The following is a 56,467-nucleotide window of genomic DNA, read 5'->3' on the forward strand; positions in this document are numbered from 1 at the left end:
TGCCACCCCAATAGCTATGCTAATAAAAATTATCCATAGATATAGTGGCAATGATTTTTGCTTGTCATGCGTTTGTTCATGGTCGGAATAGTAAACATGGATTGCCCTATTTTTATTTTCTTTTTTAACTACCTCGAAATAGACCTCTCGACCTACTATTGGCTGTTCGCCTTTCTGAAAATCCTTAATATGGAAAAATACATCACCAAAATTACTCGTAGATATAAAACCAAAACCACGCTCATTATTATATTTTTTAATTGTTCCTGTTAGTACCACCTAAAACCCCAAATATATATTAAAAGCTATATTAATTATATTTGTTAAACCTAAATAAATACTATCTTTTTTTTAAAAAATAGTTTTAAGGTTTATGGATTTATTATAATTAAAACATCAAAAGCAATTGCTTAAAACATGGAGTAGCTATTATGAATAATTTTTTCGCTGGTGCTGAAGTCATCACTGTTTTTTCTTTACAAGACGCTTTAGAAGAGGGCGTGATTCTTTGCCTTAGCGATAAAGAAGAACATGCCAAAGATTGCAAACAGTTCTATAAGTTCCCTGTTTATATTACAAGCAACTTGTATAACAAGCACCTGACAGCTGCAAAAGCAATTTTTCCGAATGGTACGGAAGCTGATGCTGAAAAAATCAATGATTTAATGGGATATACCATCTTTGATATGTTGAACATGAGCGTTCGTGGTTCAGTTGCACTTAATGACCAAAGCGTTAAGTTTAAATATGCTCTACAAGATACACCGCATACCTTTTCTGACACCTTAATCACCAATATTGCTACGGTTGGGCCTGGTGTGAATGGTGAGCCTATCATTACTTTTATGATGCCTGAAGACCAATAAACACAACACCTAGCATTGACCAAACAATGCTAGGTTTTTTTGAGATCCGAACGTTCATTGAGAGGTATAAAAAATTCAAATGGCGACTATGAAAATTGACAACCCTGACTTATTCGGCTTTGCAAATATGCAAGAAATAGAACAACAAAGAGAAAAAAACGAATTAAAACGTATAGAAACGATGAAGCTTGTCCGTTGTGACTGGTTTATCGCCGTGACATCTACTGGAGAGCTGTTTAAGTACAGTGAAAAAGTACCAGCAAAATATAAGGCGTTTAAAGGCATTAAATTATTCAAGTGCTGGAATGAAGCTACCGCGGATCTCGTGTTAAATGCCGTAAAAGGCGCAATCAAGCGTGATCATTACGAAGTGCCAGACGTTAAAAAAAGCAAAAAGCTTGCTGTTGATAGTTGGGTAAGAAACATTGATCTAAAGTTTCTACATTTGCCAGTCGGTCAACTCACCAACCTATACAGGGAACATCAGGAGCGTTTAAGACTGAAGCGTGAAAAAGCCAGACTTAAAGAAAATGAAAACACGTATGACGTAGAACCGCACTAATCACACCCACCAGGAATAAGCACCCATAGCTTATTCCTTTCATAAGATGATGGCCGTAAACGGTGTTTTTAATTGATTAAAAATAACTTGAAACCATGAGCCTATCAGCCGTAATACTTTTACTGAAAAGTTATACAGGCCACATGCACCGATATAATGAATACATCAAAGCTCATTGCTTAAAACTTGGAGATACGACAATGCAACTACAAAAATTTAATACTGGTACTGCTAATGTGCGCCACTTGCTACAAAGCTTCACCCAAGCGTATGACGGTTTACCAAGTTGCGTCATCAATGTGATTGGCGTAGCAACCAAAGCAGATCCGCAGTTTATTTTTAACATTGAACTGGATGTCATTTTATTTCACCAACACAAGTCACAAGCCTACTGCATTGAAGTCAATGCACCGTTACAGGTTCAAGCCATCGCAGACGCTCACGAATCATTTAGATTCAGTCCTGATGATTCTCATGCATTGATTGAGGGCGAAGTCATGGATGTGGCGATAAATTTACAACGCCAAGCCATTAATGACATGATTCAATATGATTTGCTGTCAGATGCAGAACTGGAAAAGTTCAATACATGGAATAAAGGTTTCGCCAGTGCATTACTGACAGAATGTTTTGAAGATGTCGCAGATTTTAATGCGCTGCATAGCTCACATTTTATGGCGAACACTGTTTATTTAAGACTGATTGAGTACTTTAAAAACAACCTGTCATAAGAAACCATTAAACAAATAGAGGGAGATCCAATAAAGGTCTACCCTCTTTTTTTTATGCCATTAGATTTAATGACGTATACGATGTTTTTTAATTGATTAAAAAATATTGAAATTTTTCATTGCCAGTTCCATAAGTAATTTGAGAAAAGTTTTTAAGGGATATTTCACAAATATAATTAATTCATACCTAAGCAATTGCTTAAAACTTGGAGTTGAAGATATGAAAAGCGTACTTGATTTTTTTACAAACCGTTCTAAAACATTAAACATTATTGTGAATCCTGAATTAAATACAGGTCATTCCCTTGCTGATTTTTCGTATAACGAAGAATTGCATCAAGACCTTAATGTATTAACGGTTATTCCGCTTGATCATTACGGAAACTTTCTATCTTTAACCCTTGATGATTGGAGCGTTATTACTTCAAAAGTTCAATTCCCTGAGCATCTTGATTTTAATCAATTACTCAGCATTTTTTGGGAAACACAACCCATTTTAGTTGTTACTGACATCGCACGTTCAGAAGTGCATGACAGCGACTTTTTTCAACAAAGCTTGGTCAAGCAAGTCAATCTTGCATATAGCCGAGATATTGCCAGTGAATATGCACCAGAAGATGTTCACTACATCTCTCAATCTTTTGATTTAGATAAGCTGATGCGTTGCGGTGTATATCTGCAAGGTCATTGCTATTCAGCTCATGATTTCGTCATTAACAACCATAACCTATTTGAAAAAGACAGCTTGATTGTGCCTGTTTTTAACATCCACTCGACACAAAAAGAACTGCAACAATTTTTAGTATTTGATCTGCAAGGTAAGTTTTTGGATTGCGTTGTTGGCACTGAAGTTTTGTACTAAGGAATATTGATCATGTCTAAAAAATACTTATTGATTGAATTGAGCTACGAAGCACCAAACAACACCAGTGCTGATGCTGTTTTGCACAATGTCTATATTGATATTAATCACCCTGAAAATCTGGCGATGTTTAGCGAGTCTTGCAAGAATCGCCATGAAATTAATGAAAACCTACCCATTTGCCAGTTAATCACTTCATGGGTTCGATTACTAGGGATCTTCACCATTCTGGACAATACAGATCAGGACAAAGAAACCCCTGTTCTCATTCAACTTGCTGACGGCGGTACTTTATCTATCGATGGTTGGGAAATTCTCGACCAAGAAACCAAAGATAGACGCTTGGCGTTAATGGACATTGAGCCAGATGAAGAACAAGACGTAGACGACCCTATTTTGTTCGCTCATGAGCATTCAGACTCAATCACACTCACCAAAGTCGAAAAGCCAGTAGCAGAAAGTGTATATGTCGCTACGCGTAACTCTTACAGCAACAACTTTGATTTAGTTCTTGAATGTATCTTGAATCCTGAAAAATATTACAGCCTATATCAAGGCTCATATGATGGCACTCATGTTCAAGTGATCCTGAATGACTTGGCACTACTACCATCATGTAAGACACATAAATCAGAAATTGGCGACTATGTAACATGCAATGTACTGGAGCTGTTCAAAGGCTCAATAGATGCGTATGGCGCAGAAAGTGAATTTATTGATTCATTCGTGCAACTCGACATTACACCGTACTTAGATAGCACACTGAAAATGGACTACACCGAATTGCAGTTTAGCTACCAGAGCAACGATCTCATTGCATTTTTTGGGAATGATCCATGTTCTTAACATGGATCTCTATAGAATAGGAGAAAATACAATGTCTGATCATATCTATAATTACATCATCGGCAGAATCGACAAAAGCCGTAAAATTATGGTTCTGGTGAACTACGAATCAAGATCCAATCTGGTGACTCAAGCACAGTTAATGAAAGTCCAATTCCCGAACCTCAATACCTTGAGAATGTTCCTGAATGACTTTGAGCCAACGGAAAAACATGTTATCCATTACTCGAAATACAGTAAAGAAATGCCATCAGGTGCAGATGGATATTTCCTATTTTCAGAACATGACCAACAATGGAATATTTTTGATCCAAAAGTTATAAATCGGTTTGTTCACATACACCAAGAAGCACCAGAGTTCGATAACTACCAAGATTATATCTGTTCTTGTGAAGTCAAAAACTCACCTACACTTAAAGCAAAACATAAAAAACAAGCATTTGTGCAGAAGATGATCTTCACTTCATTGGGTTTTGAGCGTTATTGCCATCATTGCAATGGCTATGAACCACTGGATCGCTTTTATTATCATTCTGATACCAAAACCTATGAAGCAGTTTGCAAGCCTTGTTATGTTCCTCATTACAAGCCTTACAAAATGAAAAAACGTATGACCAGTACGGTTGAAGAATATATTTAATCATTAACTAGAACTCAAAAAGATGGGCGAATTCAAACATGAGGTGCGACAGTTTCAAAAGCCATATGATAATCAACAAGCTGAGCAAATTTCTCTAATGGTGTAAGCCAATCTAACGCCTTTCTAGGACGAGTATTCAGTGACATGGCAACTTGATTTAAATAATGCTGATCTGCCTGATTTAAATCAATCCCTTTAGGTAAATATTGCCTAATTAAACCATTCATATTTTCGCATGTGCCTTTTTGCCAGGGTGAATGTGGGTCACAGAAATATACATCTATGCCTAAATCTTCTTCGAGTATTTTATGTTCTGACATCTCACGTCCACGGTCATAGGTCAACGTTTTACGCACTTCTGCAGGTAAATATTTCAGAGCTTCAGTTAAAGCCTTGCGCACTGATTCTGCCTTTGCATCAGGTAATGTTGCCAAGATACAGAGCCGTGTATTTCGTTCAATAAGTGTTGCTATCGAACTTTTATTGTCTTTACCTTTAATTAAATCAGCTTCCCAATGACCCGGTATTTTTCTTTCTTGAACTTCGGCTGGGCGCTCATGAATAGTTTTAATATCCTGTAATATAGAATCTTTTTTAGGTTCACCGTTAGCTTTTCGCTTTTTATTTTCATGACGTAGACAGGATAATAAGTCTTTTTTCAACTCACCCTTGGGTAATGCTCGTATCGTTGAATAAATCGTTGTATGGCTTACATTCATTGTTTGATCCAAATCAGGAAATGTCTTTAAACGCTTTGCTATTTGCTGAGGAGACCATAAACAACGGATCGCTTCAACAATAAATTTCCAGAGGATTGAATCGATTTTGAGTTTTCTGTGACCACGTCTACGTCTAGCAAAAGTGTTATCAGAAGCATATTGAGCTTGATAAACGTCATTGATGCTATTTCTTTTAAGCTCACGATAGATCGTACTAGGATGTCTTTTAATAAGTTCAGCAAATTTTCTGGCTGAAAAGCCTTCTTTTCTTGACTCAAGCATTAATGCAGTACGATCTTCAAAGTTAAGATGATGGTATGACAATTTTATATACTCCATAAACCCTTTAAATTAATTAGGTGGTTTATGTCGCACTTCAAGTTTTACTCTGCCAAGTATTTTTAGATAATGCTTGGAATCAATTCAATTCATCAAGTTTTAAAAAATAATTCCTTTTGTCAGGTCTATCATTTTTTAAATGCTTTAAAAATATTTTCGCAGTTTCCTCCGATGCATCCTCTCTTAGGCAACGTTCAACAAAGGATATATCTACAAATTCATCTGCTAACCCAGCACGACCAAGATCTAAAAAATAAATTTCATTGAATTTATCTATAAAAATATTACTATCCGTGATATCGCCATGAGAAAAAACCAATCTTTCTTCAACACGAGTCTCGGTTAACTCATTCCATAGACTTAGGTAAGTTTTATGGTCTCCCCATAATTCAGTGTCAAAATCATCTTGATCTATATCGTCAAGGAGTTGGTTATCAATAAAAAATTTTGACTCTTTTAACCGATGATCAATGTTTGAAATAAATGGACAATCAATAATAGCAATTGAATTTAACAGATTGAGTGCCTCCTTATAGATAGCAAGCAATTCTTGGTCTGTTAAAAAAAGCGCTGAAATTGGTTTTGCATTGATCGCTTTAGTGATCATGAATTCAAACTGCTCATCCTGAAAAGTCATGATGAGTTCAGGCACCTTTAATTTCTCAGAGAGCCAACTCAACATTTTCGCTTCACGAGAGACACTGTATGTGGTCTCTGTATATAAAGTGCTAGATCGCTTAAGAAAAAAAGTTTCATTATTTCGATTAAAAGAATAAACATCCGATGGCGACTGACCAATTTTATTTGGCTCTAAAACGCTGTTTCCGATAAATTGTTGAATAATATTGGGCAATTCCATCAAGTTTTCCTTTTATTCAGCATTAAAAACCCCGCAAATGCGAGGCCTAGTAAATAGATGATCTTAATTTGGTTCACTGTAGCAAAAATATGGGGCGAATTCAAACATGAGGTGCGACAGTTTCAAAAGCCATATGATAATCAACAAGCTGAGCAAATTTCTCTAATGGTGTAAGCCAATCTAACGCCTTTCTAGGACGAGTATTCAGTGACATGGCAACTTGATTTAAATAATGCTGATCTGCCTGATTTAAATCAATCCCTTTAGGTAAATATTGCCTAATTAAACCATTCATATTTTCGCATGTGCCTTTTTGCCAGGGTGAATGTGGGTCACAGAAATATACATCTATGCCTAAATCTTCTTCGAGTATTTTATGTTCTGACATCTCACGTCCACGGTCATAGGTCAACGTTTTACGCACTTCTGCAGGTAAATATTTCAGAGCTTCAGTTAAAGCCTTGCGCACTGATTCTGCCTTTGCATCAGGTAATGTTGCCAAGATACAGAGCCGTGTATTTCGTTCAATAAGTGTTGCTATCGAACTTTTATTGTCTTTACCTTTAATTAAATCAGCTTCCCAATGACCCGGTATTTTTCTTTCTTGAACTTCGGCTGGGCGCTCATGAATAGTTTTAATATCCTGTAATATAGAATCTTTTTTAGGTTCACCGTTAGCTTTTCGCTTTTTATTTTCATGACGTAGACAGGATAATAAGTCTTTTTTCAACTCACCCTTGGGTAATGCTCGTATCGTTGAATAAATCGTTGTATGGCTTACATTCATTGTTTGATCCAAATCAGGAAATGTCTTTAAACGCTTTGCTATTTGCTGAGGAGACCATAAACAACGGATCGCTTCAACAATAAATTTCCAGAGGATTGAATCGATTTTGAGTTTTCTGTGACCACGTCTACGTCTAGCAAAAGTGTTATCAGAAGCATATTGAGCTTGATAAACGTCATTGATGCTATTTCTTTTAAGCTCACGATAGATCGTACTAGGATGTCTTTTAATAAGTTCAGCAAATTTTCTGGCTGAAAAGCCTTCTTTTCTTGACTCAAGCATTAATGCAGTACGATCTTCAAAGTTAAGATGATGGTATGACAATTTTATATACTCCATAAACCCTTTAAATTAATTAGGTGGTTTATGTCGCACTTCAAGTTTTACTCTGCCATGGCAACTATTAATTATTGCCATCTTTTTTTGATATAGATCTATGTAATCAGGTTATTTTAATATGTGAGCCTTATTTTATTTAATTAAATATAAATAATTGATATTAGTTTTATTCAACGTATACGGTGATTTTAATTGATTAAAATATTTTAATTACTGAACCACTACCGTTGTTAAATTCAGCTTCATTAATATTTTAAGGAAAAAATTATAAACGCCACTTAATAACTATTATGGAATCTCAGATGTAGAGCACACGGCTCAAAACTTGGAGATTTTAAAATGTCACATTTCACAGTTGCAGTAGTTACCACCCCTGATGGTGATGTTGTAGATGCCCTAGAACCATTTTACGAATTTGAATGCTCAGGCATTAAAAACAAATATTGCATTTCAGAATCATCATTGGACGAAATTAAAGACCAATACGAATCGACAGAAATCACTTTGATGAAAAACTCAAAGCCTATCATAGATGATGGTGAAGAACGCTATGCGTTTCTTGACGACCCTCGTTTCGTGCGTGATGCAACAGACTTAGAGCTTTATGCCATCAAAAACAACAAAGGTGATATTTTTGCTGACTTCCCGAACGGCGGTAAGCATTTATCAGTGGTACAGGTCAAAAACGATGATGGTACGTACTCAAGTCGCATTCGTGATTTAGGCATGTTCATTCAATGGCATCAAAAAGATGTGCCATGTACTGAAGTGTTTGAGCTTCAACAGTTCATTAACTGGTATAACGAAAAAGTTACGCCGACTGTTTTGACAGGTGAAAAACCTGATGAAAGTTGGACAGAATGGATAGAGCTTGATGCTGACGGTAAAGTGGTCGATTACTTCACCACCACCAACCCGAATCCGAAATACGATTGGTATGAAATCGGAGGACGTTGGAAAAACATGCTGTTGCGTCTTGATGGACGAAAAGTGGATAGCTGCCCGATTGGTGAGCTAGATTTTGAAACCGAAATCAACCGCTTAAAAACCGAAGCTAACCGTGTTTATGACTATTTTGAGAAGTGTATCGGTGATGCTTCACGTACTTGGCGGTCATGGGCTGATGTTTGGTCTGATGAATCAATCGAATCAGTGAACGATAAGCGTAATTTCTATCATAACCAAGATGCAATCTTATTAATGAAAGCCAGTGATACGGATAACCTGTTTGGCATATTCGGACATGAATTTGATGAATTTTTGGTGAGCCGTGAAGAATTCCTAGCTAAAAAATCAGCAAACCCATTCGGTACATACTGTTTCTTAGATGCGACCAGTGGTGATGAAATAGGCGACTGGACAGGTTCAGAGTGTGGCATGTTTGGACTGGATATTCGCAAGGAAGAAGATTGGGAAAACAAAAACCAAGCCTTGCTCAAGAGCTTTCCAAGCGACTATATAATCACGATTGTTGATTGCCATATCTAAAACCCAAACAGGGATAAGCGTAAAACCTTATCCCTTTTCTTTTGGGTATTTTTTAAAATGCATTCGATGTTTTTTTAATTGATTAAAAAGGTTTTGAATTTTTAAATTTTAAGAAAAATTAAACAGCTATTGCGCTTTGTATAATGAATATAGATTTAATCACTATCCTAAAGGGCTTTTAATATGTGGAATACATTAGTTTTAATTCGTAAAACCGCAACGTCAAAAGAAATAAAAGACAAAGCTGATATGTATTTAAGCCAGTTAAATACTGCAACCATTTCAGCATCTCTTAAAGCTGAAATACTCTCTTTTATCGAATCTGTTTTAAACGATTAATCAACTTAGGCTCAACGCCTACAACTTGGAGAAACCCCATGAATTACTACAACACATTCACCATTCCATGCAATTTTAAAGTACAGCACATTGAAGATGGTCAATTTGTCGTGTTTTTTGCTGATGGCACTCAGTTAAGTTACCAGATTGAAAACACCAGTAAGGTTAAATGGATTGAACCTGAAGCATTCAGTTTAGAGCAAGTACGCCTAAGCTCAAAAGAGCCAATCAATGCCGATGATATTGACATCATTAAGTATGCTTCATACCGCTTAATTGCTGACACGCCATTGATTGATGATGATGGTAGCAATCCTGAACCTGATTGCCTTTACTGCAAAAAATCTAGTGACACTCTTAACAGCCTCATACTTCAAGTCACTGAAGCACATACCCTCTCATGTTGGCTACTGACATCAAACGGCGTTCATATCCTAGATATTAATGAATTGACTGAAGCTTAATAACAACAACCAGTGAAGCATGTCTATTGCTTCACTGGTTGGCAGTTGAAAACCGCATTCGATGTTTTTTAATTGATTAAAAAAAGGTTTAGAAATTTGGTTGTGGCCAGCGCTAGATCTGGCGCACCAGGATCAATGCTTATTTGTATGGTACCTTAATTGCTTCCATCATTTTAATAGCATCCTCATTACTATTTTTAGCTGCTATCTGTTAAAAGTCGCAGCAAGGACCAGTAAAACAATAATAAAAATAAATAATTTTAAAAAAGTTTTTGGTTTAGGTTCTATCTTAAAATAAACATATTGAAGCAGAAAGCTTAAAACTTGGAGTTGAAATGGTTACTATTAATGAATTACTTAGCAAAAACCTTGATCGCAAATATGGTCCAATTGAAGCGCATGAAGTTATAGAACTTGTTCGTGTAACTCGTGCGCCAGAATCAATAAATAACCCTTCAATGCCATCAGTTAGAATTTCTACTGCAGATCTGCACCATATGGTTGAACAAGCTAAAAAGTTCAATTTGTGGGAAGAATGGTCCACCAAGGTTTTAGCAACTGAGTTGCCATACAACCCTTATCTTAAGCCAGTGTTTACAGGTCATAGTTTCCCACGTTCTAGCATGTCTACTGACAACTACGAAGCATTAGTACGCTCTACGTTAGTGCCGGTGCTACTACCTGAAGATAAAAAGTCTTTTATCAACCTGAATGACAAAGTTATGTCATTTAACAACCTCATGTTTGATATGCCCGATGCGATGGTGAACCATCTCATGACTGGTAAAAAACTTTGGCTATATGCAAAAAATGGGCAAGTGGTCTGGTATACCCGTGCTGAGTATGAGGCGCAAACCAAGTGGAACCAGGCTGAACAGGATGCTAAGAAAAAAATTACTGCATTGTTTGAATTATTCAATGCGCTGCAACAAGCTAAACCGATCTTTGATGCTATCGATCAGAAGAAAAACTTCAGTGCTTTACCGTTCAAATGGTTCACTGGTGTAAAAATTGTAATGTCAGGCTTGTCAGCTGGATCATGGGGCGATGGTGAAAAATCAAATACAGTGACTCACTTGGTTTTTGATGAAGACTACTCAGGATCTAAATTGGTTCGTGAGAAAAACCAGTACTTGTGCTCAGCTGGAGGCTTATTCCCTGCAGATGAAGCAAAGAAAGAATTCAAAATGAAAGTAGGTGAAGTTACCGTGGACACGGTACCGCACCTTGTTACATGTAAAGTGTGCCTAAAACGTATTTTTACGCAACTTGCATTAACTCAATCTAATTAATCAAATTTATAGGGTGTTCATCATGAATAACAAAACAATTGCCAAAAAAATGATTAACCAAGTTAAATCGGTTATCACTGACCCTCAAGCAAAAAGCTTGTTGGCTGCTTATCACGTAGAGACGTCATTTACCCACTTCTACGAAACACACAGCCACATTTACTTGGTTGGTAAAGACATTACTGCAGTCATGGCCAAACATTTTCCATACTTCACGTTTAAGACTCGTGATAACAAGAAAGCCCGTCACGGTATTGGCGATGGCTCAATGTCTGATTGCTTAAACAAGCTGCGCCGTGTGTATCGCTTAGAAATCAAAAAACCGATTAGCGAGAAGTTTATCGCTGAAGCTGGTGCACCGACTTTCACAAAAAGCCAATCTGTAAGTCCTGTTGCTTATTTGATTGATGAAGTTGTGCAACTGTCTTTGCACATTAAAGACTTAAACTGATGAATCATAAAATCAATAACTTACATTAGGTATGATTCAGTAAATTTACATTATAGTTCTAAACTCAATGAACTTTGAGTTTAGATAACCAATCCATTTATGACATAATAGTTGTAAATTTACTTATGTTTGAGTTTACCTATTCCAAATATCCAATAAGTAAATAAAACGGTGATTGCAAGTGATATAAAAATGACTATTGGGGATGGTACTTGCATTGGACTCAACCAAAATCCAAATAAAATACATGCAACAAATGCACTGCTACAAAGAAACAACTTAAAAAATACCACAAGTATTGAATCTGATTTTTTCGTAATATTCATTCAAACTTCCTCTTTGAGTTTACAACTATATTGTTAAAGTTTAGAACATTAATGTCATTTTTGAGACTTTAATGGTCAGTCACAGCGGCGTGAACGCTGGCCGTCCTTTCTGATCCGGCGCGATCCGCGCGACATCAGCCGTATCTGGGTCCTGGAACCGGAGGGACAGCATTACCTGGAAATTCCCTACCGTACCTTGTCGCATCCGGCTGTCACCCTCTGGGAACAACGGCAGGCGCTGGCGAAACTGCGGCAGCAAGGGCGCGAACAGGTGGATGAGTCGGCGCTGTTCCGCATGATCGGCCAGATGCGTGAGATTGTGACCAGCGCGCAGAAGGCCACACGCAAGGCGCGGCGTGACGCGGATCGCCGCCAGCACCTCAAGACATCAGCTCGGCCGGACAAGCCCGTTCCGCCGGATACGGATATTGCCGACCCGCAGGCAGACAACTTGCCACCCGCCAAACCGTTCGACCAGATTGAGGAGTGGTAGCCGTGGACGAATATCCCATCATCGACCTGTCCCACCTGCTGCCGGCGGCCCAGGGCTTGGCCCGTCTTCCGGCGGACGAGCGCATCCAGCGCCTTCGCGCCGACCGCTGGATCGGCTATCCGCGCGCAGTCGAGGCGCTGAACCGGCTGGAAGCCCTTTATGCGTGGCCAAACAAGCAACGCATGCCCAACCTGCTGCTGGTTGGCCCGACCAACAATGGCAAGTCGATGATCGTCGAGAAGTTCCGCCGCACCCACCCGGCCAGCTCCGACGCCGACCAGGAGCACATCCCGGTGTTGGTCGTGCAGATGCCGTCCGAGCCGTCCGTGATCCGCTTCTACGTCGCGCTGCTCGCCGCGATGGGCGCGCCGCTGCGCCCACGCCCACGGTTGCCGGAAATGGAGCAACTGGCTCTGGCACTGCTGCGCAAGGTCGGCGTGCGCATGCTGGTGATCGACGAGCTGCACAACGTGCTGGCCGGCAACAGCGTCAACCGCCGGGAATTCCTCAACCTGCTGCGCTTCCTCGGCAACGAACTGCGCATCCCGTTGGTTGGGGTAGGCACGCGCGACGCCTACCTAGCCATCCGCTCCGATGACCAGTTGGAAAATCGCTTCGAGCCGATGATGCTGCCGGTATGGGAGGCCAACGACGATTGCTGCTCACTGCTGGCCAGCTTCGCCGCTTCGCTCCCGCTGCGCCGGCCTTCCCCAATTGCCACGCTGGACATGGCTCGCTACCTGCTCACACGCAGCGAGGGCACCATAGGGGAACTGGCGCACTTGCTGATGGCGGCGGCCATCGTCGCCGTGGAGAGCGGCGAGGAAGCGATCAACCATCGCACACTCAGCATGGCCTGTCGACAACCTCTCGCGCAACCAAGACATCGCGGTCGGACTGCAAGTGATCTTGAAGCCACGGGCCCGTCCCACCCCGACATGGACCTCGATGCCCGAACGGACGTTAGATTTCGAGTTCTAGGCGTTCTGCGATGAAGGTTGGATCCCAGCCGGGATTGAAAGTGTCGACGTGGGTGAATCCGAGCCGCTCGTATAGGCCACGCAGGTTCGGGTGGCAGTCGAGCCGCAGCTTGGCGCACCCCTGCGTTCGCGCGGCATGGCGGCAAGCCTCGATCAGCGCGGAGCTGACACCCCGGCCCGCATGTGTCCGTCGCACCGCGAGCTTGTGCAGATATGCGGCCTCCCCCTTGAGGGCGTCGGGCCAGAACTCGGGATCCTCGGCCGACAAGGTGCAACAGCCGACGATGCCGTCGCTGCAACTCGCGACTAGGAGCTCGGATCTCAGGACGAAGGTCTCCGCGAATGTCCGGTCGATCCGCGCGACGTCCCAGGCGGGCGTTCCCTTGGCGGACATCCACGCCGCAGCGTCGTGCATCAGCCGCACAACCTCGTCGATATCACCCGAGCAGGCGACCCGAACGTTCGGAGGCTCCTCGCTGTCCATTCGCTCCCCTGGCGCGGTATGAACCGCCGCCTCATAGTGCAGTTTGATCCTGACGAGCCCAGCATGTCTGCGCCCACCTTCGCGGAACCTGACCAGGGTCCGCTAGCGGGCGGCCGGAAGGTGAATGCTAGGCATGATCTAACCCTCGGTCTCTGGCGTCGCGACTGCGAAATTTCGCGAGGGTTTCCGAGAAGGTGATTGCGCTTCGCAGATCTCCAGGCGCGTGGGTGCGGACGTAGTCAGCGCCATTGCCGATCGCGTGAAGTTCCGCCGCAAGGCTCGCTGGACCCAGATCCTTTACAGGAAGGCCAACGGTGGCGCCCAAGAAGGATTTCCGCGACACCGAGACCAATAGCGGAAGCCCCAACGCCGACTTCAGCTTTTGAAGGTTCGACAGCACGTGCAGCGATGTTTCCGGTGCGGGGCTCAAGAAAAATCCCATCCCCGGATCGAGGATGAGCCGGTCGGCAGCGACCCCGCTCCGTCGCAAGGCGGAAACCCGCGCCTCGAAGAACCGCACAATCTCGTCGAGCGCGTCTTCGGGTCGAAGGTGACCGGTGCGGGTGGCGATGCCATCCCGCTGCGCTGAGTGCATAACCACCAGCCTGCAGTCCGCCTCAGCAATATCGGGATAGAGCGCAGGGTCAGGAAATCCTTGGATATCGTTCAGGTAGCCCACGCCGCGCTTGAGCGCATAGCGCTGGGTTTCCGGTTGGAAGCTGTCGATTGAAACACGGTGCATCTGATCGGACAGGGCGTCTAAGAGCGGCGCAATACGTCTGATCTCATCGGCCGGCGATACAGGCCTCGCGTCCGGATGGCTGGCGGCCGGTCCGACATCCACGACGTCTGATCCGACTCGCAGCATTTCGATCGCCGCGGTGACAGCGCCGGCGGGGTCTAGCCGCCGGCTCTCATCGAAGAAGGAGTCCTCGGTGAGATTCAGAATGCCGAACACCGTCACCATGGCGTCGGCCTCCGCAGCGACTTCCACGATGGGGATCGGGCGAGCAAAAAGGCAGCAATTATGAGCCCCATACCTACAAAGCCCCACGCATCAAGCTTTTGCCCATGAAGCAACCAGGCAATGGCTGTAATTATGACGACGCCGAGTCCCGACCAGACTGCATAAGCAACACCGACAGGGATGGATTTCAGAACCAGAGAAAGAAAATAAAATGCGATGCCATAACCGATTATGACAACGGCGGAAGGGGCAAGCTTAGTAAAGCCCTCGGTACATTTGTTTTCTGATTTAGTGACAATGGTAAGGAACAGTTATGCAAATCAACTTAAATACTCCGGGCACAGCGGCTACATCAACAATACAAACTGTTGCTCCTGCTGCTCAGGCTAAAACCACCACTACAACAGCACCCTCTACTGCAGACACTGTCACCTTATCTGCTGAAGCAAAGGCGAAGCTGGCTGCAGAGCAGCAAGAATCTAAAGCAATAAATCCAACACTGACTACATTAGGTGGTGGCTGGGGTAATGAACCACCAAAATAAGAGGTAGTTTGTGGGGACATTTATTACGACTCTTGCTGAGTACTTATGGGTGTTGTGCATAGGTTCTCTACTGCTGTCCTTAGTCTGGTCGGCCAGTAAATCTGCACGAATAACCATATTGATACTCACTTTATCGGGATTAGCTCAAGACAGGATTGCTCCTTTGCTGATGGGGATATCTGAAACATCTCCTGAGCTCGCTCGCTTACTTTGGTACCCAAGTTGGGTGATATGTCAAACATTGACGCTTGGTATCATCTGGGTTATTCATAGAAAATTCGTATGGGCGGTTGAACAAATCACTCAATTCATTTGTTTAAGCATCTTGATGCACTCTGTTCTGCAGGTAGCGAGATTCACAGACAGAGTCATATTTGGCACTGATCTATTGGGTGGTATATACAAATATGGAATACCAGCTATAAATATCGCAGCAATTTTAGCGATATTTTTATGGTCCATATCAGGAGCCGTCAAGCACAGAAAGGAACTTCAGGAATGCTGACTTTTGTTATGTCTGCAATTACGTTTGGCTTTTTACTGTTAAGTCTGTTTTTCTACAAGAAGTTGATTGGAATGTCAGATGCATTAAACATTATCGAAAAGCAGGTGGCCGCTGATATGGAGATCCGGGCGCATAGATTATGCCTGCTTGCATACGAAGCGCAACGGTTCGGTAACTCTGTGGATAGACGTGCTTTGGATGAAGAGTTTAAAGATTTTTTGCACCTGTACATTGAAGACTACCAAGCAGAAGTCGCAAAAAAGATCAGAGAACATAAGCTCAGCGAGATTTCTGCCTACGGATTTATTAAATTAGATAAGTAGTCATAACAACAAAGCTGTGGACAAGATCTGTCTTGTCTTATTTTAAATGCCCCCCACTGCTTCTCATAGTGATGCACGCCAGCTTTGGCCACCTTTAGATTTGACTGATGCTGCTTGTTAAGAAAATTCTGAATATCTTGCTGAACCTGATGCACAGCATCCAGTAATTGGGCTAAAGCAAACTCCTCGGCATGAAACACAAAGGTTTTACTGGCAGGTTCAAGCCAGCAAAACATGGCTTCATTATCCATCCAGGTGATCACCTGATTAAAACCGGTTAAATGATGCGCTTGATAACGACGCAGAGCAGTATTATCCCGCACTGAATGATCCAGCTCATCTGCATGACGCCATAACGCCTCATTCCGCAGTGGATGGTTTAGATCAGGCAGGTTGATTTCACTTCGCAGCGCCATGGCTCTATGACACAAATCCAGCCCCAGTTCTCCGCAACACTTGGCGGGCCAGAAAATCCGGGATAATTGATAGCTATGGATCAGAATTAAATGCACGGCATCGTACATATCTTCACAAGCCCGGCGCTGACAATCCCAGTCTTCAGACCAGTCATGTAATTGTTTGATGGCTCTGTCCAGTTGCTGACCAGCCTCAACGACTAACTCAGCTTGCAGTTCTGCCTGCTTCATGTAGACCAATAATTCTTTGGCATCCATTTCAACACTCCTGTAAGACGAGACAACACCCTGATTCGGGTACTCTGTATTTTCAGTGTAGAAAGCAAAAAGTCCTTTGCAAGCTGACAAAACAGAAGCTAAGTTATAGATTTTCCAGTTATTACCTATTAACGGTCCTTCAATAAATCTAAGCTGCTGAGTTCATGTGATATAGCATCTTTTGGATTTTTCAGATTTTTTGTATTTATTTTCAACAATCTGCTGTTCTGTTCAGCAAAAAAGCGAGTCACAAGCTATCGGTTATAAAATAAGATGGCCGTTCTAAACCGGGCTTTCATCAAATAGTTACATCTGTTTTTTAAACTTTGACGTACAATAACTGCCTTTTTCGTTGCTGCAGAGGAATTTTATGCTGGGCTTTTTTGAACGCTTAACCAACCCTTTCCCTGATAAAGAGCCAACTCAGCCACCTCAAGGCCTGTTTGCATTTTGTTTGCATTACAGTCAAGGCATGGTGTTGCCTCTGATCCTGATGTCTATTGCGACAGCCTTACTGGCCGCATTAGAAGTGTCCTTATTTGGCTATATGGGGCAATTAGTCGATTGGTTGGTAACCAAGAATCCGGCTACTTTCTGGCAGGAAGAGCAGGATACCTTGATCACTATGGCCATAGTGATGTTGCTGGTGTTGCCTGGTTTGGTATTTTTTCACTCAGCCCTGATCCACCAAACTATATTGGGTAACTACCCTATGTCGATCCGCTGGCTGGCGCATCGTTATTTACTGAAACAAAGTTTGGGTTTCTACCAGAATGAATTCGCTGGTCGCATCGCCACTAAAGTGATGCAAACGGCTTTGGCAGTGCGCGAAACGGCCACCAAGCTGCTGGATGTGATGGTGTATGTGGTGGTGTATTTTGGCTCTATGTTGTATCTGATCGCCGATGCAGATTGGCGCTTGGTACTGCCGATGATTGCCTGGTTAGTCATATACACCGGCTTGCAGTTTTATTTTGTGCCGAGACTGAAACAAGTTGCAACAGAACAAGCCGATGCCCGTTCAGAAATGACAGGCCGTATTGTCGACAGCTACACCAATATCAGCACTATTAAACTGTTTTCACACACGGCTCGTGAGTCAGAATACGCCCGCGATAGCATGCAGCTGTTTCTGGTGCCTGTGTACAGACAAATGCGACTGGCTACCTGGCTCAATATTTGTGTGCAGGGTCTGAACTATCTGTTGGTGTTCTCTATTGCCACGCTGGCGATATGGCTTTGGTCTGTCAATGCCGTCACTGTGGGCTCTATTGCCATCGCAGTCAGTCTGGCGCTGCGTTTAAATGGTATGTCGCAGTGGATCATGTGGGAAGTCAGTGCACTGTTTGAAAACATAGGTACTGTGGCAGATGGTATTGCGACTTTGTCTCAGCCTCAGCAAATCATCGACAAAGCTGATGCGAAGCCGCTTGAAGTGCCACAAGGTCAGATTGAGTTTAAGCAACTGAACTTTAACTACGGCAAAGCAGCAGGTGAACATGGTCCTGTGATTGATGGTCTGGACTTGTCGATTAAACCCGGTGAAAAAGTAGGTTTAGTCGGCCGTTCTGGTGCTGGTAAATCCACGCTGGTGAACTTACTGCTGCGCTTTTATGATGTCAATTCAGGCCAGATTTTGATAGACGGTCAGGACATCAAAACTGTATCACAGGAAAGTCTTCGCGCTCATATAGCTATGGTGACCCAGGATACCTCCCTGCTACACCGTACTGTAAGGGAAAATATTTTATATGGTCGTCCTGGCGCTACCGAAGCGGAAATGATTGAAGCAGCCCGTTTAGCCGAAGCCGATGCTTTTATTCAGGAGCTTACCGATCCTAAAGGCAACAGTGGCTACGACGCTCAGGTGGGCGAACGTGGAGTCAAGCTTTCTGGTGGTCAACGTCAACGTATTGCAATAGCTCGGGTTTTACTGAAAAACGCCCCTATTCTGATTTTGGATGAAGCCACCTCAGCGCTGGACTCCGAAGTAGAATCAGCTATTCAGCATAGTCTGACTCAGTTGATGATAGGCAAAACGGTTATAGCCATTGCACACCGTTTATCTACCATAGCAGCTATGGACAGGCTGATCGTTCTGGATCAAGGTCGTATTGTGGAACAAGGCAGTCATCAGGAACTGATCGCCAAAGGCGGTATTTACGCTCAATTAAGGGCGCATCAAACCGGCGGCTTTATTGGTGTGGAATAAATAATAAAGGTCAGAGTCTTGGCTCTGACCTGTTGTTTTTAGCTTAAACGCGGGTCGGTTTCAGCGACCATCGGCCGGTTTAAATGCGCATTTCTGAACTGTAATAATACAGGGAAGGGTTTTAAGTCGACTAAATCGCGGAACAATATCCAGTCGATTAAAGTGAACAGACTGATACCAGGATAGTCCCAGTCACCGAAATGCCCTGCCCTGATTTGTTGCTCAAGTGCCTCTAGCGTCGCCTGAATTCGCTCATGCTGAAGATTAAAAAACAATTTATCTTCAGTCACGTCAAAACCTGAGCGCTTACAAAGCAGTAATTCAACCAAGGAGTCTGTGCAGGCATTGATGGTCGTCAGACCGTTTTCCTGATCCCAGCTCAATGGTTTGAATTTCAGTTTCGAAGCCAAATAACGATAAATTACGCCTGAATCAAAAATAACCTGCTCTCCATCCACTAACACAGGCACTTTGCGTGCCGGATTATGTTGTACCAACACTGAACGGCCTTCAGACTCAAAAATATTAAGCGCTACAAACTGATAAGGTTGCCCTGCCAGTACTAAACGTAAACGACGAACAAAAGGGGAAGCCACTGAACCTAATAACTGCATAACCTACTCCAATTTCAAACCATAGCTTTAGTGTACAACCAGAGTCAGCGGCTTAGATAGTGCTGATAGTCTGTTAATTTGGGCTTAGGGCAGAAAGCTTTTTCAATTCAAATTGATACGCAGTCTGAGCAACCTGCGCAATGATAGCTTCATTGGTTCGGCTTGACTCGGCTGAGTCTTTCACAAAAACAGCAACCAGCAAGGGCCGTCCATCAGGCAACAGAATGATACCTAAATCATTAGTGGCCGCAGTTTTTCCGGCTTTGATACCCGAAGTACCAGTTTTATGTGCGACCACAGTACCAGCTGGTAACAAACCTTTTAACCGCTCTGGTCCTGTGGTGGTTTCGACCATCCACTTCCATAACAAAGCCTGCGAGGTTTCAGACAGCTGTGTTTTTTGCTCAAACTTTTTCAGGATCTCTGCAGCACCTTTCATCGAGGTCCAGTTTTGATACTGCACCTGATCATCGGCGTGCATCTGCGCTTCATTTGCGACCACAGCGGTCTCCTTTATACCCATAGACTGGATATAGTCATGCAAAGCAGCTGGTCCACCAACCAGTTCAAATAACAAATCACAGGCCACGTTATCGCTGTGCGAGACCGAGTATTGCAGCAGTTGCTGCACTGGAACACTAAACTCGTCTCCCTGATACGCTTTCATTATCGGAGCCCAGGTATTCTGTAAAACCTTAGCCCTGTTTACGATAACGGTCTGATTTAAATCCAACTTTCCCTGATCAACCTGATGCAGTACCAACATAGCTAAATGCAATTTAAATACACTTTGCATTGGGAATTTTTCAAAAGGATTAATCAGTAAAGGTTCCAGATCGTCAGGCCCCCACACTGCAACGCCTACAGTGGCTTTTTTTCCAATGACTATGGATTCAATTTGCTCTTTTAACAGTGGGGATTGCGCTGAGGTTTCGAATGAACTAAAAGATACCATCAGTAGCGTCGAGGCAGTAACTACAGCTTTTATAATGACATTCATCGAATTGTCCTTTTGATAAGTCGATATGAATTATACAAAAGGCAGCCAAAGCTGCCTTTTTAGGGTATAGGAAGTATAAACCACCTTTTTGGGTATAGGGTATAGGAAGTATAAACCACCTTTTTGCTCCTCATCCGAAGTATCTTACCTGAAATTCCCTCACTCGTTTACCGCTCAAGCCCCAATTTTAACTGCCGGTCCAGCCTAAACCGCTCTAATAAGGTTCGATTTGGCGGTAAAATCTCTAGCCTGATAGCTCGAGAGATACAAACTGCCCCACCGCCCCGTTTAAAAGTTGGCAGTGTTGAGCAGTGTTGGATTTGGGGTCGTCAGTCAAAGAGACGACTCTGTGATGGATCGAACAGGCTGGGAGTCAGTGGCGGCGCTCGTTCTGGTGGCAGCTCACGCTGCTTGGCGGCATTCGCCTTGGCTGTTTTCTGTTTCAGATGCTTGAGAATCTGCTCAATGACCTTCGGATCTTCGATGCTGGCAATCACTTTGACGTGACCGCCGCAGTGTTCGCAGACTTCAATATCAATATTGAAGACTCGCTTGAGGCGTTGCATCCAGGTCATGGCGCGGTGGCGCTCTGCAGGACTCTTGTCACGCCAGTTAGTATCGAGACCTTCCGATTTGTCGGGCTTCTTGCCCCGCTTGGCGGGTGTTACTTGAACTCGGTGTTTGCTGTTCGGTGCAAAGACGCCGTGGAAGCGTGTGAGGTTGACTCGCGGCTTAGGTACCAACGCAGCGAGTTTGGCGATGAAGTCCAGCGGCTCGAAGATCACATGGGTGGTGCCATTGCGGTACGGAGTTTTGAGCTCGTAACGCACCTGCCCATTGGCGGTTAATGCCAGACGTTTTTCTGAAACCGCTGGCCGACTAATGTAGCGACACAAGCGCTCAAGCTTATCCCGCTGATGCGCTTCGGCCATCACACCGGCGTGTAGCGAGAAACCAGCATGGTTGGCTACTCGACTGCTTGAGTCGGCTTTATCCTCACGCCCTGGCAAGGTTTGCAGGGTGAAGACTTTGCGCCCTTGCTGGGGGCCGACGGCAATGCGATACGTAACCGAAGCACCATGTAATTGAGTCAGCGTATCGTCTTCGCCCTCTTCCAGTGTCAACCACGTATTCTCGGCATCACGCTCCAAAATCCCACGCTTTTCCATGCAGCGAGCGATGCGATGGCTGAGGGTGTGAGCGAGCGTATTCAGCTCATCGTAAGTGGGTGCCTTGACACGATGGAAGCGTTGCTTGCCATAGTCATCTTCGGCATAGACACCATCGAGAAACAGCATGTGGTAGTGGACATTGAGATTTAGCGCGGAGCCAAAGCGTTGGATAAGAGTCACTGAGCCAGTTTGTGCAGAGGCTTTGGTGTAACCGGCTTTTTTGATCAGATGAGTTGAGAGTGTACGATAGACGATACTCAAGACCTGGCCCATCAGCTGGGGATGGCGAGCCAGCAAAAAGCGTAGCTGGAAAGGAAAGCTGAGCACCCACTGGCGAATGGGCTCCTTGGGGAAGACTTCGTCTATCAGCAGCGCCGCACTCTCGGCCATCCGGCGGGCACCGCAGCTAGGGCAAAAGCCGCGTCGTTTACAGCTGAAGGCGACCAGACGCTCGTGATGACAATCCTCGCAGCGAACCCGCATGAAACCATACTCCAGACGGCCACATTGGAGGAGGTCGTTGAATTCTTGTTGGATGTAGCGAGGCAGGTGTTGACCTTGGGCTTCGAGTGAGGCTTTGAAGGCTGGGTAGTGCTGCTCAACCAGCTGGTAGAGCAGCGTCTGGTCGGGTTGGTGGCGTTCGTAACCGTTTGTTTGAGTGGGCGATTGACTCGCCGTGGCGTTCCTTGCCAGCGACATGGGTATCCTCCGCTGATACTGTGGTTATGTACAGTATCAGCGGCTTGCGTTCAGACGTCCAGTCTGGCCCTAGACATCGCTAAATGCTTAACCCGCAATAGCCCTCACGAGTTGTTATCAGCCACTACCGGTTGAGCGAGAAGGTTTTGGGTTCAGGGTGCTATTGCTCCACCAATCACAATACTGAAGCCCCAACTGTTATCAGTTGGGGCTTTTTCTTGTCTGTTTGCGGCGGTTGCGTTTTATCGGTAGTCGTCGAGCTCTGCACCATCCCACATAAGAGCTTAACGGTGCGATCTTCAACGCCATCACACAAAACTTTCTTTTTCACGCACAGTCAACTTATTGGATGTTTTATTAACAACCCAAAAGGAGATATTTAGCGGGCGGCCGGAAGGTGAATGCTAGGCATGATCTAACCCTCGGTCTCTGGCGTCGCGACTGCGAAATTTCGCGAGGGTTTCCGAGAAGGTGATTGCGCTTCGCAGATCTCCAGGCGCGTGGGTGCGGACGTAGTCAGCGCCATTGCCGATCGCGTGAAGTTCCGCCGCAAGGCTCGCTGGACCCAGATCCTTTACAGGAAGGCCAACGGTGGCGCCCAAGAAGGATTTCCGCGACACCGAGACCAATAGCGGAAGCCCCAACGCCGACTTCAGCTTTTGAAGGTTCGACAGCACGTGCAGCGATGTTTCCGGTGCGGGGCTCAAGAAAAATCCCATCCCCGGATCGAGGATGAGCCGGTCGGCAGCGACCCCGCTCCGTCGCAAGGCGGAAACCCGCGCCTCGAAGAACCGCACAATCTCGTCGAGCGCGTCTTCGGGTCGAAGGTGACCGGTGCGGGTGGCGATGCCATCCCGCTGCGCTGAGTGCATAACCACCAGCCTGCAGTCCGCCTCAGCAATATCGGGATAGAGCGCAGGGTCAGGAAATCCTTGGATATCGTTCAGGTAGCCCACGCCGCGCTTGAGCGCATAGCGCTGGGTTTCCGGTTGGAAGCTGTCGATTGAAACACGGTGCATCTGATCGGACAGGGCGTCTAAGAGCGGCGCAATACGTCTGATCTCATCGGCCGGCGATACAGGCCTCGCGTCCGGATGGCTGGCGGCCGGTCCGACATCCACGACGTCTGATCCGACTCGCAGCATTTCGATCGCCGCGGTGACAGCGCCGGCGGGGTCTAGCCGCCGGCTCTCATCGAAGAAGGAGTCCTCGGTGAGATTCAGAATGCCGAACACCGTCACCATGGCGTCGGCCTCCGCAGCGACTTCCACGATGGGGATCGGGCGAGCAAAAAGGCAGCAATTATGAGCCCCATACCTACAAAGCCCCACGCATCAAGCTTTTGCCCATGAAGCAACCAGGCAATGGCTGTAATTATGACGACGCCGAGTCCCGACCAGACTGCATAAGCAACACCGACAGGGATGGATTTCAGAACCAGAGAAAGAAAATAAAATGCGATGCCATAACCGATTATGACAACGGCGGAAGGGGCAAGCTTAGTAAAGCCCTCGCTAGATTTTAATGCGGATGTTGCGATTACTTCGCCAACTATTGCGATAACAAGAAAAAGCCAGCCTTTCATGATATATCTCCCAATTTGTGTAGGGCTTATTATGCACGCTTAAAAATAATAAAAGCAGACTTGACCTGATAGTTTGGCTGTGAGCAATTATGTGCTTAGTGCATCTAACGTTTGACATGAGGGGCGGCCAAGGGCGCCAGCCCTTGGACGTCCCCCTCGATGGAAGGGTTAGGCATCACTGCGTGTTCGCTCGAATGCCTGGCGTGTTTGAACCATGTACACGGCTGGACCATCTGGGGTGGTTACGGTACCTTGCCTCTCAAACCCCGCTTTCTCGTAGCATCGGATCGCTCGCAAGTTGCTCGGCGACGGGTCCGTTTGGATCTTGGTGACCTCGGGATCATTGAACAGCAACTCAACCAGAGCTCGAACCAGCTTGGTTCCCAAGCCTTTGCCCAGTTGTGATGCATTCGCCAGTGACTGGTCTATTCCGCGTACTCCTGGATCGGTTTCTTCTTCCCACCATCCGTCCCCGCTTCCAAGAGCAACGTACGACTGGGCATACCCAATCGGCTCTCCATTCAGCATTGCAATGTATGGAGTGACGGACTCTTGCGCTAAAACGCTTGGCAAGTACTGTTCCTGTACGTCAGCAAGTGTCGGGCGTGCTTCTTCTCCGCCCCACCACTCGACGATATGAGATCGATTTAGCCACTCATAGAGCATCGCAAGGTCATGCTCAGTCATGAGGCGCAGTGTGACGGAATCGTTGCTGTTGGTCACGATGCTGTACTTTGTGATGCCTAACGCCGCCATAAACGGCGACAGGGTGGCGCGCCTATTGCGCATAAAATGGCGAAGCCATGCGCAACAGGCGCGGAATCTCTGGCGTCCGGTTTGATGGCTTTGTTATGCAAAGGACTAGTCTTCAATGACGTGTAAACCACGGCGCTTTAAGTCCTCCAACGAATCCAACATTCCCCTTATTAATTCAACAGGATGCCCCTCCCAGTCTTCAACAACGCCAACAATTCTCAAGGGTTCGCAGGTTCTATAGGACTGTGTTGGATTACCGGGAAATCTTTTGTTCGTAAGATTCGGATCGTCTTCGAACGGTCCTGTTGGCTCAACTATGTATATGTAGCCGCGACCCTCGAGGCCAGACAGTGACATAGCAAGTTCAGCTCCCCAAACTGCTGGCTCCATCAAGGCTGAAAAGTAGATGTGCTTAAGAATACGACCGTCCTCGAAATGAGAGATGAACCCTGTGGTTAGCAAGTCACCAATCGCCAAATTGGCTTTGGTTCCATGATAGAACGGTCCTTGCACCTGCTTGTAATTATCATGAGAGATGGGAATCCAATCTTTTACCATTTTAAGACCCTTAATTGTTGGGATTTGGCTGCATAACTTTGTTTTAGGGCGACTGCCCTGCTGCGTAACATCGTTGCTGCTCCATAACATCAAACATCGACCCACGGCGTAACGCGCTTGCTGCTTGGATGCCCGAGGCATAGACTGTACAAAAAAACAGTCATAACAAGCCATGAAAACCGCCACTGCGCAGTTACCACCGCTGCGTTCGGTCAAGGTTCTGGACCAGTTGCGTGAGCGCATACGCTACTTGCATTACAGTTTACGAACCGAACAGGCTTATGTCAACTGGGTTCGTGCCTTCATCCGTTTCCACGGTGTGCGTCACCCGGCAACCTTGGGCAGCAGCGAAGTCGAGGCATTTCTGTCCTGGCTGGCGAACGAGCGCAAGGTTTCGGTCTCCACGCATCGTCAGGCATTGGCGGCCTTGCTGTTCTTCTACGGCAAGGTGCTGTGCACGGATCTGCCCTGGCTTCAGGAGATCGGAAGACCTCGGCCGTCGCGGCGCTTGCCGGTGGTGCTGACCCCGGATGAAGTGGTTCGCATCCTCGGTTTTCTGGAAGGCGAGCATCGTTTGTTCGCCCAGCTTCTGTATGGTACGGGCATGCGGATCAGTGAGGGTTTGCAACTGCGGGTCAAGGATCTGGATTTCGATCACGGCACGATCATCGTGCGGGAGGGCAAGGGCTCCAAGGATCGGGCCTTGATGTTACCCGAGAGCTTGGCACCCAGCCTGCGCGAGCAGCTGTCGCGTGCACGGGCATGGTGGCTGAAGGACCAGGCCGAGGGCCGCAGCGGCGTTGCGCTTCCCGACGCCCTTGAGCGGAAGTATCCGCGCGCCGGGCATTCCTGGCCGTGGTTCTGGGTTTTTGCGCAGCACACGCATTCGACCGATCCACGGAGCGGTGTCGTGCGTCGCCATCACATGTATGACCAGACCTTTCAGCGCGCCTTCAAACGTGCCGTAGAACAAGCAGGCATCACGAAGCCCGCCACACCGCACACCCTCCGCCACTCGTTCGCGACGGCCTTGCTCCGCAGCGGTTACGACATTCGAACCGTGCAGGATCTGCTCGGCCATTCCGACGTCTCTACGACGATGATTTACACGCATGTGCTGAAAGTTGGCGGTGCCGGAGTGCGCTCACCGCTTGATGCGCTGCCGCCCCTCACTAGTGAGAGGTAGGGCAGCGCAAGTCAATCCTGGCGGATTCACTACCCCTGCGCGAAGGCCATCGGTGCCGCATCGAACGGCCGGTTGCGGAAAGTCCTCCCTGCGTCCGCTGATGGCCGGCAGCAGCCCGTCGTTGCCTGATGTCTTTGCACATTAAAGACTTAAACTGATGAATCATAAAATCAATAACTTACATTAGGTATGATTCAGTAAATTTACATTATAGTTCTAAACTCAATGAACTTTGAGTTTAGATAACCAATCCATTTATGACATAATAGTTGTAAATTTACTTATGTTTGAGTTTACCTATTCCAAATATCCAATAAGTAAATAAAACGGTGATTGCAAGTGATATAAAAATGACTATTGGGGATGGTACTTGCATTGGACTCAACCAAAATCCAAATAAAATACATGCAACAAATGCACTGCTACAAAGAAACAACTTAAAAAATACCACAAGTATTGAATCTGATTTTTTCGTAATATTCATTCAAACTTCCTCTTTGAGTTTACAACTATATTGTTAAAGTTTAGAACATTAATGTCATTTTTGAGACTTTAATGGTCAGTCACAGCAACAAGAAACAGCGCCGATCGCACGATCTGACGTTCAAAACAGTTTCCAGGATCTTTTCAATTGATTTGAGGCTTATATGAATATGCATACGACTCAAAAGAGTGAGAGAGACAAAATGACAAAACGCTGTTCTGTTGATGTGAAGTCACCCTGGTTCTTCATAGAGGACCAAATCCCAAACAAAGATGGCACGGCGTTTATTGTGTGGGATGAATTCTTAGACCATGAAATTAAACCTATCCGCTGGAGCGATAAGATCCGTGACTATGCTTCAGGTGAAGTCGAATGGAGTGGAAGCTTCTTATTTTGGCGATATGATGATGGTACACCAGCTGAATCACCAAGAAGCTATCAGCAATCTTAATTTCTTATATTTCCGAGGGTGTAGCCAATTGATTTTGAGATTTGATCAATCTCTTTAAGGCAAAGGTTTGATTCCTTGAATGCCAGTTCGAGTCTGACCATCCCCGTCATTGCCAACAAATTCCCTCAAATGAATCAATTGAAGACAATCATACCAGCCTCACTAAAATAGTTACGGCTTTGACGTTCTGACTTAGGTTCCCAATCTCTATTTTTCAGATTACATGATCCAGCAGCAATTTTAGCCTTGCCAAACTTACTTTGAATGTTTTGAAACGCCGTCATTAACGCTTGCTCTTTTTCAAGCTGCTCTACGTCAGTTAGTAGGCCGATCGTGCGATGTTCTTCTTTTATCAATTCACACAACATCACGCCACATTTCTTAAACTCTATCCCCTCTTTGTACAATTTATCAATCAGTGATGTGGCAGCTTTAACCAGTTGCATCAAATTGTTTGTAGGTTGGGTAAACGTGTATGTTAACGACTTGCTGTAATACGGTTTTGACTGGTCAAATGGGTTGGATTGCAAGAAAACAATCAGAGATCCGCATAGCTGGTGTTCAGCAACAAGCCGATTGAATGCATTATGGGTATATTTGCTGACGGCTTCTTGAAGAATTGAGAGCTCAGTAATTTTCTGGCCGAAAGATTTGCTCGAGACAATCTGTTGTTTCGCCTTAGGTGAACTTTCAAATTCAAAGCATGGCTGGCCAAGCAATTCTAAAATCGTACTTTGCATATTCACATTGAAGAGTTCACGCATTCGATTCGGGTTGGATGTTGCAAGATCCAGCACACTTAAAATCCCCATGTCATTAAGCTTTTTAGCGTACTTTCGCCCTACACCCCATATTTCATCAACTGGCATGCTTTGATAGTAGCTTTCGACATCTACCAGGCTCATTGTCACTAAATTACAGATTCCATTTAATTCTGGATTCTTTTTGGCAAGGTTGTTGGCCATTTTACTTTCAGTCAGTGTTCTACCAACACCCACGCACGTTGTTAAGCCAATAAACTTATATACTTGATGCCGAATCTCCCGTGCCATTTCAGTAGCATCAAAGTTTTTAGTAAATTGAGTAAATTCTATAAAGCCTTCATCAATGCTGTAAATGCTGTAACAGCTTGGATCTACAAAACCAGATAATATTCCATGAAAACGGCGTGACATTTCGCCATATAGCGCAAAATTGCTCGATAGCACATGAACGTTATGTTTATTGATGATGTCTTGGACCTTAAAGAGTGGCGCACCCATCGGGATTTTTAAGAGTTTAGCTTCAGCGCTTCTCGCGATGATTGTTCCATCATTAGAGCTTAAGACAACGCATGGTTTACCCTTTAACTTAGGGTTCCAAAATGCTTCCATCGAACAATATGCCGAATTTATATCAACATGAATAAATACCCGGTTTGTCATTTTCGTGCGTCTTTAATGATGTAAGTCACTACGCCCCACACAATCAATTCCTGTTCAGGTTTTAGAAAAATATGTGAGTGCTCTTGGTTTTCTGCTTTAAGCCAAACTGGAGGGATAGATTTTGCATCTGGACCAAAAATTTCATTAATTTCACCAGCTGACATTTGCTTGGTGATCATCAACCGCTTAACGGTAAAGTCTGTTTCTAGCTGAGCAACAATAATATCTAGATGCTTGGCGTCTAAGCTTCTATCGATTATGAGCTTATCGTTAATATCTATACCGGCATTTAGCATGGAACGAGAGCCTACTTTACCAATAAACGTAGAGTACTCATTGGTGATCAGCATTTCGTTGAGATCGACCGACTTTTCAATAAAATCTTGTGCTGGTGATGCAAATCCAGCCGACAGCAGCTCTAACGCCACTGGAATGCGTTTAGGTGCACCAGGAGCAAGAGCTTCAATTTCAACTAAATCACCAGCTTTAAGCGGTATTTCTGATTTTTCTGACATCTCAAGACCGGTGAAAGAATATATATACCAATTCTATTTCTTGCATGTCTGATGATCAATCAAAAAATAAAAACCAGTAGGCATGCCACTTGCCTACTGGTCGTATTGGAAGTTCAAAATTGACTTAGATCTTAGAAAAACTCAAGTGATATAAGGCTGTTGCGCGTACTAAATTTTGACGCGGTGATTTTGGTTTCCAGGCCTGGTCAGACCATGGCCAGAGATCAGGAACCGACTCACTTGTATATGCAGATGGTTTAGAGGGAATTCATCGCATAAACAGATTGAGCATTTAATAGCGTTGAATGTTAAATATCTACGGCAAACTGCTTTCAGATTCATGAATTGGGTTTGTTCAAAAACAGCGTTATTAATTAAAAACTAAAACGCCTTTCCACATGTACAAAACCAGTAGAATAAAACCAATAAGAATATGCACTTCGATAATGACTATTAGCCAGCTTCTGCACATATTGAATAAATACTTAAAGAACGATGGCGCTTGGTGTTTATATTCGTTTTCTTCTTCGTAGTCATCTGTATTGACATGGTTCCAAAACGGTTTCTCTTTGGTTTTACACGGGTTGTCATTATCAGATTTAGACAAAATTTTTACCTTTTATAACCTAACCAATTAGATAATTATATTAAATCTATTAGCCACAAAAACTTTATCAAAAAACTTTTTTTCGTTAATTTATTTGTTTAATGCACTGATCAAATTAAATGTGAGTGACTTGGACCTATCTAATCGTATGAAACTGAGTGTTACTGAAGTTGGACATCTATATTCACTTGAATACACAACCAAGATTGAAGTGCTGGAAGAAGCATTTTTAGCATTAGGACTTTGGATCTTCAGGTTATTTAATTAACTTCTACCCTTTTGACCTAGCCTAGCTAGGTTTTTTTTTGAAAAAATTTTAAAGCCCAAACAGTCTTTAAAATGAATACATCAAGCTCATTGCTTAAAACCTGGAGTATTCAAGATGTATCTACGCTACACGATGTTTAAAACAGATGGAGAAAAAGTCCTTAGTTCGCACGGCATTGGGTTAAGCAACTGCTTTATTTACCATGCAGCGGAAATACTCTACAAAGAGGTTCAAAATTCTGCATCTTTTGACCGTTACATTGAGAGATTATCAAAGTGTAATACGATCAAATACAACCACGAACGACACGGCGACAAAGCACGTATTGTCTATTTTGCACCTGAAGATCTAACGCGTGTCTCTTACAGTACAACATATAGCGAACGGGTTGAAAATGCCAATATCGATAGCTTTGACTTGATTACCCTGTACGCTGAGTACAAAACTATTTTTAGTTGTATCTATTTTGATATATCAACGAATACCTGGTCTGTACGTACATACACTGATGTATTAACATCAATGGGCATGTTAAAGCCACCAGTAGCACAGTTAGCATTTGCAATATAAGAGCCCCTGAAAAGTCTTATACCCACCTAGCATTGACCAATCAATGCTAGGTTTTTTTTACGATGCAATTTGATATTTCATTTCATGTTTAAAGTTTGCTTTGACAAGTGCATGGGATAGATCTGGAGGTACTGAGTTACCTACCATTCTGTATTGCTCAGTTTTCGTCAGCTTAATTTTTTGGTTATTTTCATCTACACCATGAGTAAAGATGTAATTGCTTGGAAAGCCCTGAGCCTTATACAACTCAAATGGTTGAATCATCCTAAAACCAATGTCTTCAATATAATAATGTTCATTATTGATTTCGATTAAGCCGAAACGTTCAAACAAGTCATTCTTAAAGTTGAATTGCCCGGTAAATTTCAAAAGTAGCGCACGTACTTCCGCAAACTGATTCACGGTCGTTAACGTGTGAAATGGTTCTGATAGCTCTTGGCCAGTGCACCCCTTTTTCATTTTAGATAGGTGACACACGTATAGCGCATGTGTACCGCCTTTTGTTTCTGCTGTAATTGTACGTAATGGCTCATTTATTGGCATGGATCTACGACTTGAACCATTGGCACACTCAGTAAGAATTGGCGCCACATTGTCCACGATGTAAGGTTTTGGGTTGTGAACGATATATTTTAAAATCCCCCTCACAATTCGCTCTAATGTAGCTGGTGCTAAAGGTTTTTTACGCTTGAATATGCTTAGGGTGTGTTGACACTTTTAGCTTAAAAAAATAGCGAAGTAGTAAAATCAAATCGCCAAACCCAATTTTACTATTCGCTATGCCTCGTACCATGCTGACAGATCAACACTGGCAAAAGTTGAAAGTTATTCTGCGTAATTTATCCATTCACCACAACTCAAATTTACGCAATTTTATTGAAGCTATTCTCTATAGAATTAGAACAGGCTGTCCGTGGCGAGATATTCCTTCTTGTTTTGGTCATTCAAACTCTATTTTCAAACGTTTTAATCGTTGGTCAAGCAGCGGTAAGTTACTTAGATTATTCAAATTACTAGCCTCATGCCCCGATATGGAGTGGATTTTTATTGATGGCTCTCATGTACGTGCTCATCAACATTCTGCCGGCATAGCGAATCAATCTATTTCTAAAAGTGTAGGAGGAAACTCCTCAAAAATACATTTGATTGTTGATGCACATGGCAATCCTATTGATTTCATGATTACCGATGGAACCACACATGATGTTAAAGTTGCACCTGATTTAATATCAACATTAGATTTAAAAGAGACAAAAGTGGTATGTGCAGATAAAGGCTATGATTCAGAACCACTGCGTGAACAGATCAGGAAAACAGGGACTAAAGCGAATATACCAAAGAAAACAAATAGCCAATCGAACAATGACCATATGGACTGGTATTTATATAAAATCAGGCATTTAGTTGAAAATATGTTTTGTAGATTAAAGCAATTTAGAGGAATAGCTACTCGATATGACAAGCTCAAAAGAAATTATCAAAGTTCTGTTGCTTTAGCCTGTATATTTTTATGGCTACCTTTATAGGGTTAATTATGAACAGTAAATGTCAACAGACCCTACTTAAAAATTCTTTAGCTTTAATGGATTTTTAAATTAAGCTGAAATTAGCTTTATTTTCCTTTATAGTTACCATGACCAAATCCTGCTTTTTATAAAGCGGGATTTTGTTATATGTGATATTCAATATGTTCCGGACAATTAAGTTATGACTTTCCAAAGTTTTGAAGTAGTACATGTGGTTGCTATGGACAACCAACGTTGTATTGGTAAGGATAACGATCTGCCTTGGCATATTTCTGCTGATTTAAAACACTTTAAAGAAATTACCCAAGGTGGGGTAATTATCCTTGGTCGTAAAAATTTTGATTCGATTGGTCGTCCGCTTCCTAAACGTGTAAATTGGGTAATTACTCGAAACCATAATTGGAATTTTGACGGCGTTAAAGTTGCACATTCAATCGAAGAAGCCTTAGAGAAATCTATTCCTGACGTTCAAGCATCAGAGAAACCAAATACAATTTTTATTATTGGTGGTGGTGAGATTTTCAAGCAAACCATCAATATTGTGGATCGACTAGAGCTTACTCATGTTGATTTAAATGTTGAAGGTGATATTTTTTATCCTAAAATTCCAAATGATTTTGTGAAGATAGCGTCAGAACAACATATTGATGACAAAACCGGCATTGCTTTTGAGTTCGCAACCTACAGAAAATAAAACCTATTTCTCATGAAAAAGTGATGATGCAGGGACGCGAATATATCTCCAGACATTGGAGTCTGTGGCTGCTGGGCAGCCTGTTTACTTTATTCGTCATTCTGTCGAGCCTGTGGCTCAGCCTCATGCTGTGGGTTCATCTTCCCATCGGCAAAATCGGCAGCTTGATACTGATTGGACTCTGGCTGACCTTTGCGCTGGTCGTTCTCGGGATTTATTTCACCCGGCATCTGATCTCCCGCCAAGTGGATAGCGTTCTTTATCTTCTGGCCTTTTTATTCTGTTTGCTAGGATATTTCAGTCTGGAAGCGCGTCAGGATCGAGAGTGGAATCCTGAGGTTTCCCAGCTTCTGCATTATGAGCAGCAAGGCGATCAGGTTACCTTACACAATATCCGCAACTTTGACTGGCAGGCCGATGGTCGCTATATCGAACGCTGGGAAAGCCGCAGTTTTGATCTGAATCAGATTACTGGCGTGAACATCATTACTTCCTACTGGATGGGGCCTAAAATTGCCCATACCCTGGTCAGCTTCGATTTTGCCAATCAAAAGCCACTCACCTTCTCGATTGAAATCCGCAAGGAAAAGAATGAAGAGTTTTCAGCGATTGGTGGCTTTTTCCGAAAATATGAACTGAGTCTGGTCGCATCGGATGAAAAGGATATTGTCTATACCCGTAGCAATGTCCGTGGTGAACAGGTCTATTTTTTCCCAGTCAAAATGCCGCAAGCTCAGGCTAAAGCGCTATTCAAGGAATATCTGCGTCAGGCCGATGAGCTGGCCCAAAAGCCAAAATGGTACAATACCCTGACCAGTAATTGCACCACACTAGTCTTTGATATGGTTCAGGCGATATCGCAACAACAGCTACCCTCAGATTACCGGTTGCTGGCCTCCGGCTATTTACCGAATTATCTCTATGATCTTAAAGTACTAGAACAGTCTTGGGATATGCACACTTGGTATCAACGGGCACATGTCAATCCACGGGTAGAACGCACCGCTAATCTCTCCAGTCAGGACTATTCACGCCTGATCCGGCAGGGCCTACCAAAACCCGACATGCGATAACTGTGTAGCAAATCCACTTCAATAAAGATACAAAATCAACTGGAACCTTGATCATTTTTTTGTTTATATACAAATAGCTAGTCAATGATCAGAGTATCTCTCATGCTAAAAAAATTAACTGCAATCGCGATTTTAGGCTCGGTTCTAACGGTCATGGGCTGCGAAACTGTGCCCAATACAGCCACGACACAAACCGCGAATCATTTACAACTTTTGCAAAATCGTACTTGGATTGCGACCCAGATTGGTAATACTGAAATCAAGACTGCGCCAACCGCACGCAATGTTCCGAGTCTGCAATTTGATGCCAGTACCCAGCGCGTTTCAGGTTCAGATAGCTGTAACCGGATTATGGGCAGCTACACAGCAGCAAAAGATACGCTGACCCTGAGTCAAATGGCTACTACCCGTATGGCTTGCATGAACAACGATCAGCTTGATCAGAAATTTAATGAAGCTTTAGCTAAAGTGACGCATTATCAGGTATTTGCTAAAACCTTAAAATTACTGGATCGCCATGGAAATCTCTTGATCCAGCTGGAAAGTGCTGTTCAGCCGCGTTAATACTTCCCTACAAAAAGCCTGTATGGACAGGCTTTTTTATCTTTCATACTGATGAGCTGGAATTTAACCATCAGCCCGATTGAGTTATTTAATTGAATGAGGAATCAACCATGCAACAGGCACTTTTCGGTGGGGGATGCTTTTGGTGTACTGAAGCCGTATTTTTACAGATTCAGGGAGTTCAGCAAGTCGTCAGCGGTTACGCAGGTGGGCACACAACTTAAACATTCATAATTAAGGTCCACACATTGAGCAGCTGTCTTCCATGGTTGTTTTTTCGTTTTTTGAGGTGCAAAAAAGTCAAATTCAGCATGTGTGGGTTCTGGCCAGACGATCGGTAAATTGTCACGCCGAGCAATTAAGAAAAATCTATTTCTCAATGTCGGTGCACCATAGTCGCATGCTCGTAGTTCACGATATTCGACCGTGTACCCTTGGTACCTGAGCGCATTCACGAAACAGTTAAACGTTCGCCCTTTCCGCTTTAAAATCGGTTTACCGTTCTTATCCAAATCACCCCATTCAACAAACTCAACCACGTTTTCAAGCATGATGATTCGTGGTCGAACTGTTGCAGCCCACCTTAAAGCAATCCAAGCTAAACCGCGGATCTTCTTGTTTAACGGCTTGCCACCTTTCGCACGGCTATGATGTTTACAGTCTGGACTAAGCCAAACCAAGCCAACAGGTTGATTGCCCGTAATCTTTACAGGGTTAACATCCCAAACACTCTCGCAGTAGTGCTTTGTTTTTGGATGATTGATGCGATGCATGGCCAAGGCTTTCGGATCATGATTAATTGCAATATCAATCGGTCTACCGAACGCACGTTCTAAACCAGTTGATGTACCGCCACCGCCAGCAAAGTTATCAACGATTAATTCATGTGGAAGCAAGTTATACATAGAAATTCCCTCTTACAAATGCCCCTTTATGGCTTAGATCTCTTAATTCATGCGGTACATCTTCTGGAGACAGATACCTATAAGCATGAATAACCTTGCTCAGATTCATACAGCCACCCCCATGCTTTCAACGGCACTTTCTAATGTTTGATGTGCTGAATAATCATCACAGTCGTAATAATCGTCATCGATCAAATTAGAGATGTCGTAGTCACTCAAACCGCTATTTAAACAGCGACTCAAAAGCTCAGGATCTAAACGATCATACTTGTTGCAAATCGTCATTAACGAATTGCTATGTGCGTTGTTTGCCGTGAAAAATGAGTATGCAAAACCTTCAGGCGTTACGCTTCTAGCATTCTTAGTCGCAATACTATTGCCACCGTATAGGCGGTGCATTTTAGAGCCCTCAACAGGTTCAACAGGTGCAATTGGTAGGTCGGCATTGAAACGGCCCCACAATAATGTTTTCTTTGTGTATGTATCACCAAAATGAAACGGATCAAACGACAGACGCCACGGCGACAACCCGGTTAAGCTCGCAATACGCCCTACTGGATTCTCAATTGCCCAAATATTCGGTTTAAAAAATTCAATTGTTCTTAAAGTTTGGTACACCAGCTCAATACTGCTTAACGTGCGACCATCAGCATCTTTGGCAGTAAAATGTCTTGCACCAGAAACAGCAAAGTCTGTACATGGGCATGCAGCTAAAATCGCATGAACGTCCAAACCATCAAAGCATGCAAAAAGCTCGTTAAAGAATTCCACGCTGAAGTTATTAATATCGCCAAAATAAGGATCTGCCTGTATATCAAACCGAAATACTTGATAGCCAGCATCAACCCATGGTTGTGACCATGTGCCAGACAAATCAAAAAGAGAAAGGACAATTTTTTGGTTGTTTTGGTTGCGGATCGTTGGATCTAGATATTGGTTAAACGCAACGTTTTTCCATTGTTCTAAACGTTCTAATGCGGAAGATCTGGACATCCAGCCATTAGCTTCAACATATGCTTGTGATTTCTTATTTAAGCGAACAACTTCATTCTTATGCGGTGCATCAAAGATGTTTGAAATCTTAAACTCAGCATCAATAAAACTACTTCTTGCATCCAATAAAAGAGAGATGGATCCGGAAATTTGAACAACTCCTATAAGTGATACTCTGCTCCTCAAATGATGTTATAAACATCAATATATGGAGTATTTTATGGCACGTAGACCAAGAAGAAATCATTCAAACGACTTTAAGGCTAAGGTAGCACTTGCTGCGATCAAAGCAGAAAAAACACTTGCTGAATTGAGTTCTGAGTTTGATGTTCATCAAAACCAAATTATTGACTGGAAAAATCAATTGATCTCAGCTTCCTCACAAGCTTTCGATCAATCAAAAGCTCCATCAGAACCTCCCATTGATCTTAAAAAGTTACATGCAAAAATCGGTGAGCAGGCATTAGAAATTGATTTTTTAGAAGGTGTGTTGAAGAAACTGGGCCGCTTCAACCACAAAAGTTAATCGATCACTCACTTCAGATTTCAGTATCTAAACAAGCTAAGTTACTGAAAGTCTCTCGTGGTTGTTATTATTATCGCCCAAAACCTGTTAGCTCATCAGATCTGAAGCTGATGCGATGTATTGATGAATTACATATGCAATATCCTTTTGCAGGCAGTCGTATGATGCGTGATTTGTTGAATCGTCAAGGGCATCATATAGGACGACGTCATACACGTACTTTAATGAAGAAAATGGGTATTCAGGCGTTATATTGCAAACCAAATTTAAGCCAGGCTAATCAAGCTCACCGTAAATATCCATATCTGCTCAAAGGATTGGCTATTCAGCGCAGTAATCAAGTGTGGTCTACTGATATAACGTATATCCCTATGGCAAAAGGCTTTGTTTATTTATGTGCTGTGATTGATTGGCATAGCCGCAAGGTACTTGCGCATAGGGTATCGATTAGTATGGAGGTGGATTTTTGTATTTCGGCTTTAAATGAAGCGATTGAAAAATATGGATCACCTGAAATATTGAATACAGACCAAGGCAGTCAGTTCACCAGTGATGCATTTATTGATGTATTGAAATCAAATGGCATTCAAATCAGTATGGATGGTAAAGGTCGATGGGTAGATAATGTGATGGTTGAACGATTATGGCGGAGCGTTAAATATGAAGAGGTGTATCTCAAAGCTTATAGCAGTGTCACAGATGCGAAAAAGCAATTGAGTGCATATTTTGAGTTTTATAATCTGAAACGACCTCATTCGAGTCTAGACAAAATGACACCAAATGAGTTTTACTATGATCAGCTACCCCAACAAAACAAGGTGGCTTAACTAGAGCGGAATATCACTTATAAATACGCTTTTAGTTGTTCAAACAAGTGGAACCACCTCTGTTTACAGTTGATGAGTGGAATCTTTTTAAACAAGGATATGCTGAATTTGTAACGCTGACAGATCTTGAAAAAGAATATTGGTTTATTGCAATTGAGCATATTTTTGTAGATGAGGTTATTTGGTTAATGGCAGATTTTTCTGAAGGATGGAAAATGCAACATCAATTAGGAATTTATTCATCAATATTCAAATGTATATTGACCCCTAGTGTACTGCAACAATATGATTTAGAAATCAATACTTAGCTTTAAGATTTTATGTCATCAAACCAGTGAAAATGAAAACCTTCCGTTTTTTATTTTATAAGTCACTATTTTATTAACTTAGAATATTTAAATCGAATGATTTAAATATTCGTTTAATACAATGCCTACTTCACTTATATAGTTTAAGCAAAATGTCACTTTAGTAAGCTCTTCACCAGTTAATCTAAACTTTAGTTATACCGCTATTTATCATTTAACTGTATGAGCTTAACCCTATTCAAAGATGGAAATTATGAAAAAAAGTCGTTATTTAGTTAGCTCAGCTGGCATTATGACTGTGCTACTAATAGGCTGCTCAAAATCAGAAAATGCAGAGCATCATTCAGCAGATGCACCGTTAGCATCAGTAAGTGTAATGACTGCCCAAACACAATCAATAAATCTGATTGAAAATCTCCCTGGGCGTGTCACTGCATATCGTATTGCTGAAATTCGCCCTCAGGTTGGTGGCATAGTAGATAAAGTTCTATTTAAACAGGGTACTTATGTACATGCAGGTCAACCACTTTTTAAATTAAATTCTGAAATATTTCAGGCTGATGTCAAAAGTAATAGAGCAACTTTACATCGTGCTGAGGCTGAAGTAACACGCCTTCAAATTTTGTTAAAACGATACGCTGAACTGGTGACAGTTAATGCAATTAGTAAGCAAGAATATAACAATACTGAAGCAGAATATCAGAAAGCAAAAGCTGATGTTACTCAAATGGAAGCGATACTTTCACGTCAACAACTTAACCTAAAATATGCAACAATTACATCGCCAATATCTGGAATTATTGGTGAGATTTTAGTGACTGAAGGTGCATTAGTCAGCCAAGGTGATACTAAAGCCATGGCAGTAGTACAGCAAATTGATAAAGTGTATATCGACGTAAAACAGTCAATTACTGATTATGAAAAAATACAGGAAGCATTACAACAAGGGAATTTGTCAAATGCTAGCCATAACGTTGAAATACTAAATAGTCAAGGTAAGCCATACGATGTAAGGGGTGAAATTTTATTTTCAGACACTAAAGTAGATCCCGATACTGGTGATGTGACTATCCGTATTTTAGCGAATAATCCTAGTCAAAAATTGCTTCCCGGCATGTATGTCCGTATCAACATGAGCCGAACAAAAGTTGATAATGCGATTTTAGTGCCAGAGCAAGCTATCCAACATGATATTAGTGGTAAGGCGAATGTAACTATTATCAACCAAAAAGAGCAAGCACAAAGTAAAACTGTGCAACTGGGTCAGCGTTATCAAAATAGTTATGTAGTCACGCAAGGTATAAATGCGGGTGAAAAAATCATTGTCGAAGGTGTAGACCGTATTCAACCTAATCAGCGACTAAAAGTAAAACAATGGCAAGCACCTATAACGAATAATGAAAATGGGGGGCAGCAATAATGTCTCAATTTTTCATTCGTCGACCAATTTTTGCTTGGGTCATCGCCTTATTTATTATTTTATTTGGTGTATTAAGTATACCTAAATTGCCAATTGCACGCTTTCCAAGTGTAGCTCCACCACAAATTAGTATTACAGCAATGTATCCTGGAGCTACACCAAAGACGCTCAATGACAGTGTTGTAACACTTATTGAAAGAGAAATGTCAGGTGTTAAGAATTTACTGTATTACAGTTCAAGTTCAGATACCTCTGGTAGCGCTACTGTTACTGCTACATTTAAGCCTGGTACAGATGTAGAGCTTGCTCAAGTTGATGTTCAAAACAAAATCAAAGCAATTGAGTCGAGACTACCTCAACCTGTTCGACAACAAGGGCTTATGGTTGATGCAGCTTCATCTGGATTTTTGATGATCATAGGTCTGAACTCCCCTAATCATCAATATTCTGAAATAGACCTAAGTGACTACATGACACGACACGTCATTGAAGAAATCAAGCGAGTTGATGGGGTTGGGAAAATCCAGAATTTTGGAGCTGAAAAAGCTATGCGCATTTGGGTCGATCCAAATCGTTTAGTATCTTATGGTCTGAGTATTAAAGACGTAAATACGGCTATTCAAAATCAAAACCTCCCGATTTCACCTGGTCGTATAGGTGATACACCTGCCCTCAAAGGACAGCAAATTACGATTCCATTAACAGCACAAGGGCAATTGGAGACTGTTGAACAATTTAAAAAAATTAGTTTACGTTCGAATAAAAATGGGGCAACTGTACTGTTATCAGATGTGGCTCATATTGAGGTTGGTGCGCAGTCTTATAGTTTTGCCATTTTAGAGAATGGTAATCCATCTACAGCAATAGCAATACAAATGAGTCCCAATGCAAATGCCGTTAAAACTGCTGAAGGGGTAAAGGCAAAAATCAACCAATTGAGTACTTCATTACCTGATGGAATGAAATTCTCAATCCCTTATGATACTGCACCATTTGTTAAAGTTTCTATTCAAAAAGTAATTACAACATTAATTGAAGCCATGGTTTTAGTCTTTATTGTAATGTTCATATTTCTTCATAATGTTCGTTATACCTTAATTCCAGCTATTGTTGCTCCCATAGCATTGCTAGGAACGTTCTCTGTAATGCTACTTGCTGGCTTTTCTATCAATGTCCTAACCATGTTTGGTATGGTGCTGGCGATTGGGATCATTGTAGATGATGCCATTGTAGTGATTGAAAATGTGGAAAGAATCATGGTATCAGAAGGCTTGTCCCCTGCAGATGCCACCTCGAAGGCGATGAAAGAAATTACGAATCCGATTATTGGTATTACTTTGGTTTTGGCTGCAGTATTTTTACCAATGGCTTTAGCAAATGGTTCAGTAGGGATTATTTATCGCCAATTCACTATCACAATGTCAGTTTCGATTTTATTCTCAGCATTCCTAGCCTTAACTTTGACACCTGCTTTATGTGCAACCATGTTGAAACCAATAGATAAAAATCATGTGAAAAAAGGTGTTTTTGCTTGGTTTGATCGAAGTTTTGAAAAATTAAATAATCGATATGAACATGGTTTATTTAAAGTCATTAAACATAAAAGAACGGCTATGCTATTTTTTATAGGCATTGTTGTTGCACTTCTTTTTTGTTTTAAACAAGTACCTACTGCATTTATGCCAGAAGAAGATCAGGGTTGGTTTATGACATCAATTCAACTTCCTTCTGATGCCACACAAGAACGTACCAAAAAAGTTGTTACTGAATTTCAGGAACATCTAAATAAAGAAGTTGGTATTCAAGATAATATGGCGATCTTAGGCTTTGGATTTAGTGGTTCAGGGCAAAATACAGCAATGTATTTTACCAATTTACTCCCCTTTGAGGACCGTAAAATTACTGCCCAACAAGTCGTGGATAATGCGAATACTGCAATGGCTGACAGCTCGGAAGGCCAAGTAATGTCTGTATTGCCTCCAGCAATTGATGAATTAGGAAGCTCTTCTGGATTTTCATTACAATTGCAGGATGTAGGAAATATTGGCATGCAAGCATTAGCACAAGCCCAAGATCAATTACTCAGTTTATCAACTCAAAGTAAAAAAGTTGTAGATGTTTACTCTGATGGTTTACCAGATGGAAATTCTGTACAACTCAAAATTGATCGTGAAAAACTACAAATATTAGGTGTTAACTTCAGTGATGTTACCGATATCATTTCTACTTCAATGGGTTCAATGTATATCAACGATTTTCCAAATCAAGATCGTATGCAGCAAGTTATTGTTCAACTTGATGCCAAATCACGTATGAGTATTGATGATATTTTACAAATCAAAGTAAATAGTCAAAGTGGTAAACTGATTTCTATGTCTGAGATTATTACTCCAGTTTGGCAATACTCCCCACAACAATACAATCGTTACAATGGTCGTCCATCTTTAAGTGTTACGGGTAGTCCAGCACCTGGTATATCTTCTGGTCAAGCAATGTCAGAAATGGAAAATTTAATCAAACAACTTCCAAAAGGTGTGGGGTATGAATGGAGTGGTATTTCTTTAGAAGAAAAACAGGCTGAATCGCAAACTATATTTTTATTACTTCTATCTATGCTCGTAGTATTTCTTGTTTTAGCTGGGTTATATGAAAGTTGGTCCATCCCTCTTTCTGTTATGTTGGTTGTACCTCTAGGGCTTATAGGTGCATTTATAGCTGTAATGATAAGAGGTATGCCCAATGATATTTTCTTTAAGGTTGGTATGATTACCATCATTGGATTATCAGCGAAAAATGCCATTTTAATTGTTGAATTTGCTAAGGCTCTCCGAGAAGATGGGATGAGTTTAGTTAAAGCAACCGTTGAAGCTGCAAAATTGCGCTTGCGTCCAATCTTAATGACTTCTTTAGCATTTACATGCGGAGTTATTCCTTTAGTTTTTGCAAGTGGTGCGAGTTCTGAAACCCAAAAGGCTATAGGTACTGGCGTATTTGGAGGAATGATCAGTGCAACTCTTCTTGCTTTAGTGTTTGTCCCTATTTTTTTCATTATTGTTATGGGAACTGTTGATAAATTTTCTAAACAAAAAGGATCAAACTAATCTATAAGCTTTGTGGGTTAGAAAAAAAATAACTCACTTTGCATTGATCATATTTAAATTCTTGTTTTATCCATAGCACTAACCTATTAATTTTAAAAAATAATAGGTACTGGCTAAATAGCAAATCGATACATATCTTTTTCATAGAGGAAATATGATTTTAGTAAGTTCTTGTCTGGCTGGCTTAAAGGTACGTTATAACGGGACGCATAGCTTAAACGAAAAAATCGAAAAATTAGTCAAAGATGGAAAAGCTACTATGGTATGTCCAGAGATTCTTGGCGGTTTATCAACACCACGCGAACCTGCCGAGATTTCGGGAGGTAATGGCGATGATGTCTTAGATGGAAAAGCCTGTGTAATTGAAAAATCAGGAAAGGATGTGACTTCAATCTATATTGAAGGGGCATATAGAACTTTAAAAAAAGTTCAATTATTAAAAGCTACTCTGGTAGTGCTTAAAGAAAATAGCCCTTCATGTGGTAGTTCAATGATTTACGATGGTCAATTTAATGGGAATAAGATCTATGGCAATGGAGTTACCTCCGCTTTGCTTAAACGTCATAATATAAAAGTCATTTCAGAAGAAACTTTTTGGCAACTTTTACCCTAGTTCCTCCGCTTTTATTTAAAATCTTCATGCAACTCCAACCACGCCCCCCTTTGCAATATCAAGTCTCTTCGGTATTTAGAGATATAGTGAGGTAATAATCTAAGAAGCATATCCATTACTTCCACATCAGTTAAAAAGTAGTGGTTCAATTTTATGCTGTAATTCTTTAACAATTTTAGCAAGCTGATCATGTAAAACTAACCAACATTGCTCATGACCTTGCCCAATATATTCATCTATTATGAGTTGCAAAATGTCTTGATCTATCTGACTTAAGAATTCTAAAAACCATGTCGCAGCAACATCCTTGGCAACTATTGTTTTATGATCTAATGTATAAGCTATACGGCATAGCGCTAAAATTTGATTACATTCATCCTGATCGTCTTTCCAATGAGCAATAATTTGTGGATAAGTTTTTTGCATGGCAAATATTAATTGTTCATAGCTAATTGGATTTAACCAATCGCAAATATCAGGTCCAAAGATAGTAATGTTATGTAATTGGGCAGTTTTAAGTAAAATACTAATATCTGGATCAGATTGACTATAAAGTAATTCACCTTTGAGTAATTCTTCTCTCAACCACTCGCCATATTGTAGCTGATATGTATATGGATGATTTTTATTGGTAATACTCCCTTTTTCTAATATCGTAATTTCTAAGGCACGCGCTGTAGCATGACCAATCGGAACAGATATATTTAGAAAATTCTGCGCTAATTGTTTTCTTTCCTGATCGGTAATTTCACGTTCAATAATAACTAAAATATCAAGATCACTTTTATGTTTTAAACCACCATCAACATACGAACCATATAAATAAATAGCATAAAGCTTATCTTTAAAATTTTTTTGTAAAAGCTGTTTTACACTTTCAACTTGGCGACACTCTTCATCATTTAAGCTTTGCATATGATTTTTAATTTAAAAAAATAAGTAATGAATTCATAGAGCATTATACAGAACACTGGCTAACATAGCCAGTGGTATTAAAAGGAATTTTAAAGGTTGAGCCATATTCCACTACACCAAGTTTTAAGCGTTGTGCTTATTTAATTTAATTATAGTGAAAAAGTTAGCTTATAAATTTTAAAAAAAAATTAATGACCATGGTTTTTATTAAAATATCTATATAGACAATTAAGCTAATTAGGTGGGCAATTATGAATATGTTGGTAAATATAAAAAGAGAAGTGCAAGCATCTGAATTAGACTTTATTGAAGTCGAAAAGCTAATTTTGCAATGCGAAAAAGCAAAATCGTCAATAAAGGTTATTTATGAAAGCATCAAAGATATTGAACTTGATGCTTACCAGATTGTGAGTGCAATCACCCGAAAATCATATTCATCATCATTCAATACTGAAGAATCTGCTTTAAAACAAATATCGTCATGCTTCTGGAGGAAGTTAACTGAGATCATCAATCTTAGAAACTTTATATCTGAAAAAGAATATGATGCGTTGTCAGATAAAATTGCTCGTCATGAAATTGAAGATTTCACGATGGATAACGTGAATGTATTTTTAGAATCTATCTGGTCTACGCGCCACATGGCATATGCTCGTAAAGTTGATTCATTGTTTTGCCAATTATCAAGCAAATACAAAACCAATCTTGGTGCTGGTATTAACCCGTGCGTGATCATTCATCACAATAGCTACCATTCTTATTGCAGACGAGATAATTTAGTGGAAGAAGTACGCTTTATAGCAAGGCAGTTATTTGGCAAGCCTTTAGACCACACTAGATTAGATAAACTCAGGTTAGATCGTGGTATCTGGCATAGCATTGATGATAATTTATTACGCATTAAGATCTACGAAAACGGTAACTGTCATATCTTGTTTAATCAATGCGTAGTTGATCGCATTAACCAGGTATTAAACCTGTTATATCCGAATCAAATTGGCATAGATCCAAATGTAAAACACAAACGCCGTGCGTATGATGAACCCATTTTATAAAGCTCATTAAAAAACCGTCAATTGTTATTGTGGTTTTTTTTTAGATATATACGGTACTAATTTTGCGATCGTGCCACTGGTGAACATACACTGACCATATCACTATGGATACTTGGGATAAATCATATCCCTTAAAGGCAGATTTAAATTTAGACTCCATTTTTCGGAGCTGCATTCTCTTATCACGAGATGGCTCTAATTCAATATCCCCAATGAATTGAGAATTGCAATAAGATCTTGTTCAGGTGTATCAGCAAGCACCGTCACGTTATAGCCACCGCTAAACTGGTGTAATTCAGCACAGTACTCAACATCAGACGCCGTGAGTACCAATTCAACATCAAAATATTGAATCACTTTAAGCACCTGGTACTTTGCTTTAAAGAATCCGTTGTTTTCAGCTAACTTCATCGCTTCAGCAATGGTGATGTTTTCAAGCACAAGACGGTCTTGAGCTGGTTCATCTTCATATGTTTTAAAACTTAACAATTTAATTAAACTTAATTAATTAACTAATTGCTCGTTAAATTATTCTTAATGCATTACGGCGATACGGCTAATAGAAAAATCATATTAGTACGCAAGCGATGTTTTTTAATTGATTAAAAAAGATTGAAAATCTTATTTTTCGAGAAAAGTTTGCCAGGTTGTGTTTTCCCATAAAATGAAACTATCAAAAGCAGAAAGCTTAAAACTTGGAGTGAACAGCATGTCAAATTTAAACGCTCAATCAGTACAGTTACAAGGCACTTTATACATCGGTTTCCCTAAAACTTTTAGCGGTGCTCACATGGAAACATTGTTTGATGAAATCTCAGATTACATCGACAACAACTGTGATTTAACCCTTGCGGATCTTCAAGCGGATAGTGACTATGCTCAACTTCAATTTCAACAGCACATGCCGACATTGGCTGATAAAACAAATTTCTTCTTCATGGACGTTGAAATCTACGTTGCAACATTAAAAGAAAACTTTGGTCATACATCAGTACTCGACCAAGTTACCTCAGTAAATATCTTTGGCAAAAACCTTGAAGACATTTGCACGTTAATGGCTCAAAACGGCTACGCATACGACCGTATAGAAGATTGTTGGTCACGCGAACTTTCTTAATTCAATTCACCCATACGCACGGATAACGTGCGTATGCCACTGAATCACATTTGAGGATATAAACCATGCAAAACCTAATTACAGCGCATTGCGAGCTAACCATCAAACATGATGAAAAACAGCAAAAAAATGTCGGGCCTGTTGTTGTGACGTTTGGGGCGATCTTTACTGCTGAGTCGGTGAATGAACTGTTTTGCGCTATATGCCAAGACGGAATCAGATTTAAAGCAATCTATAACCCCGACAATATGTATTTTTTACGCCATGAGCTAAGCCCAATTGCTGATTTGTCAGTTAAGACAGACCAAGACGGCAACATTATTGTCAGTGTGATTGCATCCACTAGCCCATATTTTGAGATCAAAGTACTAAAAAATGGTTTTACCAACTCAGACACCTTAAACAGATCTGCAATTCGCACGTTGGTTCGCAACCATCAAAGCCCATTCCAAGAGCAAATTTCTGACTACTTTGAAACAGACCCAATTTTTAAAACCATGCAAGCAATTTTTGCACACACGTATTTAAGCCGATAAGGAACTTCACCATGACGACCGCTACTGCTACCGCTGAAAAGACCGTGTTCAAACGTGAAACGTTGGAGCTGAAGAACATCCATGTTTACACCCAAAACGACCGCATTAACCAAAACAGTCCCGTTGGCGACCGTGCATACGACAATGGATTAGTGAAAGACATCCTGTTCAGCCCTATGCTTTGGGCTACCCCTGAATTTTCATCTAGCTATGTCACTCAGATTCAAATTAAAGGCACACGCATTTATGATTCACTTTGCAGTTATACTGGCGTTCGCACCTATTTTTATAAGTTAGCTGACAGTGAGTTTGGGTGCATGTATCAAAAACGTCCGTACCCACAAAACGACTTTCTCTTAATTTTTGCAAACTTAACGCAAATGTTTAACGATGCAGTTTGTTACTTTGGAAACAACAGTAATAAAAATGTTTTTAAAGGTCTAAATTTTGACATCGAAAGTGGTGTTTCACGGTTCAATTTACAGCAACGCTTATTAGAGTTTTATAAGAAGTCTAAACGCCAATTGACCATCAGTGAAACAACAAGAGGAATGCTTGGTGACTCGAATCTTCGCTATAACATCTTTGTTCGCAACCAACCAAAATTGGACAAACACGGCAAGCCGTTAAAATGCGCCAAAAAACTCATTAAGCTTTACAAAGAGCGTGGCACAGTTGCGATCTATGGCGGTGACTGCATTTCACCACTCAAGCTCGTTAAACACCAACAAATCAAGGTAGAGAGCGAAAATGGCAAGTTTTCATATACGACTGACTTCATCACGTTGTACTCAGTAGAACAAGACATGTACACCTTATATATTCCCTATTCAGTACTTAATGAAAGCTACGGAACAACTAATAAATTTTATGGTTTGCATCTCACCCAAGAAGAAGCAGAAAAAACCATCCCGAAATTATTAGAACGTACTCAAAAGTATTTAAACCATAAAAAAGGTTAATACCCTTGCGTTGATCAGCTAATTGATCAACTGCTGGCTTTATAAACGCAAACGATGTTTTTTTAATTGATTAAAATAATCCAAAACTTAATTTTGATAATTCAGCACCCATAATTCTACTAATGCATTTCCATCAAGCCTTAATTCAAACCATATTCAATTAACAATGAATTAACACCACTACGGCGTTATTTCTTAAATGTGGTATATGGCTTTACCCACCCCCTACTCGTCTATGGCTAATTGTTCCAGTGTCAGTCAAAAAATGAAATATAATTCATTCTCAAAAATGAGAATCTGTTCACAAATGGGAACGCGAAGCAGCCTTAATTTTAAAAATACCAGTTCATCTAGACTAAATTTGAGTAAGTCTGATTAATATTGAATAAAAAACCTAAGTTTTTCGCCGTATGTTTTAATCTTCAAGGGTTTAACTTTAATGAAATTTTTTTTAAATAAACTAATTTAGTGGATTTTGACCGTTATAATGGTTTTATCTCGAGGCATATTGCCTTAAACTTGGAGCCGTGTGATGTTAAAACTATCTAGTATCTTTTCTCATGAAGCTAGGATTGAATCCCTTGTTATTCAATTTGAAGCCGATTATCAAACTGCACTAAAGCAAGGTTTAGATATTTACTTTGGCGTTGGCTATGCAACTAATGAGGATAGTCAATCTATACAGGCGTATCTTGTGAAAGATAAGGAGATTTATAAAAAGCATTACTGGAGTTGGGAATACCCAAGAACACCACACAAAATTGAAAAAACTAAAGCTGAGCACCGCCATTGGTTAAACCTAGCTGATGTACGAAACGCTGCGCTCGAGGCGAATATTACAAAATAAAAAGGTAATCTAAATGATAAAAAAAAGTGTGGGTTTTGAACGTGCTTCTGATGTTCAAGCCATCGTTTACTCAGTAAAAGATGGATCTGCAGTTTTTGTCGTACCAAATGGCTTTGTGGTGCTGGAGGTTCCATTGTCACAAACTCAAGCCGAGTACTTCAAGATGTATGAGAAGTCACCTAATGTTTTTGTGTTGCACGGTAAGGCAAAATTCCATTACGTGTGTGATTGTGAAGTTGAACTGGTTGGCTTTAGTGTGGAAAGATCTAAGCTAACAAATCAATTGGTCAATCCAAGCTTATTTAGCCACATTGATAAACCTGCAGTCAGTATAGATTGCATCTATGATGATATGTCTGCACCAACTATAAGCCCTGGCTTTTATTGTTAATTAGCTGGTATAAAAGAAGCCCGAAATTCGGGCTTTTAATTTGTCTGAAGACAAGTTATTTCAACTCGCACGGCGCTTTAATTCTGATGTTATTTGCCCAAGAATAAACATCCGAACCTTTTTGTGGGAAAGGCTGACTCTTAGAATACTGCAACCAACACACCGAATTATGGGTTGGATCTTGTTCCTTACGTTTTTCACGTAATTTAATCAGGCTTTCTCTTAACGCTGCAGTATCGTATTTTGGATCAAGTGACATAAAACCTACCGCAAACAGATCCGCATAAGATTCTCGCCATAGTTGAGTTTTACCGCTACTTTCAGCCGTTACAAAGGTAGATACATCATCCATCTTTACTTTGGACCGATCAGACGGCGCAATTGAATTTAATGCTTTAAGTGGCTGGCCAAGTTCACCAGGCACATCGGTCGCACGATCTAAACAGTGAGATAACTCGTGCGCTAATATCAGCATTTCCCAATCGTTGTAGCTTACATCGGTTTTTGCTGCTTTATACATGGTGTTCATGCTGGTTTTAGACATATTCACCAGGCAATATCCTGTACTAGATCTTAATGAAGCTGGAGAAGCTTGCGGTATATCTAAGGAAGTTAAAGCCCAACTTTCGTTAAAGTCACCTAACACAAGTGGCGCGTTGTAGTTTTCCTTGGCAAACTTTTGTAGTTGATTGAAGTTGCTACCCGGTACCATCGCAGCAATATGGTCATGGTTGAACTGTTTCTTTTCTAGCGTTTTGAAACACCATACAAAACCATATGACAGTAGAAACATTAGGAGTGGAACAACAGCAACAGAGAACATAAGTAGCTTAAAGTTTTCGTCTAGTCGCTTGGTTCGGTCTTTGGTCTTAATATAAGGTGTTGCCAAGCACCAGCTGAGCACTACTGTCATCAAGATTAAAATAACAAGAAAAGTCATGGTGTAGCCAACTGGTTGAATAAACGTAAAGGCAATCCACGCAAAACAAGTTAGGACGGTTAAGGTCCACAAAATGATGTTTAAAATGATTTTTGTTTTCACGCCGTTGGCATCCCTAATCTATAAAAATAAATGTGGCCCATTAAACGGGCCATATTGAGTCTGTTCTCTTCATCATCGCCAATGTGGTCGATATAAATAATTAACAAACCATCAAAGCTAAAAACTTTTCTTAAAAATTTAAGATGCCTGCACACCAGGATAATCGTTGTAGTTGCCATCAATAAATTGATTGGTAGATTTACTGACATCATACCAAATCGGCATGCATTTCGACTTGTCACTTTGATCGATGGCCATGTATGGAAGTCCTAATTCGTTTTGAATCAATTCAGCATCCATAAATGGCTCAAGAACCTTCATAGGAATGGAAAACAAACACTCAACATACCCATTATCATGAATGACCTTTCGACTGGCTTTAGAAGCACTGTCAAAGCGCAATGCATTCCACAAGTGAGAAGCTTCATTGATGGTATGTGGTTGTTTTAGGTAATTAGGATTTTCAGACGCATAGATCGACAGTGTATTCACATCAATCATCAGCTTAAGTACACCTGAACCGACCATATGTTCAATCGGTATATACAGCATGATAGCGCCGTATCCTAAGCTTCGTTTTTTAGCATCTGGATGTTCACCAATACCACCAATAACGCTATGAATAAGAATAGGTAGAGTTGTGTTCATTTTATAAACCTTTCAATAGTTTTGTAGCTCTTTATACATTTGATACCGCGTATAGCAGATATAACACGGCGATGTTAATAGAGATTGCATACAGCCATTAATATTGATTAATGACTTCATCCATCACATAAATTGAGTAGTTGTACTGGTCTAAGCGATATTTGCTTTCTTCAGTATGTTCACTGGCCAATGCTTGTAGTTGAGTTTCGTTCATGGAAGAAGCATAGCGGTTACGGATTGATTTAAGCTGGCTCAATTCTAAACGTCCAGTACTCTTGGTCAGATTGCTAACAGTTGTGAATAGATCCTGGTCATATTCTTGCAATTCACCATACAGCCAAGCAAGGTGTTCTGCACTGATGTATGGGTTATTTTTTTCATAGTAGTTTTTCAGTTTGAGTAAACTCAAACCACATATGAACACAGCAACCATAAGGCTAATGACAAGCCCCTCACCGAGTTTAAGTAGGTACAGGAATATAAAGATACTAATCACGCCTATGGCAATAGAGATATATCGCATGGTTTGATTTTGGAACATTTCTAACATGGGCATTACTCACTTTTTGTAATGTTGTTTTGATAAAGATGGTCTATTTGAGCGATGGCAAGTTTCATGCGTTCCGTGGTGCAAGTCAGGTCGTCATCAAAACGATGGTTGAATTCAACAATCCCCTGTTCTTCCATGTCTTGCATTTCACGCTTAGCATTACTTAAGCCTTTTTCTATACCAACCAGATTCAAGTTAAAGAAGTCTTCTAGTAGCTTTTCACTCTCAATGATTTGTTTGAGCTCAGTAACATAGACTTCAGTTTTCTTTTTGCTGATTTCCGCAGCCATCGCATAACGAAAGTTGCCGTTTACAACAACAGTTTTGAGATCTGGTGAATATTCGTTGTATTCACTTGGAATTCGACTAACGGACTGGACGGCGTGACTCCAGCCATACTTCTGAAAATATTCAATTCCCGTCATGGTATATACCTACGATTGTTCTTTTTTAAGTTCAATAACAGCCAATAACGCTTTGTTTTGGCGTTCCAATTCATATTGTTTTTGACGGTCTACATTTTGGCGATCGAAAAGTTCTCTAATCTGCTGTTTGTAGTGGTTGTCATAGTACGAATAGGCTTTACGTTCTGCTTTTCTACGTGCAATGCGAACTTTGGGATGCCAGTTGAATTCTTTGTCGTCTGCATAACCCCTCATGAACTCAACCAGTTTGCTATCACCACGCATTTTACAAACCTTAATGAAGCCCATTTCTAAAACTGTAATTGGCGCACGGCGCGGATCTCCAAACTCCCAACGCCGTTTAATCCCAAAGCCACACATCTCTATTTGAACCGTAATCATGGTTTAACCTTTATCAAATGTTTGAGCTTCTGGATCTTCGACATTAAATCTGGACCATCACTTTCATGGTAAACAAGGTGTTCATTAACGAATGTGATAAAAGCATCCAATTCAGTTTGAATCGTTGCCAATTGATTGCGTAACCACTGGCATGTGGCTTCATCTTGTTTTATCGCCGTTTCAAGCAATCCTCTCGCATGTTCATAGGCATTTGCCTCACCTTGCGCCACCATATCTGCAGATGATTTCCAATCGCCCCATTTCTTATTCCAAAAGTCATCGAGCAACTGCAGTAATTTTTCCACTTCCAATTGGTCATCGCTGATGGCTGGTGTTTGCATTTGATAGATAGATTTTTTAGTTTCTACTTCACTTTGCATCCAACCATCACGAAAAGCTTCCCATTTCGCCTGATGCACCCAAGAAGAATAATTGCCACTGGCCAACAGACTACCGACCACGCCGTATCTATTTTCAAAAGCGCTACGAGCTTCAATTTCTGAAGCAATGTTTTCATTAGTATTTTGCGTATCAATCATGCTGACTATCCCCATGAAGCAAAGGCACTTGTAATGAGATTTTTGTTTCCTTCATCTCATGAAGTTTTTGAATCGCACGTTCTGGATCTATCACCCATGCATCAAAGAGAAGTTGAGTGACAAAAGAAAACTTCTCACCAACTTTGCGGAACGGTGCGCCGTGGCTATTCAGGAATTGTTCAAACACAAGATATTGCTGTTCGATGGCCTGGTTAAGTTCAAACAGGTCAATACAGCCCTCTAGCAAGTTGTACTCACCTGAAGCATTCGGCATAAACATCCATTTACGCTCATGGGTTAAGCCATCTACATGTAGGTAGGCATGTTTGTTGAGACTAGTCCACTCAGGTTTCATCATGACGTAGGTGTTGTACTCGTCATCTTCAAGATAGTTGTAGTGGGTAGCATCAACGGGTTTCTTTGCTAAAACAGAAATGGCCTGTTCAAGTGTCAGACCGAGAATGAGTGCATGTGGTGTAGTTGATGATTGGTGATCCATATTCCCTACCCCTTAGATTGTCGGGCTAGTCGGTTTAGGACCACTCAAACAAACTTCGTTTTGAACGTGATTGTAGATCTCAGCCAAGTGAGGGCGTGTGCTAAAAAATTGATCTTTTGATGTATCAGAGAGGTTAGCACTCATGATGGTGAGTAGTGCTTCATTTTTGAATTGCGCTTGAACCGCCGTCTTTAATGCACCATTCAATGAAGCATGCAGATTGTTGAATAGCGAAATAACACGGGCATTCTGATCATTCTTTTTGAAGAAGATAAAATTAACTTCACGTTCACGGAAAAACACCAGCTGATATTCAAGCCCTGATTCTGATAAATCATTCCCCATATCAATCAATGCATCATCTGGTACGGCGAACGCAGCGTATTTTGAATCAAAGTTTTGAAGTGCTTTATTTGAGATTAGATTCAAACTTACTTTGCCTTGAATCGGCACACATTGGCTCAGTTTCTTAGCCAAGTAATGTGCAGCAGCCATGTGATGTGATCCACCAGCATTTTGAACAAAAATCTTAGGACTCCAGCCATAGATAAAAAATTGATCAGTGGTTGTATCTGGAGAGTTCAATAAACGGATTTCTGGCCATAACAACATTCGATCTAAATTTTCCATACTCACATCACTAATGTAATCAGGGCATGCGTTTTTTACAAAATCATCAATGCTACGGTACTGGCTTAAATCCGACTTGGAATTTGAGAAGCCCCCAATTTCAGATAGGTCAAGTAAGCATGGTGTTTCAAGATGAATGATTTCTGCAAAAATCGGGTTAAATACTTCAGCCAATTCTTCAGCAAAGGTAGAGATGTAGAACGGCTTATGATTTTGCGTATCTTGACCAAGGTAGCTGATGGAATCGTTATCTTTGGCATGTGGATTCAAAACAATGTTTTTGCCTGGTACAAAATTAGTAGGAGATATACCAGTCATACAAAGAGAATCTTTGATTTGATGAAAAGGGAAAACATCGGTCATGGCGATGCTGTCAGAATTGACTAAACGGGTATCAATAAAGGGTTTTAACTTGAGATTCTTATAAAGCTTATGTTTTGCTGAAAATACCGAAAGTAAAGTGTCTAACATTTTAAGCACTCCATTGATTAATGCTTTATTAAAACTAATAAAGATATATTAATACAGAAAGTGCTTATAAGTATTTTTTTGGAAAATTAATTTAAGAATTGCGGTTGAGTGGTATTAGTTGCAAGTGGTTGTACGGCGTTGTTATCGACAGACTTTGAGTACTGTTGCACTTCAACAATTCGCACACCTTTAACGTGTAAACGTGTTTTATAGTCAGTCATTCCAAGTGTTTGTAAGTTTTCTAGCTGTTCTTTAGTCATTGCCTATATCCTGTATATTGGATGTGATTTAAGGGCAATTTAATTGATGTATTAAGGATTGTAAAGGGTAAAACACAGTTCATTAAACTTTTTATGAAATGGTATATACCGATTAAGCCTAAAACAAAACAAGGTTTTAAGAAGTGGTTTAGTTATGTTTAAGAATATGCACGTTAAAACTAAGTTATTATATTAAAATGCATCTAAACTAGGGTTAAAACCAAACTGGATGCCAATATGTGTTCAAACATTGAATCTTACGCCGTGAACCTATCCAATGTACCTAAAGCTATCTCTTGCTTGAATATGTATGACTTTCAAACGTTAGCACTAGGACCAACCTATTTACCCCGATTTATCACTTGCAGATCGCCACATTCCATATACGGCGCTATTGGTTGCATTTGATGTGAATGCGTCTGAAAAGTTTCGCTTAATCGAAATGATGGTGCCTGAAGCCATTCCGCTGTCGCAGTTGTTGTTATTGGCCATATTCAATGAAACGCCGTATAAGAGCGAATATGAAATAGCCCAATACATGCCGAGTGATGAATTAAGGCGTATTAAGTACAAACAGCTCACCCAAAAAAACTAAAGGCTGGATAACCAGCCTTATGTCTTCTACATGGATGCGTTTAGTCATCCTTTTTTTTGATTGTAATGCCTGATCGTAATGAAGCTGAAGAACCTTTTGAACCAAGTATCACCAACAATTTTTCAAAAGTAACGCATTCGTGCGAGAACGGGTTTTTCATCAAAGCTTTTTCAAACTTAGCTGCATACTGTTGTTCTACGAATTCCATTTCATTTTTAGTGCTATGTGAGATGGCTTGATCAAGACTGGCTTTGTTTTCCGCAATGTATTGTGTCTGATCTTCAGGTTTTACATGGCGTGGTATCTGAACAAGCTGATATTCAGTAATTGGCGCAACGGTTAAGTCATATCCTGTTAGGATCTCTTTCAATTCATCATAGTAGCTGTCTAGGTTCATTGGTGTGATAACGGCGCGAGTCACAGTTTCAACATCACTTTCCTGTTGAGCCTGTTCAGGTTCGCTTATACGTTCACCATAGATATTAAATTCAGCATCAAGATCCGCATTGTTGTAAGCACCAGCTTGTACTTGAGGTGAAATGTCAGAATCTTTACCGAAGTACTGGAACTGTTTTCGCTTCTCAATAATCTGGTCTTTAATGTTTGCTTCTTTTTGTGCTGAAACAATACTTTCACGGTGTTTTTGTTCTTTGGAGATTTCACCTTTCGCCGTGGACGAAGACATTACTGTTCTTTGACCAGGTGCCATCCCTTCAGGTGTGATGGATTCAAGACGTCTTGCTTCAAGAATCTGATGTACAAAATCTTGAGTAAAGTCTTTTACCGTGTTGTTGTTTTCGTACAAGGTGTTATTGAGCTTTCTGCAGATCTCAAAATCACCAAGCGCCGTGACATTGGCAGATGAATTGTTGTCTGTCAGTAGCGTGTGTTTTTCCTCAATCTCATGAATGAAGTCTTCAATTTTTAAAGTAGGATCGTAGATTTCAGATTTTTGGATATTGAAGATTGGGCAAAGGTCATTTAAGCGTAAGTACTTGGGTTGATCACCAGCCACATAGAACGCCAACATTGATACGATTTTAACGTCTGAAGTTTTACCACCTTCCCCTTTA

General features: G+C 41.4%; 64 protein-coding genes and 4 pseudogenes (2 of these 68 only partly in view). 36 read left to right on the plus strand and 32 right to left on the minus strand.

Going from position 1 to position 56,467, the window contains the following annotated elements:
* Positions 1-279, minus strand: partial view of a cold shock domain-containing protein gene (locus J7649_RS14605; RefSeq protein ID WP_024160760.1) — the 5' portion only. The gene continues 219 nt to the left of window position 1, outside the view; 279 of the gene's 498 nt are visible here — the first part of the coding sequence; the start codon lies at positions 277-279; its stop codon lies off the left edge, out of view.
* 152 nt (positions 280-431) lie between these two features.
* Between J7649_RS14605 and J7649_RS14610 the strand changes: the two genes are divergently transcribed.
* From J7649_RS14610 to J7649_RS14635, 6 genes are all read left to right on the plus strand, one after another.
* Entirely contained in the window at positions 432-866 is a 435-nt protein-coding gene (locus J7649_RS14610) for a DUF6573 family protein (protein WP_005006045.1), read from the plus strand.
* Positions 867-945: 79 nt separating this feature from the next.
* A complete protein-coding gene (locus tag J7649_RS14615; protein WP_024160761.1) occupies positions 946-1,428 on the plus strand; it encodes a hypothetical protein in 483 nt (160 codons plus the stop codon).
* Between the two features lie 200 nt (positions 1,429-1,628).
* Positions 1,629-2,159: a hypothetical protein gene (locus J7649_RS14620; RefSeq protein ID WP_024160762.1), complete on the plus strand. Its 531-nt coding sequence runs from the start codon at positions 1,629-1,631 to the stop codon at positions 2,157-2,159.
* Between the two features lie 220 nt (positions 2,160-2,379).
* Positions 2,380-3,021 carry a hypothetical protein gene (locus J7649_RS14625; protein WP_024160763.1) on the plus strand — a complete coding sequence of 214 codons (642 nt, stop codon included), beginning with the start codon at positions 2,380-2,382 and terminating at the stop codon, positions 3,019-3,021.
* Between the two features lie 12 nt (positions 3,022-3,033).
* A complete protein-coding gene (locus J7649_RS14630; protein ID WP_024160764.1) occupies positions 3,034-3,867 on the plus strand; it encodes a hypothetical protein in 834 nt (277 codons plus the stop codon).
* A gap of 31 nt (positions 3,868-3,898) precedes the next feature.
* A complete protein-coding gene (locus J7649_RS14635; RefSeq protein ID WP_024160765.1) occupies positions 3,899-4,507 on the plus strand; it encodes a hypothetical protein in 609 nt (202 codons plus the stop codon).
* 32 nt (positions 4,508-4,539) lie between these two features.
* Here the strand turns inward: J7649_RS14635 and J7649_RS14640 are convergent, their stop codons facing one another.
* The 3 genes from J7649_RS14640 to J7649_RS14650 form a co-directional block, all read right to left on the minus strand.
* The gene (locus tag J7649_RS14640) at positions 4,540-5,565 is read right to left on the minus strand and encodes an IS30-like element ISAba125 family transposase (RefSeq protein WP_087554627.1); all 1,026 of its coding nucleotides are present in this window, start codon (positions 5,563-5,565) and stop codon (positions 4,540-4,542) included.
* Positions 5,566-5,644: 79 nt separating this feature from the next.
* Positions 5,645-6,424, minus strand: coding sequence for an aminoglycoside O-phosphotransferase APH(3')-VIa (locus J7649_RS14645; protein WP_000422636.1), 780 nt, complete (start codon positions 6,422-6,424; stop codon positions 5,645-5,647).
* Positions 6,425-6,524: 100 nt separating this feature from the next.
* Complete coding sequence (locus tag J7649_RS14650; RefSeq protein ID WP_087554627.1) at positions 6,525-7,550, minus strand: IS30-like element ISAba125 family transposase; 1,026 nt, start codon at positions 7,548-7,550, stop codon at positions 6,525-6,527.
* Between the two features lie 339 nt (positions 7,551-7,889).
* Between J7649_RS14650 and J7649_RS14655 the strand changes: the two genes are divergently transcribed.
* The 7 genes and pseudogenes from J7649_RS14655 (at position 7,890) to J7649_RS14685 (ending at position 13,398) form a co-directional block, all read left to right on the plus strand.
* On the plus strand, positions 7,890-9,038 hold the full coding sequence (locus J7649_RS14655; protein ID WP_058952573.1) for a hypothetical protein: 1,149 nt from the start codon (positions 7,890-7,892) through the stop codon (positions 9,036-9,038).
* A gap of 183 nt (positions 9,039-9,221) precedes the next feature.
* Complete coding sequence (locus J7649_RS14660) at positions 9,222-9,377, plus strand: hypothetical protein (RefSeq protein WP_005006030.1); 156 nt, start codon at positions 9,222-9,224, stop codon at positions 9,375-9,377.
* Positions 9,378-9,415: 38 nt separating this feature from the next.
* Complete coding sequence (locus J7649_RS14665; RefSeq protein ID WP_033917496.1) at positions 9,416-9,841, plus strand: hypothetical protein; 426 nt, start codon at positions 9,416-9,418, stop codon at positions 9,839-9,841.
* 335 nt (positions 9,842-10,176) lie between these two features.
* Entirely contained in the window at positions 10,177-11,133 is a 957-nt protein-coding gene (locus tag J7649_RS16820; protein WP_227504909.1) for a hypothetical protein, read from the plus strand.
* A gap of 22 nt (positions 11,134-11,155) precedes the next feature.
* Positions 11,156-11,584 carry a hypothetical protein gene (locus J7649_RS14675; protein ID WP_033917495.1) on the plus strand — a complete coding sequence of 143 codons (429 nt, stop codon included), beginning with the start codon at positions 11,156-11,158 and terminating at the stop codon, positions 11,582-11,584.
* 411 nt (positions 11,585-11,995) lie between these two features.
* Positions 11,996-12,403 (plus strand): annotated as a pseudogene (locus tag J7649_RS14680) (Mu transposase C-terminal domain-containing protein); the annotation flags it as partial.
* Between the two features lie 2 nt (positions 12,404-12,405).
* Positions 12,406-13,398, plus strand: coding sequence for a TniB family NTP-binding protein (locus J7649_RS14685; protein ID WP_001381192.1), 993 nt, complete (start codon positions 12,406-12,408; stop codon positions 13,396-13,398).
* On the opposite strand, the gene J7649_RS14690 is transcribed toward J7649_RS14685, so the two are convergent.
* From J7649_RS14690 to J7649_RS14700, 3 genes are all read right to left on the minus strand, one after another.
* Positions 13,367-13,867, minus strand: a complete 501-nt coding sequence (locus tag J7649_RS14690; protein ID WP_000376623.1) for a GNAT family N-acetyltransferase — start codon at positions 13,865-13,867, stop codon at positions 13,367-13,369. The two genes, J7649_RS14685 and J7649_RS14690, sit on opposite strands and share 32 nt — an antisense overlap.
* Before the next feature lie 127 nt (positions 13,868-13,994).
* Entirely contained in the window at positions 13,995-14,834 is an 840-nt protein-coding gene (sul1, locus tag J7649_RS14695) for a sulfonamide-resistant dihydropteroate synthase Sul1 (protein ID WP_000259031.1), read from the minus strand.
* Positions 14,828-15,145 carry a DMT family transporter gene (locus tag J7649_RS14700; protein ID WP_071211019.1) on the minus strand — a complete coding sequence of 106 codons (318 nt, stop codon included), beginning with the start codon at positions 15,143-15,145 and terminating at the stop codon, positions 14,828-14,830. The genes sul1 (J7649_RS14695) and J7649_RS14700 overlap by 7 nt, the downstream gene beginning before the upstream one ends.
* Positions 15,146-15,147: 2 nt before the next feature.
* Between J7649_RS14700 and J7649_RS14705 the strand changes: the two genes are divergently transcribed.
* Positions 15,148-15,378, plus strand: coding sequence for a hypothetical protein (locus tag J7649_RS14705; protein WP_032495677.1), 231 nt, complete (start codon positions 15,148-15,150; stop codon positions 15,376-15,378).
* Positions 15,379-15,876: 498 nt separating this feature from the next.
* The gene (locus tag J7649_RS14710) at positions 15,877-16,206 is read left to right on the plus strand and encodes a hypothetical protein (RefSeq protein WP_033917513.1); all 330 of its coding nucleotides are present in this window, start codon (positions 15,877-15,879) and stop codon (positions 16,204-16,206) included.
* Here the strand turns inward: J7649_RS14710 and J7649_RS14715 are convergent.
* Complete coding sequence (locus J7649_RS14715; RefSeq protein ID WP_032495674.1) at positions 16,179-16,880, minus strand: hypothetical protein; 702 nt, start codon at positions 16,878-16,880, stop codon at positions 16,179-16,181. The two genes, J7649_RS14710 and J7649_RS14715, sit on opposite strands and share 28 nt — an antisense overlap.
* A gap of 370 nt (positions 16,881-17,250) precedes the next feature.
* Between J7649_RS14715 and J7649_RS14720 the strand changes: the two genes are divergently transcribed.
* Positions 17,251-19,092 carry an ABC transporter ATP-binding protein gene (locus J7649_RS14720; protein ID WP_219310169.1) on the plus strand — a complete coding sequence of 614 codons (1,842 nt, stop codon included), beginning with the start codon at positions 17,251-17,253 and terminating at the stop codon, positions 19,090-19,092.
* 38 nt (positions 19,093-19,130) lie between these two features.
* Here J7649_RS14720 and J7649_RS14725 read toward each other — a convergent pair whose 3' ends face one another.
* The 7 genes from J7649_RS14725 to J7649_RS14755 form a co-directional block, all read right to left on the minus strand.
* Positions 19,131-19,706: a glutathione S-transferase family protein gene (locus J7649_RS14725; RefSeq protein WP_001176353.1), complete on the minus strand. Its 576-nt coding sequence runs from the start codon at positions 19,704-19,706 to the stop codon at positions 19,131-19,133.
* 73 nt (positions 19,707-19,779) lie between these two features.
* The gene (locus tag J7649_RS14730; RefSeq protein WP_001100753.1) at positions 19,780-20,706 is read right to left on the minus strand and encodes an inhibitor-resistant extended-spectrum class A beta-lactamase PER-1; all 927 of its coding nucleotides are present in this window, start codon (positions 20,704-20,706) and stop codon (positions 19,780-19,782) included.
* 329 nt (positions 20,707-21,035) lie between these two features.
* A complete protein-coding gene (locus J7649_RS14735; RefSeq protein WP_000050481.1) occupies positions 21,036-22,577 on the minus strand; it encodes an IS91-like element ISCR1 family transposase in 1,542 nt (513 codons plus the stop codon).
* 404 nt (positions 22,578-22,981) lie between these two features.
* Positions 22,982-23,821 (minus strand): sulfonamide-resistant dihydropteroate synthase Sul1, encoded by an 840-nt coding sequence (sul1, locus tag J7649_RS14740; RefSeq protein WP_000259031.1) that lies wholly within the window; start codon positions 23,819-23,821, stop codon positions 22,982-22,984.
* The gene (locus tag J7649_RS14745; protein WP_000679427.1) at positions 23,815-24,162 is read right to left on the minus strand and encodes a quaternary ammonium compound efflux SMR transporter QacE delta 1; all 348 of its coding nucleotides are present in this window, start codon (positions 24,160-24,162) and stop codon (positions 23,815-23,817) included. The genes sul1 (J7649_RS14740) and J7649_RS14745 overlap by 7 nt, the downstream gene beginning before the upstream one ends.
* A 168-nt stretch (positions 24,163-24,330) precedes the next feature.
* The gene (gene aac(6')-Ib, locus J7649_RS14750) at positions 24,331-24,918 is read right to left on the minus strand and encodes an AAC(6')-Ib family aminoglycoside 6'-N-acetyltransferase (RefSeq protein WP_033917551.1); all 588 of its coding nucleotides are present in this window, start codon (positions 24,916-24,918) and stop codon (positions 24,331-24,333) included.
* A 105-nt stretch (positions 24,919-25,023) separates the two neighbouring features.
* Complete coding sequence (locus J7649_RS14755; protein WP_001749986.1) at positions 25,024-25,476, minus strand: NAD(+)--rifampin ADP-ribosyltransferase Arr-3; 453 nt, start codon at positions 25,474-25,476, stop codon at positions 25,024-25,026.
* Positions 25,477-25,648: 172 nt separating this feature from the next.
* Here J7649_RS14755 and intI1 point away from each other — a divergent pair, with 172 nt between their 5' ends.
* Together intI1 and J7649_RS14765 are read left to right on the plus strand one after the other, a co-directional pair.
* The gene (gene intI1, locus J7649_RS14760) at positions 25,649-26,662 is read left to right on the plus strand and encodes a class 1 integron integrase IntI1 (RefSeq protein ID WP_219310171.1); all 1,014 of its coding nucleotides are present in this window, start codon (positions 25,649-25,651) and stop codon (positions 26,660-26,662) included.
* Positions 26,663-27,309: 647 nt separating this feature from the next.
* A complete protein-coding gene (locus tag J7649_RS14765; RefSeq protein ID WP_032495678.1) occupies positions 27,310-27,597 on the plus strand; it encodes a hypothetical protein in 288 nt (95 codons plus the stop codon).
* Between the two features lie 134 nt (positions 27,598-27,731).
* Here the strand turns inward: J7649_RS14765 and J7649_RS14770 are convergent, their stop codons facing one another.
* Together J7649_RS14770 and umuD are read right to left on the minus strand one after the other, a co-directional pair.
* Positions 27,732-28,970 (minus strand): Y-family DNA polymerase, encoded by a 1,239-nt coding sequence (locus tag J7649_RS14770; RefSeq protein WP_236754007.1) that lies wholly within the window; start codon positions 28,968-28,970, stop codon positions 27,732-27,734.
* A 47-nt stretch (positions 28,971-29,017) separates the two neighbouring features.
* Complete coding sequence (gene umuD, locus J7649_RS14775; RefSeq protein WP_033917549.1) at positions 29,018-29,536, minus strand: translesion error-prone DNA polymerase V autoproteolytic subunit; 519 nt, start codon at positions 29,534-29,536, stop codon at positions 29,018-29,020.
* 989 nt (positions 29,537-30,525) lie between these two features.
* Between umuD and J7649_RS14780 the strand changes: the two genes are divergently transcribed.
* Positions 30,526-30,981, plus strand: coding sequence for a hypothetical protein (locus J7649_RS14780; RefSeq protein WP_033917523.1), 456 nt, complete (start codon positions 30,526-30,528; stop codon positions 30,979-30,981).
* A 57-nt stretch (positions 30,982-31,038) separates the two neighbouring features.
* Here the strand turns inward: J7649_RS14780 and J7649_RS14785 are convergent, their stop codons facing one another.
* Positions 31,039-31,572, minus strand: a complete 534-nt coding sequence (locus tag J7649_RS14785; RefSeq protein WP_227520117.1) for a DNA cytosine methyltransferase — start codon at positions 31,570-31,572, stop codon at positions 31,039-31,041.
* A gap of 188 nt (positions 31,573-31,760) precedes the next feature.
* Here J7649_RS14785 and J7649_RS14790 point away from each other — a divergent pair.
* The 5 genes and pseudogenes from J7649_RS14790 to J7649_RS14810 form a co-directional block, all read left to right on the plus strand.
* Positions 31,761-32,526 (plus strand): annotated as a pseudogene (locus J7649_RS14790) (IS5-like element ISAba31 family transposase).
* A gap of 162 nt (positions 32,527-32,688) precedes the next feature.
* The gene (dfrA41, locus tag J7649_RS14795) at positions 32,689-33,201 is read left to right on the plus strand and encodes a trimethoprim-resistant dihydrofolate reductase DfrA41 (protein WP_004729503.1); all 513 of its coding nucleotides are present in this window, start codon (positions 32,689-32,691) and stop codon (positions 33,199-33,201) included.
* A 23-nt stretch (positions 33,202-33,224) separates the two neighbouring features.
* The gene (locus J7649_RS14800) at positions 33,225-34,274 is read left to right on the plus strand and encodes an Lnb N-terminal periplasmic domain-containing protein (protein WP_077170331.1); all 1,050 of its coding nucleotides are present in this window, start codon (positions 33,225-33,227) and stop codon (positions 34,272-34,274) included.
* A 102-nt stretch (positions 34,275-34,376) separates the two neighbouring features.
* Complete coding sequence (locus J7649_RS14805; protein ID WP_033917524.1) at positions 34,377-34,838, plus strand: META domain-containing protein; 462 nt, start codon at positions 34,377-34,379, stop codon at positions 34,836-34,838.
* Between the two features lie 110 nt (positions 34,839-34,948).
* A pseudogene (locus J7649_RS14810) lies at positions 34,949-35,059 on the plus strand (peptide-methionine (S)-S-oxide reductase); the annotation flags it as partial.
* On the opposite strand, the pseudogene J7649_RS14815 reads toward J7649_RS14810, so the two are convergent.
* Positions 35,057-35,743 (minus strand): annotated as a pseudogene (locus J7649_RS14815) (DNA cytosine methyltransferase); the annotation flags it as partial. The pseudogenes J7649_RS14810 and J7649_RS14815 sit on opposite strands and share 3 nt — an antisense overlap.
* Before the next feature lie 105 nt (positions 35,744-35,848).
* The gene (locus J7649_RS14820; protein WP_042893681.1) at positions 35,849-36,862 is read right to left on the minus strand and encodes a class I SAM-dependent methyltransferase; all 1,014 of its coding nucleotides are present in this window, start codon (positions 36,860-36,862) and stop codon (positions 35,849-35,851) included.
* An 82-nt stretch (positions 36,863-36,944) separates the two neighbouring features.
* Between J7649_RS14820 and J7649_RS14825 the strand changes: the two genes are divergently transcribed.
* From J7649_RS14825 to J7649_RS14845, 5 genes are all read left to right on the plus strand, one after another.
* Positions 36,945-38,089, plus strand: a protein-coding gene (locus tag J7649_RS14825) for an IS3-like element ISAba14 family transposase (RefSeq protein ID WP_099046175.1) whose coding sequence is annotated in 2 segments (ribosomal slippage) — positions 36,945-37,209 and positions 37,209-38,089 — 1,146 coding nt in all. Because the reading frame shifts where the segments join, the coding sequence is not laid out codon by codon here.
* A 47-nt stretch (positions 38,090-38,136) separates the two neighbouring features.
* Positions 38,137-38,397, plus strand: a complete 261-nt coding sequence (locus tag J7649_RS14830) for a hypothetical protein (RefSeq protein WP_038349994.1) — start codon at positions 38,137-38,139, stop codon at positions 38,395-38,397.
* Between the two features lie 253 nt (positions 38,398-38,650).
* On the plus strand, positions 38,651-39,817 hold the full coding sequence (locus J7649_RS14835; protein WP_052232764.1) for an efflux RND transporter periplasmic adaptor subunit: 1,167 nt from the start codon (positions 38,651-38,653) through the stop codon (positions 39,815-39,817).
* On the plus strand, positions 39,817-42,918 hold the full coding sequence (locus tag J7649_RS14840) for an efflux RND transporter permease subunit (protein WP_038349993.1): 3,102 nt from the start codon (positions 39,817-39,819) through the stop codon (positions 42,916-42,918). Before J7649_RS14835 ends, J7649_RS14840 begins: the two co-directional genes overlap by 1 nt.
* Before the next feature lie 154 nt (positions 42,919-43,072).
* Positions 43,073-43,531: a 2-thiouracil desulfurase family protein gene (locus J7649_RS14845; protein WP_077170035.1), complete on the plus strand. Its 459-nt coding sequence runs from the start codon at positions 43,073-43,075 to the stop codon at positions 43,529-43,531.
* Between the two features lie 126 nt (positions 43,532-43,657).
* On the opposite strand, the gene ant(3'')-IId is transcribed toward J7649_RS14845, so the two are convergent.
* Positions 43,658-44,446: an aminoglycoside nucleotidyltransferase ANT(3'')-IId gene (gene ant(3'')-IId, locus J7649_RS14850; RefSeq protein WP_038350081.1), complete on the minus strand. Its 789-nt coding sequence runs from the start codon at positions 44,444-44,446 to the stop codon at positions 43,658-43,660.
* Between the two features lie 251 nt (positions 44,447-44,697).
* Here ant(3'')-IId and J7649_RS14855 point away from each other — a divergent pair, with 251 nt between their 5' ends.
* Positions 44,698-45,501 (plus strand): DUF4942 domain-containing protein, encoded by an 804-nt coding sequence (locus tag J7649_RS14855; protein ID WP_005005990.1) that lies wholly within the window; start codon positions 44,698-44,700, stop codon positions 45,499-45,501.
* 195 nt (positions 45,502-45,696) lie between these two features.
* Here the strand turns inward: J7649_RS14855 and J7649_RS14860 are convergent, their stop codons facing one another.
* A complete protein-coding gene (locus J7649_RS14860; protein WP_005005987.1) occupies positions 45,697-45,990 on the minus strand; it encodes a hypothetical protein in 294 nt (97 codons plus the stop codon).
* A 220-nt stretch (positions 45,991-46,210) separates the two neighbouring features.
* On the opposite strand from J7649_RS14860, the gene J7649_RS14865 reads away from it, so the two are divergent.
* From J7649_RS14865 to J7649_RS14885, 5 genes are all read left to right on the plus strand, one after another.
* Positions 46,211-46,618: a hypothetical protein gene (locus J7649_RS14865; RefSeq protein ID WP_005005986.1), complete on the plus strand. Its 408-nt coding sequence runs from the start codon at positions 46,211-46,213 to the stop codon at positions 46,616-46,618.
* Positions 46,619-46,683: 65 nt separating this feature from the next.
* Positions 46,684-47,154, plus strand: coding sequence for a hypothetical protein (locus tag J7649_RS14870; RefSeq protein WP_087554360.1), 471 nt, complete (start codon positions 46,684-46,686; stop codon positions 47,152-47,154).
* 11 nt (positions 47,155-47,165) lie between these two features.
* Positions 47,166-48,116 carry a hypothetical protein gene (locus J7649_RS14875; RefSeq protein WP_087554359.1) on the plus strand — a complete coding sequence of 317 codons (951 nt, stop codon included), beginning with the start codon at positions 47,166-47,168 and terminating at the stop codon, positions 48,114-48,116.
* A gap of 532 nt (positions 48,117-48,648) precedes the next feature.
* Positions 48,649-48,963: a hypothetical protein gene (locus J7649_RS14880; RefSeq protein ID WP_024160774.1), complete on the plus strand. Its 315-nt coding sequence runs from the start codon at positions 48,649-48,651 to the stop codon at positions 48,961-48,963.
* A gap of 13 nt (positions 48,964-48,976) precedes the next feature.
* Complete coding sequence (locus J7649_RS14885; RefSeq protein ID WP_087554358.1) at positions 48,977-49,354, plus strand: hypothetical protein; 378 nt, start codon at positions 48,977-48,979, stop codon at positions 49,352-49,354.
* A 55-nt stretch (positions 49,355-49,409) separates the two neighbouring features.
* On the opposite strand, the gene J7649_RS14890 is transcribed toward J7649_RS14885, so the two are convergent.
* The 9 genes from J7649_RS14890 to J7649_RS14930 form a co-directional block, all read right to left on the minus strand.
* Positions 49,410-50,294, minus strand: a complete 885-nt coding sequence (locus J7649_RS14890) for a hypothetical protein (protein WP_228255340.1) — start codon at positions 50,292-50,294, stop codon at positions 49,410-49,412.
* A gap of 240 nt (positions 50,295-50,534) precedes the next feature.
* Positions 50,535-51,044, minus strand: coding sequence for a hypothetical protein (locus tag J7649_RS14895; protein ID WP_063454592.1), 510 nt, complete (start codon positions 51,042-51,044; stop codon positions 50,535-50,537).
* Between the two features lie 97 nt (positions 51,045-51,141).
* Complete coding sequence (locus J7649_RS14900) at positions 51,142-51,594, minus strand: hypothetical protein (protein ID WP_043041543.1); 453 nt, start codon at positions 51,592-51,594, stop codon at positions 51,142-51,144.
* 5 nt (positions 51,595-51,599) lie between these two features.
* Positions 51,600-52,019 carry a hypothetical protein gene (locus J7649_RS14905; protein WP_000145713.1) on the minus strand — a complete coding sequence of 140 codons (420 nt, stop codon included), beginning with the start codon at positions 52,017-52,019 and terminating at the stop codon, positions 51,600-51,602.
* Positions 52,020-52,028: 9 nt separating this feature from the next.
* On the minus strand, positions 52,029-52,400 hold the full coding sequence (locus J7649_RS14910) for a hypothetical protein (protein ID WP_005005929.1): 372 nt from the start codon (positions 52,398-52,400) through the stop codon (positions 52,029-52,031).
* Positions 52,397-52,939, minus strand: a complete 543-nt coding sequence (locus J7649_RS14915) for a hypothetical protein (protein ID WP_005005928.1) — start codon at positions 52,937-52,939, stop codon at positions 52,397-52,399. Before J7649_RS14915 ends, J7649_RS14910 begins: the two co-directional genes overlap by 4 nt.
* The gene (locus tag J7649_RS14920) at positions 52,932-53,438 is read right to left on the minus strand and encodes a hypothetical protein (RefSeq protein WP_005005926.1); all 507 of its coding nucleotides are present in this window, start codon (positions 53,436-53,438) and stop codon (positions 52,932-52,934) included. Before J7649_RS14920 ends, J7649_RS14915 begins: the two co-directional genes overlap by 8 nt.
* A 12-nt stretch (positions 53,439-53,450) precedes the next feature.
* The gene (locus tag J7649_RS14925; RefSeq protein WP_228738681.1) at positions 53,451-54,431 is read right to left on the minus strand and encodes a DUF6685 family protein; all 981 of its coding nucleotides are present in this window, start codon (positions 54,429-54,431) and stop codon (positions 53,451-53,453) included.
* Between the two features lie 194 nt (positions 54,432-54,625).
* Positions 54,626-54,799 (minus strand): hypothetical protein, encoded by a 174-nt coding sequence (locus tag J7649_RS14930; protein WP_005005921.1) that lies wholly within the window; start codon positions 54,797-54,799, stop codon positions 54,626-54,628.
* A gap of 409 nt (positions 54,800-55,208) precedes the next feature.
* On the opposite strand from J7649_RS14930, the gene J7649_RS14935 reads away from it, so the two are divergent.
* Entirely contained in the window at positions 55,209-55,394 is a 186-nt protein-coding gene (locus tag J7649_RS14935; RefSeq protein ID WP_058952567.1) for a hypothetical protein, read from the plus strand.
* Positions 55,395-55,434: 40 nt separating this feature from the next.
* Here J7649_RS14935 and J7649_RS14940 read toward each other — a convergent pair whose 3' ends face one another.
* A protein-coding gene (locus J7649_RS14940) for a hypothetical protein (RefSeq protein WP_005005919.1) crosses the window boundary here: on the minus strand, positions 55,435-56,467 show its final stretch. Its footprint extends 1,760 nt past the window's final position; only the last 1,033 of its 2,793 coding nucleotides appear in the window; the start codon falls outside the window, past its right edge; the stop codon is at positions 55,435-55,437.

The sequence above is a fragment of the Acinetobacter lwoffii genome, from assembly GCF_019343495.1.
Taxonomy (GTDB): Bacteria; Pseudomonadota; Gammaproteobacteria; order Pseudomonadales; family Moraxellaceae; genus Acinetobacter; species Acinetobacter lwoffii_P.

Coding starts and splice junctions, on each gene's coding strand:
- J7649_RS14920 (WP_005005926.1), bottom strand. CDS start 53,438: ATGGATCACCAATCATCAACTACACCACATGCACTCATTCTCGGTCTG.
- J7649_RS16820 (WP_227504909.1), top strand. CDS start 10,177: ATGGTTACTATTAATGAATTACTTAGCAAAAACCTTGATCGCAAATAT.
- J7649_RS14755 (WP_001749986.1), bottom strand. CDS start 25,476: ATGGTAAAAGATTGGATTCCCATCTCTCATGATAATTACAAGCAGGTG.
- J7649_RS14915 (WP_005005928.1), bottom strand. CDS start 52,939: ATGATTGATACGCAAAATACTAATGAAAACATTGCTTCAGAAATTGAA.
- J7649_RS14780 (WP_033917523.1), top strand. CDS start 30,526: ATGTATCTACGCTACACGATGTTTAAAACAGATGGAGAAAAAGTCCTT.
- intI1 (WP_219310171.1), top strand. CDS start 25,649: ATGAAAACCGCCACTGCGCAGTTACCACCGCTGCGTTCGGTCAAGGTT.
- J7649_RS14770 (WP_236754007.1), bottom strand. CDS start 28,970: ATGGAAGCATTTTGGAACCCTAAGTTAAAGGGTAAACCATGCGTTGTC.
- sul1 (WP_000259031.1), bottom strand. CDS start 14,834: ATGGTGACGGTGTTCGGCATTCTGAATCTCACCGAGGACTCCTTCTTC.
- J7649_RS14650 (WP_087554627.1), bottom strand. CDS start 7,550: ATGGAGTATATAAAATTGTCATACCATCATCTTAACTTTGAAGATCGT.
- sul1 (WP_000259031.1), bottom strand. CDS start 23,821: ATGGTGACGGTGTTCGGCATTCTGAATCTCACCGAGGACTCCTTCTTC.
- J7649_RS14715 (WP_032495674.1), bottom strand. CDS start 16,880: ATGGATGCCAAAGAATTATTGGTCTACATGAAGCAGGCAGAACTGCAA.
- J7649_RS14905 (WP_000145713.1), bottom strand. CDS start 52,019: ATGACGGGAATTGAATATTTTCAGAAGTATGGCTGGAGTCACGCCGTC.
- J7649_RS14735 (WP_000050481.1), bottom strand. CDS start 22,577: ATGTCGCTGGCAAGGAACGCCACGGCGAGTCAATCGCCCACTCAAACA.
- J7649_RS14890 (WP_228255340.1), bottom strand. CDS start 50,294: ATGACTTTTCTTGTTATTTTAATCTTGATGACAGTAGTGCTCAGCTGG.
- J7649_RS14930 (WP_005005921.1), bottom strand. CDS start 54,799: ATGACTAAAGAACAGCTAGAAAACTTACAAACACTTGGAATGACTGAC.
- J7649_RS14765 (WP_032495678.1), top strand. CDS start 27,310: ATGAATATGCATACGACTCAAAAGAGTGAGAGAGACAAAATGACAAAA.
- J7649_RS14660 (WP_005006030.1), top strand. CDS start 9,222: ATGTGGAATACATTAGTTTTAATTCGTAAAACCGCAACGTCAAAAGAA.
- J7649_RS14705 (WP_032495677.1), top strand. CDS start 15,148: ATGCAAATCAACTTAAATACTCCGGGCACAGCGGCTACATCAACAATA.
- J7649_RS14800 (WP_077170331.1), top strand. CDS start 33,225: ATGATGCAGGGACGCGAATATATCTCCAGACATTGGAGTCTGTGGCTG.
- J7649_RS14835 (WP_052232764.1), top strand. CDS start 38,651: ATGAAAAAAAGTCGTTATTTAGTTAGCTCAGCTGGCATTATGACTGTG.
- J7649_RS14870 (WP_087554360.1), top strand. CDS start 46,684: ATGCAAAACCTAATTACAGCGCATTGCGAGCTAACCATCAAACATGAT.
- J7649_RS14840 (WP_038349993.1), top strand. CDS start 39,817: ATGTCTCAATTTTTCATTCGTCGACCAATTTTTGCTTGGGTCATCGCC.
- J7649_RS14900 (WP_043041543.1), bottom strand. CDS start 51,594: ATGTTAGAAATGTTCCAAAATCAAACCATGCGATATATCTCTATTGCC.
- J7649_RS14710 (WP_033917513.1), top strand. CDS start 15,877: ATGCTGACTTTTGTTATGTCTGCAATTACGTTTGGCTTTTTACTGTTA.
- J7649_RS14625 (WP_024160763.1), top strand. CDS start 2,380: ATGAAAAGCGTACTTGATTTTTTTACAAACCGTTCTAAAACATTAAAC.
- J7649_RS14730 (WP_001100753.1), bottom strand. CDS start 20,706: ATGAATGTCATTATAAAAGCTGTAGTTACTGCCTCGACGCTACTGATG.
- J7649_RS14880 (WP_024160774.1), top strand. CDS start 48,649: ATGTTAAAACTATCTAGTATCTTTTCTCATGAAGCTAGGATTGAATCC.
- J7649_RS14630 (WP_024160764.1), top strand. CDS start 3,034: ATGTCTAAAAAATACTTATTGATTGAATTGAGCTACGAAGCACCAAAC.
- J7649_RS14720 (WP_219310169.1), top strand. CDS start 17,251: ATGCTGGGCTTTTTTGAACGCTTAACCAACCCTTTCCCTGATAAAGAG.
- J7649_RS14855 (WP_005005990.1), top strand. CDS start 44,698: ATGAATATGTTGGTAAATATAAAAAGAGAAGTGCAAGCATCTGAATTA.
- J7649_RS14620 (WP_024160762.1), top strand. CDS start 1,629: ATGCAACTACAAAAATTTAATACTGGTACTGCTAATGTGCGCCACTTG.
- J7649_RS14895 (WP_063454592.1), bottom strand. CDS start 51,044: ATGAACACAACTCTACCTATTCTTATTCATAGCGTTATTGGTGGTATT.
- J7649_RS14910 (WP_005005929.1), bottom strand. CDS start 52,400: ATGATTACGGTTCAAATAGAGATGTGTGGCTTTGGGATTAAACGGCGT.
- J7649_RS14635 (WP_024160765.1), top strand. CDS start 3,899: ATGTCTGATCATATCTATAATTACATCATCGGCAGAATCGACAAAAGC.
- J7649_RS14845 (WP_077170035.1), top strand. CDS start 43,073: ATGATTTTAGTAAGTTCTTGTCTGGCTGGCTTAAAGGTACGTTATAAC.
- J7649_RS14875 (WP_087554359.1), top strand. CDS start 47,166: ATGACGACCGCTACTGCTACCGCTGAAAAGACCGTGTTCAAACGTGAA.
- J7649_RS14675 (WP_033917495.1), top strand. CDS start 11,156: ATGAATAACAAAACAATTGCCAAAAAAATGATTAACCAAGTTAAATCG.
- J7649_RS14865 (WP_005005986.1), top strand. CDS start 46,211: ATGTCAAATTTAAACGCTCAATCAGTACAGTTACAAGGCACTTTATAC.
- J7649_RS14925 (WP_228738681.1), bottom strand. CDS start 54,431: ATGACCGATGTTTTCCCTTTTCATCAAATCAAAGATTCTCTTTGTATG.
- umuD (WP_033917549.1), bottom strand. CDS start 29,536: ATGTCAGAAAAATCAGAAATACCGCTTAAAGCTGGTGATTTAGTTGAA.
- J7649_RS14615 (WP_024160761.1), top strand. CDS start 946: ATGGCGACTATGAAAATTGACAACCCTGACTTATTCGGCTTTGCAAAT.
- J7649_RS14645 (WP_000422636.1), bottom strand. CDS start 6,424: ATGGAATTGCCCAATATTATTCAACAATTTATCGGAAACAGCGTTTTA.
- J7649_RS14640 (WP_087554627.1), bottom strand. CDS start 5,565: ATGGAGTATATAAAATTGTCATACCATCATCTTAACTTTGAAGATCGT.
- J7649_RS14725 (WP_001176353.1), bottom strand. CDS start 19,706: ATGCAGTTATTAGGTTCAGTGGCTTCCCCTTTTGTTCGTCGTTTACGT.
- J7649_RS14655 (WP_058952573.1), top strand. CDS start 7,890: ATGTCACATTTCACAGTTGCAGTAGTTACCACCCCTGATGGTGATGTT.
- J7649_RS14885 (WP_087554358.1), top strand. CDS start 48,977: ATGATAAAAAAAAGTGTGGGTTTTGAACGTGCTTCTGATGTTCAAGCC.
- J7649_RS14745 (WP_000679427.1), bottom strand. CDS start 24,162: ATGAAAGGCTGGCTTTTTCTTGTTATCGCAATAGTTGGCGAAGTAATC.
- J7649_RS14805 (WP_033917524.1), top strand. CDS start 34,377: ATGCTAAAAAAATTAACTGCAATCGCGATTTTAGGCTCGGTTCTAACG.
- J7649_RS14610 (WP_005006045.1), top strand. CDS start 432: ATGAATAATTTTTTCGCTGGTGCTGAAGTCATCACTGTTTTTTCTTTA.
- J7649_RS14665 (WP_033917496.1), top strand. CDS start 9,416: ATGAATTACTACAACACATTCACCATTCCATGCAATTTTAAAGTACAG.
- J7649_RS14690 (WP_000376623.1), bottom strand. CDS start 13,867: ATGGACAGCGAGGAGCCTCCGAACGTTCGGGTCGCCTGCTCGGGTGAT.
- dfrA41 (WP_004729503.1), top strand. CDS start 32,689: ATGACTTTCCAAAGTTTTGAAGTAGTACATGTGGTTGCTATGGACAAC.